54 protein-coding genes and 2 pseudogenes (1 of these 56 only partly in view) are annotated in these 54,765 nt (G+C 72.0%); 26 read left to right on the top strand and 30 right to left on the bottom strand.

The features are described 5' to 3' along the window. Positions 1–389, bottom strand: partial view of a fumarylacetoacetate hydrolase family protein gene (locus tag ACZ5C2_RS19995; protein ID WP_468792712.1) — the 5' end (the start) only. It extends 799 nt beyond the left edge of the window; 389 of the gene's 1,188 nt are visible here — the first part of the coding sequence; it begins with the start codon at positions 387–389; the stop codon falls past the left edge of the window. A 47-nt stretch (positions 390–436) separates the two neighbouring features. Beyond that, entirely contained in the window at positions 437–2,173 is a 1,737-nt protein-coding gene (locus ACZ5C2_RS19990) for an IlvD/Edd family dehydratase (RefSeq protein WP_468792710.1), read from the bottom strand. Positions 2,174–2,323: 150 nt separating this feature from the next. Between ACZ5C2_RS19990 and ACZ5C2_RS19985 the strand changes: the two genes are divergently transcribed. Next, a complete protein-coding gene (locus ACZ5C2_RS19985; protein ID WP_468792709.1) occupies positions 2,324–3,022 on the top strand; it encodes a FadR/GntR family transcriptional regulator in 699 nt (232 codons plus the stop codon). Between the two features lie 24 nt (positions 3,023–3,046). Here the strand turns inward: ACZ5C2_RS19985 and ACZ5C2_RS19980 are convergent. Further along, positions 3,047–3,359: pseudogene (locus ACZ5C2_RS19980) on the bottom strand (SDR family oxidoreductase); the annotation flags it as partial. Positions 3,360–3,741: 382 nt separating this feature from the next. Between ACZ5C2_RS19980 and ACZ5C2_RS19975 the strand changes: the two are divergent. Continuing rightward, positions 3,742–4,803, top strand: a complete 1,062-nt coding sequence (locus ACZ5C2_RS19975) for a right-handed parallel beta-helix repeat-containing protein (RefSeq protein WP_468792707.1) — start codon at positions 3,742–3,744, stop codon at positions 4,801–4,803. 48 nt (positions 4,804–4,851) lie between these two features. Beyond that, positions 4,852–5,880, top strand: a complete 1,029-nt coding sequence (locus ACZ5C2_RS19970) for a methyltransferase (protein WP_468792705.1) — start codon at positions 4,852–4,854, stop codon at positions 5,878–5,880. A 100-nt stretch (positions 5,881–5,980) separates the two neighbouring features. On the opposite strand, the gene ACZ5C2_RS19965 is transcribed toward ACZ5C2_RS19970, so the two are convergent. The 7 genes from ACZ5C2_RS19965 to ACZ5C2_RS19935 all read right to left on the bottom strand — a co-directional run bounded on the left by ACZ5C2_RS19965 (position 5,981) and on the right by ACZ5C2_RS19935 (position 11,308). Further along, a complete protein-coding gene (locus ACZ5C2_RS19965; RefSeq protein ID WP_468792704.1) occupies positions 5,981–6,316 on the bottom strand; it encodes a TcmI family type II polyketide cyclase in 336 nt (111 codons plus the stop codon). A gap of 52 nt (positions 6,317–6,368) precedes the next feature. Beyond that, positions 6,369–6,851, bottom strand: a complete 483-nt coding sequence (locus ACZ5C2_RS19960; protein ID WP_468792702.1) for an SRPBCC family protein — start codon at positions 6,849–6,851, stop codon at positions 6,369–6,371. Positions 6,852–6,853: 2 nt separating this feature from the next. Next, positions 6,854–7,114: an acyl carrier protein gene (locus ACZ5C2_RS19955; protein ID WP_360407950.1), complete on the bottom strand. Its 261-nt coding sequence runs from the start codon at positions 7,112–7,114 to the stop codon at positions 6,854–6,856. Between the two features lie 27 nt (positions 7,115–7,141). After that, positions 7,142–8,386: a ketosynthase chain-length factor gene (locus tag ACZ5C2_RS19950; protein WP_468792700.1), complete on the bottom strand. Its 1,245-nt coding sequence runs from the start codon at positions 8,384–8,386 to the stop codon at positions 7,142–7,144. Continuing rightward, complete coding sequence (locus ACZ5C2_RS19945; protein ID WP_468792699.1) at positions 8,383–9,651, bottom strand: beta-ketoacyl-[acyl-carrier-protein] synthase family protein; 1,269 nt, start codon at positions 9,649–9,651, stop codon at positions 8,383–8,385. Before ACZ5C2_RS19945 ends, ACZ5C2_RS19950 begins: the two co-directional genes overlap by 4 nt. After that, positions 9,648–10,115 (bottom strand): cupin domain-containing protein, encoded by a 468-nt coding sequence (locus ACZ5C2_RS19940; protein WP_468792697.1) that lies wholly within the window; start codon positions 10,113–10,115, stop codon positions 9,648–9,650. Before ACZ5C2_RS19940 ends, ACZ5C2_RS19945 begins: the two co-directional genes overlap by 4 nt. A 68-nt stretch (positions 10,116–10,183) precedes the next feature. After that, entirely contained in the window at positions 10,184–11,308 is a 1,125-nt protein-coding gene (locus tag ACZ5C2_RS19935; protein ID WP_468792696.1) for a SchA/CurD-like domain-containing protein, read from the bottom strand. Positions 11,309–11,577: 269 nt separating this feature from the next. Between ACZ5C2_RS19935 and ACZ5C2_RS19930 the strand changes: the two genes are divergently transcribed. Beyond that, positions 11,578–13,230 carry an FAD-dependent oxidoreductase gene (locus ACZ5C2_RS19930; protein ID WP_468792694.1) on the top strand — a complete coding sequence of 551 codons (1,653 nt, stop codon included), beginning with the start codon at positions 11,578–11,580 and terminating at the stop codon, positions 13,228–13,230. Positions 13,231–13,248: 18 nt separating this feature from the next. Here ACZ5C2_RS19930 and ACZ5C2_RS19925 read toward each other — a convergent pair whose 3' ends face one another. Continuing rightward, positions 13,249–14,214, bottom strand: a complete 966-nt coding sequence (locus tag ACZ5C2_RS19925; protein WP_468792692.1) for a hypothetical protein — start codon at positions 14,212–14,214, stop codon at positions 13,249–13,251. 157 nt (positions 14,215–14,371) lie between these two features. Beyond that, positions 14,372–15,817 (bottom strand): glyceraldehyde-3-phosphate dehydrogenase, encoded by a 1,446-nt coding sequence (locus ACZ5C2_RS19920; protein WP_468792691.1) that lies wholly within the window; start codon positions 15,815–15,817, stop codon positions 14,372–14,374. A 199-nt stretch (positions 15,818–16,016) separates the two neighbouring features. Here ACZ5C2_RS19920 and ACZ5C2_RS19915 point away from each other — a divergent pair, with 199 nt between their 5' ends. After that, positions 16,017–16,421 carry an SseB family protein gene (locus ACZ5C2_RS19915; RefSeq protein WP_468792688.1) on the top strand — a complete coding sequence of 135 codons (405 nt, stop codon included), beginning with the start codon at positions 16,017–16,019 and terminating at the stop codon, positions 16,419–16,421. A gap of 312 nt (positions 16,422–16,733) precedes the next feature. Here the strand turns inward: ACZ5C2_RS19915 and ACZ5C2_RS19910 are convergent, their stop codons facing one another. Continuing rightward, the gene (locus ACZ5C2_RS19910; protein WP_468792685.1) at positions 16,734–17,123 is read right to left on the bottom strand and encodes a MarR family transcriptional regulator; all 390 of its coding nucleotides are present in this window, start codon (positions 17,121–17,123) and stop codon (positions 16,734–16,736) included. A 150-nt stretch (positions 17,124–17,273) separates the two neighbouring features. Between ACZ5C2_RS19910 and ACZ5C2_RS19905 the strand changes: the two are divergent. The 9 genes and pseudogenes from ACZ5C2_RS19905 to ACZ5C2_RS19865 form a co-directional block, all read left to right on the top strand. Beyond that, positions 17,274–17,618 (top strand): annotated as a pseudogene (locus tag ACZ5C2_RS19905) (Beta-galactosidase C-terminal domain); the annotation flags it as partial. A gap of 116 nt (positions 17,619–17,734) precedes the next feature. After that, positions 17,735–17,980 carry a hypothetical protein gene (locus ACZ5C2_RS19900; protein WP_468792682.1) on the top strand — a complete coding sequence of 82 codons (246 nt, stop codon included), beginning with the start codon at positions 17,735–17,737 and terminating at the stop codon, positions 17,978–17,980. A gap of 169 nt (positions 17,981–18,149) precedes the next feature. Then, positions 18,150–18,401, top strand: a complete 252-nt coding sequence (locus ACZ5C2_RS19895) for a helix-turn-helix domain-containing protein (RefSeq protein ID WP_468792680.1) — start codon at positions 18,150–18,152, stop codon at positions 18,399–18,401. Positions 18,402–18,475: 74 nt separating this feature from the next. Then, on the top strand, positions 18,476–18,919 hold the full coding sequence (locus tag ACZ5C2_RS19890; RefSeq protein ID WP_468792677.1) for a fluoride efflux transporter FluC: 444 nt from the start codon (positions 18,476–18,478) through the stop codon (positions 18,917–18,919). Further along, positions 18,916–19,287, top strand: a complete 372-nt coding sequence (locus ACZ5C2_RS19885) for a DUF190 domain-containing protein (RefSeq protein ID WP_468792675.1) — start codon at positions 18,916–18,918, stop codon at positions 19,285–19,287. Before ACZ5C2_RS19890 ends, ACZ5C2_RS19885 begins: the two co-directional genes overlap by 4 nt. Continuing rightward, the gene (gene crcB, locus ACZ5C2_RS19880; protein WP_468792672.1) at positions 19,284–19,658 is read left to right on the top strand and encodes a fluoride efflux transporter CrcB; all 375 of its coding nucleotides are present in this window, start codon (positions 19,284–19,286) and stop codon (positions 19,656–19,658) included. The genes ACZ5C2_RS19885 and crcB overlap by 4 nt, the downstream gene beginning before the upstream one ends. 211 nt (positions 19,659–19,869) lie before the next feature. Then, positions 19,870–20,592, top strand: a complete 723-nt coding sequence (locus ACZ5C2_RS19875) for a FadR/GntR family transcriptional regulator (RefSeq protein WP_468792669.1) — start codon at positions 19,870–19,872, stop codon at positions 20,590–20,592. Then, positions 20,592–21,608: an asparaginase gene (locus ACZ5C2_RS19870; RefSeq protein ID WP_468792667.1), complete on the top strand. Its 1,017-nt coding sequence runs from the start codon at positions 20,592–20,594 to the stop codon at positions 21,606–21,608. Before ACZ5C2_RS19875 ends, ACZ5C2_RS19870 begins: the two co-directional genes overlap by 1 nt. 137 nt (positions 21,609–21,745) lie before the next feature. Next, positions 21,746–22,678 carry a glutaminase gene (locus ACZ5C2_RS19865; protein ID WP_468792664.1) on the top strand — a complete coding sequence of 311 codons (933 nt, stop codon included), beginning with the start codon at positions 21,746–21,748 and terminating at the stop codon, positions 22,676–22,678. Between the two features lie 16 nt (positions 22,679–22,694). Here ACZ5C2_RS19865 and ACZ5C2_RS19860 read toward each other — a convergent pair whose 3' ends face one another. Then, positions 22,695–23,858, bottom strand: a complete 1,164-nt coding sequence (locus ACZ5C2_RS19860; protein ID WP_468792661.1) for a D-alanyl-D-alanine carboxypeptidase family protein — start codon at positions 23,856–23,858, stop codon at positions 22,695–22,697. 91 nt (positions 23,859–23,949) lie between these two features. Continuing rightward, complete coding sequence (gene rho / locus ACZ5C2_RS19855) at positions 23,950–25,089, bottom strand: transcription termination factor Rho (protein ID WP_468792659.1); 1,140 nt, start codon at positions 25,087–25,089, stop codon at positions 23,950–23,952. A gap of 321 nt (positions 25,090–25,410) precedes the next feature. Here rho and ACZ5C2_RS19850 point away from each other — a divergent pair, with 321 nt between their 5' ends. After that, positions 25,411–26,148 (top strand): class I SAM-dependent methyltransferase, encoded by a 738-nt coding sequence (locus tag ACZ5C2_RS19850; protein ID WP_468792656.1) that lies wholly within the window; start codon positions 25,411–25,413, stop codon positions 26,146–26,148. 391 nt (positions 26,149–26,539) lie between these two features. Then, positions 26,540–27,658 carry a hypothetical protein gene (locus ACZ5C2_RS19845; RefSeq protein ID WP_468792653.1) on the top strand — a complete coding sequence of 373 codons (1,119 nt, stop codon included), beginning with the start codon at positions 26,540–26,542 and terminating at the stop codon, positions 27,656–27,658. Positions 27,659–27,676: 18 nt separating this feature from the next. Here the strand turns inward: ACZ5C2_RS19845 and ACZ5C2_RS19840 are convergent, their stop codons facing one another. Then, positions 27,677–31,138 carry a CHAT domain-containing protein gene (locus tag ACZ5C2_RS19840; protein WP_468792650.1) on the bottom strand — a complete coding sequence of 1,154 codons (3,462 nt, stop codon included), beginning with the start codon at positions 31,136–31,138 and terminating at the stop codon, positions 27,677–27,679. An 18-nt stretch (positions 31,139–31,156) separates the two neighbouring features. Next, positions 31,157–31,528: a hypothetical protein gene (locus ACZ5C2_RS19835; protein WP_468792648.1), complete on the bottom strand. Its 372-nt coding sequence runs from the start codon at positions 31,526–31,528 to the stop codon at positions 31,157–31,159. 120 nt (positions 31,529–31,648) lie between these two features. Between ACZ5C2_RS19835 and ACZ5C2_RS19830 the strand changes: the two genes are divergently transcribed. After that, the gene (locus ACZ5C2_RS19830; RefSeq protein WP_468792645.1) at positions 31,649–31,843 is read left to right on the top strand and encodes a hypothetical protein; all 195 of its coding nucleotides are present in this window, start codon (positions 31,649–31,651) and stop codon (positions 31,841–31,843) included. A 101-nt stretch (positions 31,844–31,944) separates the two neighbouring features. Here ACZ5C2_RS19830 and ACZ5C2_RS19825 read toward each other — a convergent pair whose 3' ends face one another. The 3 genes from ACZ5C2_RS19825 to ACZ5C2_RS19815 form a co-directional block, all read right to left on the bottom strand. Then, positions 31,945–32,913 (bottom strand): acetylxylan esterase, encoded by a 969-nt coding sequence (locus ACZ5C2_RS19825; protein ID WP_468792643.1) that lies wholly within the window; start codon positions 32,911–32,913, stop codon positions 31,945–31,947. A 645-nt stretch (positions 32,914–33,558) separates the two neighbouring features. Beyond that, positions 33,559–34,311, bottom strand: coding sequence for a ferredoxin reductase (locus ACZ5C2_RS19820; RefSeq protein WP_468792771.1), 753 nt, complete (start codon positions 34,309–34,311; stop codon positions 33,559–33,561). 28 nt (positions 34,312–34,339) lie between these two features. After that, positions 34,340–34,945 carry a sulfite oxidase-like oxidoreductase gene (locus ACZ5C2_RS19815; protein ID WP_468792640.1) on the bottom strand — a complete coding sequence of 202 codons (606 nt, stop codon included), beginning with the start codon at positions 34,943–34,945 and terminating at the stop codon, positions 34,340–34,342. Between the two features lie 558 nt (positions 34,946–35,503). Here ACZ5C2_RS19815 and ACZ5C2_RS19810 point away from each other — a divergent pair. Next, positions 35,504–36,334: a putative protein N(5)-glutamine methyltransferase gene (locus ACZ5C2_RS19810; RefSeq protein ID WP_468792638.1), complete on the top strand. Its 831-nt coding sequence runs from the start codon at positions 35,504–35,506 to the stop codon at positions 36,332–36,334. Between the two features lie 37 nt (positions 36,335–36,371). Here ACZ5C2_RS19810 and ACZ5C2_RS19805 read toward each other — a convergent pair whose 3' ends face one another. Next, positions 36,372–38,453 carry a SpoIIE family protein phosphatase gene (locus ACZ5C2_RS19805; RefSeq protein WP_468792635.1) on the bottom strand — a complete coding sequence of 694 codons (2,082 nt, stop codon included), beginning with the start codon at positions 38,451–38,453 and terminating at the stop codon, positions 36,372–36,374. A gap of 243 nt (positions 38,454–38,696) precedes the next feature. Here ACZ5C2_RS19805 and ACZ5C2_RS19800 point away from each other — a divergent pair, with 243 nt between their 5' ends. The 3 genes from ACZ5C2_RS19800 to ACZ5C2_RS19790 all read left to right on the top strand — a co-directional run bounded on the left by ACZ5C2_RS19800 (position 38,697) and on the right by ACZ5C2_RS19790 (position 41,817). Beyond that, a complete protein-coding gene (locus tag ACZ5C2_RS19800; RefSeq protein ID WP_468792632.1) occupies positions 38,697–39,068 on the top strand; it encodes a hypothetical protein in 372 nt (123 codons plus the stop codon). Between the two features lie 105 nt (positions 39,069–39,173). After that, positions 39,174–41,189 carry an FAD-dependent oxidoreductase gene (locus ACZ5C2_RS19795; RefSeq protein WP_468792630.1) on the top strand — a complete coding sequence of 672 codons (2,016 nt, stop codon included), beginning with the start codon at positions 39,174–39,176 and terminating at the stop codon, positions 41,187–41,189. Between the two features lie 31 nt (positions 41,190–41,220). Next, positions 41,221–41,817 (top strand): PadR family transcriptional regulator, encoded by a 597-nt coding sequence (locus ACZ5C2_RS19790; RefSeq protein ID WP_468792627.1) that lies wholly within the window; start codon positions 41,221–41,223, stop codon positions 41,815–41,817. Positions 41,818–41,874: 57 nt separating this feature from the next. Here the strand turns inward: ACZ5C2_RS19790 and ACZ5C2_RS19785 are convergent, their stop codons facing one another. Further along, positions 41,875–42,405: a hypothetical protein gene (locus ACZ5C2_RS19785; protein ID WP_468792624.1), complete on the bottom strand. Its 531-nt coding sequence runs from the start codon at positions 42,403–42,405 to the stop codon at positions 41,875–41,877. A 167-nt stretch (positions 42,406–42,572) separates the two neighbouring features. Beyond that, positions 42,573–43,550 (bottom strand): fibronectin type III domain-containing protein, encoded by a 978-nt coding sequence (locus tag ACZ5C2_RS19780; protein WP_468792622.1) that lies wholly within the window; start codon positions 43,548–43,550, stop codon positions 42,573–42,575. Between the two features lie 664 nt (positions 43,551–44,214). On the opposite strand from ACZ5C2_RS19780, the gene ACZ5C2_RS19775 reads away from it, so the two are divergent. Further along, a complete protein-coding gene (locus ACZ5C2_RS19775; RefSeq protein ID WP_468792619.1) occupies positions 44,215–44,925 on the top strand; it encodes a glycoside hydrolase family 75 protein in 711 nt (236 codons plus the stop codon). A gap of 28 nt (positions 44,926–44,953) precedes the next feature. On the opposite strand, the gene ACZ5C2_RS19770 is transcribed toward ACZ5C2_RS19775, so the two are convergent. From ACZ5C2_RS19770 to ACZ5C2_RS19740, 7 genes are all read right to left on the bottom strand, one after another. Beyond that, complete coding sequence (locus tag ACZ5C2_RS19770) at positions 44,954–45,364, bottom strand: PTS-dependent dihydroxyacetone kinase phosphotransferase subunit DhaM (RefSeq protein ID WP_468792617.1); 411 nt, start codon at positions 45,362–45,364, stop codon at positions 44,954–44,956. Beyond that, positions 45,357–45,974 carry a dihydroxyacetone kinase subunit DhaL gene (gene dhaL / locus ACZ5C2_RS19765; RefSeq protein ID WP_468792614.1) on the bottom strand — a complete coding sequence of 206 codons (618 nt, stop codon included), beginning with the start codon at positions 45,972–45,974 and terminating at the stop codon, positions 45,357–45,359. Before dhaL ends, ACZ5C2_RS19770 begins: the two co-directional genes overlap by 8 nt. Positions 45,975–46,023: 49 nt before the next feature. Beyond that, on the bottom strand, positions 46,024–47,016 hold the full coding sequence (gene dhaK / locus ACZ5C2_RS19760; RefSeq protein ID WP_468792612.1) for a dihydroxyacetone kinase subunit DhaK: 993 nt from the start codon (positions 47,014–47,016) through the stop codon (positions 46,024–46,026). Between the two features lie 416 nt (positions 47,017–47,432). After that, positions 47,433–48,188 (bottom strand): hypothetical protein, encoded by a 756-nt coding sequence (locus ACZ5C2_RS19755; RefSeq protein WP_468792609.1) that lies wholly within the window; start codon positions 48,186–48,188, stop codon positions 47,433–47,435. Between the two features lie 147 nt (positions 48,189–48,335). Continuing rightward, entirely contained in the window at positions 48,336–49,211 is an 876-nt protein-coding gene (locus ACZ5C2_RS19750) for a pyridoxamine 5'-phosphate oxidase family protein (protein ID WP_468792607.1), read from the bottom strand. A gap of 122 nt (positions 49,212–49,333) precedes the next feature. Then, on the bottom strand, positions 49,334–49,795 hold the full coding sequence (locus ACZ5C2_RS19745) for an Hsp20/alpha crystallin family protein (protein WP_468792604.1): 462 nt from the start codon (positions 49,793–49,795) through the stop codon (positions 49,334–49,336). A gap of 809 nt (positions 49,796–50,604) precedes the next feature. Then, the gene (locus ACZ5C2_RS19740; RefSeq protein WP_468792602.1) at positions 50,605–51,345 is read right to left on the bottom strand and encodes a CBS domain-containing protein; all 741 of its coding nucleotides are present in this window, start codon (positions 51,343–51,345) and stop codon (positions 50,605–50,607) included. Positions 51,346–51,970: 625 nt separating this feature from the next. Here ACZ5C2_RS19740 and ACZ5C2_RS19735 point away from each other — a divergent pair. The 4 genes from ACZ5C2_RS19735 to ACZ5C2_RS19720 are packed head-to-tail and all read left to right on the top strand — an operon-like array spanning position 51,971 to position 54,657. Further along, positions 51,971–52,852, top strand: coding sequence for a universal stress protein (locus ACZ5C2_RS19735; RefSeq protein WP_468792599.1), 882 nt, complete (start codon positions 51,971–51,973; stop codon positions 52,850–52,852). 19 nt (positions 52,853–52,871) lie between these two features. After that, positions 52,872–53,318, top strand: coding sequence for a universal stress protein (locus tag ACZ5C2_RS19730; RefSeq protein WP_468792597.1), 447 nt, complete (start codon positions 52,872–52,874; stop codon positions 53,316–53,318). 27 nt (positions 53,319–53,345) lie between these two features. Beyond that, entirely contained in the window at positions 53,346–53,624 is a 279-nt protein-coding gene (locus tag ACZ5C2_RS19725; RefSeq protein ID WP_468792594.1) for an SHOCT domain-containing protein, read from the top strand. A 52-nt stretch (positions 53,625–53,676) separates the two neighbouring features. Next, complete coding sequence (locus ACZ5C2_RS19720; RefSeq protein ID WP_468792591.1) at positions 53,677–54,657, top strand: Acg family FMN-binding oxidoreductase; 981 nt, start codon at positions 53,677–53,679, stop codon at positions 54,655–54,657. The last annotated feature ends 108 nt before the right edge of the window (positions 54,658–54,765 follow it).

The following is a 54,765-nucleotide window of genomic DNA, read 5'->3' as shown; positions in this document are numbered from 1 at the left end:
CCGCCCGTGCGCTCCTCGATGACGCGTTCCAGCAGACTCCGGGCGAAGGTGACGCCCGCTGCCTTGATCACCTGCAGGTCGAGGGGGGCGAGCAGATGGGGAACGTCACGGCGGCCGGCCGGTGCCTCGAGCAGTTCGTCCAGGCGCCAGACGTGTCCGCCGTCGGCCTCGCGGACGACCGCCGCCGCGTCGTCGCGTTCCATGAGGTCGGAGACGGTGGGGGCGATGGCCGTCAGGTCGACGACGTGCTCGCCGCGGACCGCGGCCACACACGGTCCGTCCCATTCCGGGTCGTGGACGCGCGCGACGAGGGCGGCCCGGTCGGCGTCCTCCGGCAGGACGGAGCCGGCTGTGAGGGCCGGACGAGGGCGCGCTGCTGCCGATTCCACGATCGATGCTCTCCCTGGATTCGAGGGGTGTGGTCGCCTGGGCGGACTCAGTGGGAGTCGCGGGGGACCTCGTGTCCACGGCTTCCGCGCAGGAAGCCGAAGTCGGCGCCCCGGTCGGCCTGTTCCACGTTCTGGGTGTAGAGCCAGGTGTAGCCGCCGGTGTGCCGCTCGGCGGGTGCCCGCCATGCTTCCCGGCGCCGGGTGAGCTCGGCGTCGTCCACGTCCAGGCGCAGGATGCGGTTCGGGACGTCGAGGACGACGGGGTCCCCGTCGCGTACCAGGGCGAGAGGCCCGCCGACGGCGGCCTCGGGCGCCACGTGCAGGACCACCGTCCCGTACCCGGTGCCGCTCATCCGGCCGTCACAGACGCGCACCATGTCCGTGACGCCGGCCTTCAGCAGCTTGGCGGGCAGCGGGACGTTGGAGACCTCGGGCATGCCGGGGTAGCCCTTGGGACCGGCGTTGCGGATGACGATGACGGTGTTCTCGTCGATGTCGAGGTCCGGGTCGTCGGCCACCTCGTGATAGGCCTCGGGGGAGTCGAAGACGCGCGCGGGGCCGCGATGGGTGAGCAGGTGCGGTGACGCGGCGGACTGCTTGATCACGGCGCCGTCGGGGCACAGGTTGCCGCGGAGGACGGCGATACCGGTGCCGGCCGGCTGGAAGGGGGTGTCGAGGCCGGTGATGACGTCGGAGCCGACGCGTTCGGCGTTCTCCGTGTTCTCGGCGACGGTGTGTCCGGTGACCGTGATCTGTTCGCCGTGCAGCAGATTCCCGCCGAGCAGTTCGGCCAGGACGGCGGGCAGGCCGCCCGCGTAGCAGAAGTCCTCCATGAGGTACGTGCCGCTGGGCATCAGGTTGACCAGGGTCGGCACCGCCCGGACCAGGTCGTCGAAGTCCTGGAGCTTCAACTCGACGCCGACGCGTCCGGCGATGGCGGTGAGATGGATGAGCGCGTTCGTGGAGCCGCCGATGGCCGCGTTGACGCGGATGGCGTTCTCGAACGCCTCCCGGGTCAGGATCTGCGACGGGCGCAGCTCCTCCTCCACCATCCGTACGATGCGCTGCCCCGCAGCCTGCGCGATTTCCATCCGGCGGGAGTCGACCGCGGGCCAGGCCGCGGAGCCCGGCAGCTGCATGCCGAGCGCCTCGGCCATGCAGGCCATCGTCGAGGCGGTCCCCATCGTCATGCAGTGCCCGTTGGAGCGGGCCATGCACCCTTCCGCGAAGAAGCACTCCTCCTCGGTCATCCGGCCGGTCTTCAGGTCCTCCTCGAACTTCCACACGTGGGTGCCGGATCCCACGTCCTGGCCCCGGTACTTGCCGTTGAGCATCGGCCCGCCGGTGACCATGACGGCGGGCAGGTCGACGCTGGCGGCGCCCATGAGCATGGCGGGAGTCGTCTTGTCGCAGCCGGACAGCAGCACGACACCGTCGAGCGGATTGGCCCGGATCAGCTCCTCGACCTCCATGGCCATGAGGTTGCGGTACAGCATGGCGGTGGGGCGCATCAGGGTCTCGCCGGTGGCCATGGTGGGGAACTGGAGCGGCAGGCCGCCCGCCTGCCACACGCCGCGTTTGACGGCTTCGGCGACGTGTGTCAGATGGGCGTTGCACGGGGCGAGTTCGGAAGCACTGGTCGCGATGCCGATGACGGGACGCCCGTCGAACACCTCGTGCCCGAGTCCCTGGTTGCGCATCCAGGAGCGGTACAGCATCCCGCTGCGGCCCTGTGCGCCGAACCATGCCTGGCTGCGGCGACTCGTCTTGTGACCGTCGGTCATGTAGGCCCTCCCGTGGCTCCGGCGTCGTCCGCTTCGCGAGGGGACGTTGTCGGGCGACGGCCCGCAGGCCGTACCCTGGAGCGCTATCATTAAATGATTCGATGAATAACGTCCAGGGGGTGAGCAAAGATCGTGGTGCACTTTTTGACCATGCACCAGCGCGTGGTCGACGAGCTCGGTCGGCGCATCGCCGGTGGCGCGTGGGAACCGGGGGACCCGTTGCCGGTCGAGGACGCGCTCGCGGCCGAGATCGGTGTCAGCCGAGGGGTGTTGCGCGAGGCGGTCAAGTCACTGGTGGCCAAGGGGATGCTGCACGTACGCCCGCGCACCGGCACGCGCGTCCTGCCCCCGGAGCACTGGAACCACCTGGACCGTGACGTGCTGCGCTGGAAACAGGCCGGGGACGCCACGGCTCTGCTGCGCGACACGACCGAACTGCGCCGGATCGTCGAGCCCGAGGCGGCCCGGCTCGCCGCCGGCCGGGCCGGCCCCGACGACGTACGAGCCCTGTACGACTCCCTGGCGGCCATGGAGACAGCGGCGGCGGAACCCGGCCGCGGCGGCTACGTCGAGGCCGACATCACCTTCCACCGGGCCCTGCTCGACGCCAGTGGCAACCGTCTCCTCGGCTCGCTGGGCCGCGCCGTCGACATCGCGCTGGAACACAGCTTCCTCGTCAGCACCCGGACCCCCGGCGCGGTGGAAGCCTCGCTGCCGGGCCACCGCGCCATCGTGCGGGCCGTCGAGGCCCGCGATCCCGCGGCCGCGGCGGCGGCCGTACTGGCCATCATCGAAGCCGCCGAACAAGAGATCGCCCAGTCACCCGATGTGCCGGGCCGTGCCGTATGACCCGGAGAACGAACCGGTGCCCTGTCACGCGGCCGCCCAGCCGTCGTCCACCGGCAGGATCACTCCGTTGACGTTGCTCGCCGTGTCAGAGGCGAGGAACAGGGTGGCCGCGGCCTGTTCCTCGGGCGGGGCCGGCGTCGACGGCGATGCCGGTGGCGGTGCCGCCCAGCGCGATGGCGTCGGCCCGGATGCCCTTCCGCCGGTACCTCACCGCGAGGTTCTTGGCCAGGCCCACCGCACCGTGCTCCGAGGCGGTGTAGGCGGCGCCCGCCGCGCTGCCCCGGAGGCCCGCCCCGGAGGTGGTGTTGACGACGGCTCGCTCGCCGGCCGCCAGCAGCCGGCACCGTCGGGCCGGTCCCCGGTACGGCGACGACCGCGGGACGACGCCGGCGGCCCGCCAGGGGTCCGGGTGTCCGGGGCACGGGCATACTCCGTCCGGCTGGCTGCGGTGGCTGGGCGCCCGGAGTCACCGGCGCCCTGGATCGCGGGCGCGTCAGAGCCAACGACCCCGCGGAGCGGCGGGACGGACGAGGCGGCCGCAGCCGAATGGGCGAGCTCCGGGCCGGCGGCGCGCGCCGGTGCGACGACTCCTGCCGGGGCGGCGCCGTGACCTCAGTGGCCGGCCGCGGGACCGGACCGGTTCCGGTGGCCGACGATCACCGCGCCCGGCTGGGTGATCAGCGGTGGCGGGGTGGACCACCCGCTCATAACTTCGGCACATGAACAGACGACACATCGCGTATCTCGCCTGCACCGCCGCCATCGTGGCCGCGGGACTGGGTGCCGCTCCGTCGGCCCCTCACCCGACCGTGCACCGTGTACAGCCCGGGCAGTCGATCCAGAAGGCCGTCGACGCCGCCGAGCCGGGGGACACCGTCCTCCTCGCGCCCGGTACCTACCGGCAGAGCGTCGACATCACCGAGTCGGACATCACCCTGCGGGGCCACGGTGCCACCCGCACCGTGCTGGTGCCCGCCAAGGCCCCCGGCAAGAGCGCCTGCGCCAAGGCGGGCAACGGCATCTGTGTCACGGGCACCGACAAGAAGCCCGTCGAGGACGTCACCGTACGGTCGCTGACGGTGCGTGGCTTCGCCGAGAACGGGCTGTGGGCCACCGGGACGAACGACCTCAGGGTCCAGTACGTGACCGCGGAGAAGAACGGCCAGTGGGGCATCGCCGAGGAACGCTCCGTCAGCAGCGTGCTCAGCCACAACCTCGCCCGGAAGAACGGCGACGCCGGACTCTTCGTCGCCAACACCGTCGACACCGAGGAGGGCGCCCGGGACGCCGGGGAGACGCAGATCCGGCACAACAGGACGGAAGGCAACCGGGTCGGCGTCACCGTACGGCGGCTGCGGAACCTGAGCGTCTCCCACAACGAGGCCACCGGCAACTGCGCCGCCGTGTTCGTGGTCGGCGACGAGTCCAAGCCGCGCGCCGGCCATCTGAATGTGACGTGGAACCGCATCCACGCCAACAACAAGTACTGCGCGAAGACGCCGCGGCTGCCCTTCCTGCAGGGCTCGGGCATCGTCCTCACCGGTGTCGAGGACACACGGGTCGCCTTCAACCGGGTCGAGGACAACAAGGGCACCTCCCCGCTGTCCGGAGGCATCGTGCTGTTCAAGAGCCTCGTCGGCACGCCCAGCGAGCGCAACGAGATCCGCGACAACCTGGTGACCGGCAACAGCCCTGCCGACCTGGCCAACCGGGACACCGCCAAGACCAACACGTTCAGCCGCAACACCTGCACGCTCTCCGAACCCGCCGGAATGTGCTGACCTGTTCCGCCCCCCACCGACTGCACAACAGCAGAAGCGAGGCAACGGATGACCACCGTTGATCCGGCTCCCCCGCCGCCCATGCGGCTGAGGGAGCTCGTATTCGGGGCGGCCTGCGCCGCCGCCGTACGCGCGGCCGTCCGGCTGGGCGTGCCGGACGCCCTGGACGACAGCCCCATGACCGTCGACGACCTGGCGACGGCGGTGAAGACCCAGCCGCACACCCTGCGGCGGCTGCTGCGCGCACTGTCCTGCCAGGGTGTCTTCACCGAGAACCCCGACGGCACCTTCGAGCACACCGAGATGTCCAGGCTGCTGCGCGAGGACGACCCGCACAGCCTGCGCTACATCGCCCTGTGGTGCACCGAGCCGTGGACCTGGAGCGTCTGGCCGCGGCTCGACGAGGCGGTGCGCTCCGGCCAGGGCGTCTTCGAAGACGTGTACGACCAGGAGTTCTTCACGTATCTCAACGACTCCGCCCCCGAGTCCGCCCATGTGTTCAACCGCGCGATGACGACATCCAGCGAACAGTCCGCCCGGGACGTGGCCCTGCTGCTCGACCTGGACGATGCCTCCTCGGTCGTGGACATCGGAGGCGGCCAGGGGCACGTCCTGGCCAGCCTTCTGGAGAAGCACACTCATCTCCACGGCACGCTGCTGGATCTGCCGGGTGTCGTCGACAACGCCGACCCGCGGCTGCGCGAGGGCGGCGCCCTCGCCGGCCGGGTCGACGTCGTGGCGGGCGACTGCCGCGAGGGCGTGCCCGTCCGGGCGGACGTGTACATCATCAAGAACGTCCTGGAGTGGGACGACGACAGCACCCGCCGGGTGCTGGCAGGCGTCCGCGCGGCGGCGCGGCCCGGAGCCCGTGTCGTCGTCATCGAGAACCTCGTCGACGACACCCCGTCGATGCGGTTCACCACCGCCATGGACCTGCTGCTGCTCCTCAACGTCGGCGGTGCCAAGCACACCCGGCGGAGCATGGTCGACCGCCTCACCGGCGCGGGCCTGGTGATCGACGAGATCCGCCCGGTCAACGCGTATCTCCACGCCTTCGAGTGCACCGTGCCCGGCTGATCACACGGCGCGCGAAAGACCCGAGGCGCGAAAGACCCCGAGGCCGCCGGCTCCGCGACTGACGCGGGACCGGCGGCCTCGGGGTTTCGGCGGGCCCGGCTCAGGAACCGGCGCCGCGCTCCCAGCGGTAGAAGCACTGCGCCATGGCGTCCTTCGGGCCCCGCCACGTGGCCGGGTCGTACGGGCTGACGTACGCCTCCAGCCGCTCGCTGACGCCACGGAACTCGGGGTGCGAGGCCAGCTTCGCGATGGCGGGCGCCGGATCCTGCTCTGCCTCGATGAGGTGCAGGTACACGTCGTCCCCGAACTGGAAGAGACTGCGCCGGCTGACACCGACCAGGTGGGGGAGCTCACCCCGGTCGGAGGCGGCGAACACGTCGGCGATGTCCGGCGCCGAACCGGGCTTCATCCGGGCGACGATGAGGGCGTGGTGCATGGGGGTGTCCTTCCCTGTTCTTCCGCGTCCTGTCCTGTCCGGACCGGCGCGCTCAGCGCGAGGACGCGACGGACGCACTCTCGCTGTCGCGGGCGACCTGCTCGATCCGGTCCCGGATGAGGGCCATCTGCGTACGGGAGTTGCGGTTGATGTTGTCCGTCATCCAGTCGTCGTCGACCGGGGCGTCGGGCTTCATCGCGAAGTCCTGCGTCCAGCGCATCTGGACCCCGCCGGGCAGCTCCGCGTACTCCCACAGGATGTCCATGTGGGCGAACGGTCCCGTTTCGACACGGCGGGCGCGCACGGTCCGCTTCTCGCGGTCCGGTGTGCGCTCCGACACCCAGCTCCACACCTTCCCGTTCTCGTCCGGGTGCATGGTCAGCCGGAACGTCGTCGTGGCGCCCTCCCGGGAGAGGACCTCCACGGACGCGTACTCGCTGAACAGCCGCGGCCAGTTCTCGAGGTCGTTGGTCATCTCCCACACCAGGTCGAGGGGAGCGTCGATGGTGATGCTGTTCTCCGTGTGTCCGGCCACTTTCAGGCTCCAGCCGTGAGGGTGCTGTTGATGAGGTTCAGGAACTCCCGGGGCGTCCTGCAGCGCTCCGAGTCGGGGGGCAGCGACTGCCCGTACCGGTTCTCCAGCTCGCCGACGATGCCGAGCAGTCCGAGCGAGTCCAGACCGAAGGAGTCGAACGGGGACTCCGCGGCCTCCTTGAGTTCCCGGGGGTCGACGGTGATGCCGGCCGCCTGCTTCATCAGGGCGGACAGCTCGTCGAAGGTCACTTCGGTGGTGATCATGGGTGACTGCTCCTTCCCCGCCCGGACCTACCGGACGGAATCGTCACCGCGGCGCACGACCAGCGCCGCGTTGGAGCCCATCAGTCCCCTGCTGAGGACGAGGGCGGTGCGCAGTTCGGCGGGGCGGGCGTGCGACATCACCAGGTCGAGGTCGTGGCAGATGTCGAACACGTTGGGCGTGGGCGGCACCTGGCCGTTCTCCATGGCGAGCACCGCGGCCACCGTGTCCAGCACGGGCGCCGCGCAGTAGGCACGGCCGATGCCGGTCTTGGGCGCCGTGACCGGCACCCGGGTGCCGTGCGCGCCGAGGGCGTCGGCGATCGCCAGCGCCTCCGCGCGGTCCGCCTCGGGCACGCCCAGGGCGTCGGCGAACACGACGTCGATCTCCTCCGGGGCGCAGCCCGCCTCGGCCAGGGCGCCGGAGATCGCCCGGGCCAGACCCTCCCGGGACTCCGCCCAGCGGGATGCCCCGGTGAACGTGGCGGCATGCCCGGCCACGGTGGCCCGTACGGGCACTCCGCGCTCCCTGGCCCGGACCTCGTCCTCGACGACGAGCAGCGCGCCGCCCTCGGCGGGCACGAATCCGCATGCCTTCTCGGTGAACGGGCGGTACGCGCGGTCGGGGTCGTCGACGGTGCTGAGCTCGGGATAGCCGAGCTGGCAGACCATCGAGTACGGGGCCAGCGGCGCCTCCGCGGCTCCCACGACCATGACGTCGGTGCCCCGCCGCACGGCCCGGCTCGCATGGGCGAGGGAGTCCAGACCGCCCGCCTCGTCACTGGCCACCACCCCGCACGGCCCCTTGAGGCCGCCGCGGATGGAGATCTGGCCGGTGCTCGCGGCGTAGAACCAGGCGATGGACTGGTACGGGCCGACGAACTTGGGTCCCTTTCCCCACAGCTTCTGCAGCTCGCGCTGGCCGAACTCGCCGCCTCCGGATCCGGCGGCGGTGACCACACCGACCGAGAACGGCTCGGCGGGATCACCGCCGAGTCCGGCGTCGTCCAGGGCGAGGGCGGCCGCGGTCATCGCGAAGTGGCTGAACCGGTCGGTCTGCACCAGGAACCGGTCCTCGATGAGGGCGGCCGGGTCGAAGGACCGGACCTCGCCGGCCACCCGCAGCGGCAGGTGCTCACAGCCCTCACGGCTGATCAGGTCCAGTACGGTGAGGCCTTCGCGGACGGACTTCCAGTAGGCGTCCGTCCGCTGTCCGTTGGGGGCGACCACACCGATACCGGTGACGGCCGCGCGCCCGGGGCGCCGATTGCTCATCGTGTCCTCCCGCCCGTCCCGGTCAGCAGCACCGCGGACTGGAAGCCGCCGAACCCGCTGCCGACGGAGAGCACGTTGTTCAGCTTCCGCGGGCGGGCGGTGCGCGGCACATAGTCCAGGTCGCACTCCGGGTCGGGAGTCTCGTAGTTCGCCGTCGGCGGCACTACCTGGTGCTTCAGCGCGAGGACGCAGGCGACCACCTCGATCGCGCCGATCGCACCCAGTGAGTGCCCCACCATGGACTTGATGGAGCTCATGGGCGTCTCATGGGCGTGCGCGCCCAGCGACCGCTTCACGGCGGCCGTCTCGTGCCGGTCGTTCTGCCGGGTGCCGGAGCCGTGCGCGTTGACGTAGTCGATCAGCGTGGGGTCGATACGGGCCTGGTCGAGCGTGGTGTCGATCGCCCGGGCCATCTCCAGTCCCTCACTGGTCAGACCGGTCATGTGGTAGGCGTTGCCGTAGGTGGCGTACCCGCTGATCTCACAGAGGATCTCGGCGCCGCGGGCCCGTGCGTGCTCGTACTCCTCGAGCACGAGCACCGCCGCGCCCTCACCCATCACGAAACCGTCGCGGTGGGCGTCGAAGGGCCGCGAGGCGTGCTCGGGGTCCTCGTTGTTGGGCGATGTCGCCTTGATGGCGTCGAAGCACGCCATCGTGATCGGTGAGATCGGCGAGTCCGACGCCCCCGCGATGCAGACGTCGGCCCGGCCCTCGGAGATGGTGTGGAAGGCGTAGCCCACCGCGTCGAGCCCGGAGGTGCAGCCGGTGGAGACCGTCTGCACCGGGCCCCGGGCGCCGAACCGCTCGGCGACGACCGAGGCGAGGGTGCTCGGGGAGAACGCCAGGTGCAGCTTGGGCTCGGCCTTCTGATGGTCGACGTCCCAGCGCCGGCCGCGTTCGCTGACCCGCACGTAGTCGCTTTCCAGCCGGGTGGTGCCGCCGACCGCGCTGCCCAGCGAGACCGCCGTGCGCCAGGGGTCCACGGCCCCGGTGTCCAGTCCGGAGTCCCGCACCGCTTCCGCGGCGGCGACCGCGGCGAATTGGATGTAGCGGTCGGCGTGCTGACACAGATCCGCGTCCAGCCCGTGCTCGAACGGGTCGAAGTCGCACTCGGCGGCTATGCGTGAGCGCAGGCCGGCCGGGTCGAACAGGGAGATGCCGCGGGTCGCGGTGCGGCCGGCTGCCAGAAGATCCCAGAACGCCGTCGCTCCGATGCCGCCGGGAGCGACCACACCTGTACCGGTGACGGCCACTCGCCGGGTCATTTTATGGCCTCGCTCGGCTCGGCCGCCCGGCCGTGCTCGGGGCCGCCGACCTTCAACTGGGGCCCGGAGACAGCGCTTTCGGTCTCCTCGGTGTCGACATGACCAAGGCTCGGGTGCGGGGCCAGCGGGCCCAGGTGGAACACCATGCGGGCTTCCTGGTCGCCGACGTTGCGGAAGCGGTGCCGCATGTCGACCGGGATCATCAGTCCCTGCTCGGCGCGGAGCGCGAACGGCGCGCCGTCCAGGTCCACTTCGAGGGCGCCACTGACCATGTACACGAACTCCTCGGAGTACGGGTGGTAGTGCTCGCCGATGCGCTCGCCGGGCTTGATGATGGCCAGCCCCATGAAACCGCTGGTGGAGCCCACGGTGGCCGGTGTGAGCAGGGTCCTGAGGTCGCCCCCGCGCCGTCGGTTGGGTTCCGTCTCGCTCAGGTCCACGATGCGTGGATGCTGCTTGGACATGGTTGATACCTCCGGTGTGCCGGTGACGTCCGGGCGGGCACGGCCGCGGACGTCACCGCGGTCGGCCGTCAGGAATGCGCGGAGCTGCGGTCGGTGACGGGCAGCATGTCGGCGTGCGCCAGGAGCCGGTTGAGGTTGCGCTCCGAATCCAGGGCGCCCTCGACGCCGATCGCGGCGCCGTCCAGGAGACGCTCCAGTTCCGCCGCCCTGCCGGGGCCCTTGATGCCGAGGGCGGCGAGCGGGTCCAGGTCGAGTTCGCCGGTGACGTCGACGAGGCGCACCACGATGTCGTCCCGCTGGAACACGGTGCTGGCGAACACCGGGCTGTCCGGGTCGTCGGCCGCGGACTCGTCCTGTTGGGCGAGGAAGCGGGCCAGGTCCGTGCCGCGGCCCTCGACGGCCGGGTAGTACAGCGCGTGCCGCCGCAGCCCGGCGGGTTCCGGGCGCCCGGCCGCCACATGGTGGACGGCGGGGAGCGCCGCCCGGGTGAAGAACAGCCGCGCGGACTCGGGGTCGGTCAGATCCCGGTCCTGCTCCAGATAGGGGTTGATGGCCTCCTCGACCGCGCGTACCTCCGGCTGACGTGCCACGTGGCGCAGCGCGGCCAGCAGGTCGCCCTCCACCTCCACCGCCCGCACCACACGGTTGCCGTACATGAAGAGCGAGGTGCGGCGCAGCCGTGTGGTGTCGTCCACCTGCGCCTTGGGCGACCTGTAGGCGGCCAGGTGCTCCGCGACCTTGGACTCGGAGCCCGGCTTGACGGTGAAGGTGAGGGCGTGGCGCGCCACACCGTCGCCCACGCGGGCGGCCGACTGGAGCCCGGCCGCCGCGGCCTCGGGGGTGAGCGGCCGGTCGGGGTGGGTCTCGCGCAGGACGCTGTAGCGCATCGACCGGGTGTCGCGGACGCAACTGTGCATCGGCCGGACGGTCTCGACGTGCTCCTCGCTGTTCACCCACGCGAGGAACGGCGGGGCGCTCTCCCACTCGCTGGTGATGAGCCACTGCGAGGGGTTCTCGATCGACTGACACAGCTGGTCACTGAGGTGACCGGGGACTGACGCGACCTTGTTGCGCATGTGCTCGTAGGCGTCGAGGAACTGCTCCTGGGCTCCTTCGTACAGGTCGAGCAGCAGGATCACCCGCAGCCTGGACCCGTCGAAGGCGGACTGCGATATGCGTCCCGACATGGTCATCCGGCGCACCTCTCCTCTTCTTCGCGAAGCCTCTGCGTGAGGCCTCTTCGACCCGCTCTTCACGGAAGGTCAGGAACGACCGCCATGTCCGATGGGCCGGGGTCGCCATGTGTCGATGGTTGACGCGACCCCCGGAGCGCGCGAGCGACACGGGGCACCCGGGTGAATCGCGCGCCATCCGGGTGCCGCAGGGACGCCGGCCGGTCCGTACCGGGCATGGAATGTGCGTCCTGTTCCTCAGCCCGTACCGGGCACACTGGAGGCGCTTCATGAACCGATCGGACACGGCCGGCGAGGCGGTTCACCGCACGCCCGTCCTCATCGTCGGCGGCTCCCTGGTGGGCCTGTCGATGTCCCTGTTCCTGGGCCGGCTGGGGGTGCCGCACACGCTCGTGGAGCGCCACGCGGGCACGTCGATCCATCCGCGCGGACGGGGGAACAACGTGCGCACGATGGAGCTGTTCCGGACGGCCGGGGTGGACCGGCGTATCGCGGAGGCGGCGTCGGTGCTGGCGGACAACCACGGCATCCTGCAGACACCGAGCCTGGTGGGCGACGCCGGCGAGTGGCTGTTCCGGGAGATCGACCCCGGCGGGGGACTCGCCCGGTTCAGCCCTGCCGGATGGTGCCTGTGCAGCCAGAACGACCTCGAGCCGGTGTTGCTGGAGAGTGCCCGCGCACTCGGCGGGGACCTGCGCTTCGGCAGCGAGATGATGTCGTTCGAGCAGGACCCCGACGGGGTGACGGCGCGGGTCAAGAGCCGGGAGACGGGCGAGCACACCACCGTCCGGGCGGACTATCTCGTGGCCGCGGACGGTCCGCGCAGCCCCGTCCGCGAGCGGCTCGGCATCGGGCACAGCGGCCCCGGCGACCTGTTCCACAACGTCAGCGTCACCTTCACGTCCCGGGACCTCGCCGATGTCGTCGGCGACCGGAAATTCATCGTCTGCTACCTCACCAGCCCGGACGCCGACGGAGCGCTGCTCCCGGTGGACAACCGGGAGCGGTGGGTCTTCCACGCGCCCTGGCACCCCGAACACGGCGAGACCCTCGAGGAGTTCACCGACGAACGGTGCGTCGCCCATATCCGGCGGGCCGTCGGTGTACCGGACCTGGACGTGACGATCACCGGCCGGGCCGCCTGGCACGCCGCCGAGCGGGTCGCCGAACGGTACGCCGACGGCCGGGTGTTCCTGGCAGGTGACTCGGCCCACGAGATGTCACCCACCGGGGCGTTCGGCTCCAACACCGGCATCCAGGACGCCCACAACCTCGCCTGGAAGCTGGCCGCCGTGCTGGGCGGCTGGGCCGGACCCGCCCTGCTCGGCACGTACGACGCCGAACGCCGGCCCGTCGCGGAGGCGACCAGCGCCCGCGCCTCGTCCCGCTCGGTGGAGCACAGCCACCCCGGGTACACGCCGGCCGGCGGGACGGCCGGCTCGGAGGGCAGGAAGGGTGGCATCCTCAACGTGGCACTGGGCTACCGCTATCCGAGCGGCGCCGTCCTGGGCGCCGATCCCACAGCACCGGTCGTCCCCGACGCGCTCGCGCTGACCGGTGAGCCCGGCACCCGGGCCCCTCACCTGTGGCTGGACCGCGGCGGCAACCGGATCTCCACGCTCGACCTGTACGAGCGGTCCCTGGTCCTGCTCAGCGCGGAGAACGGCCCCTGGCACACGGCGGCCACCGAGCTCGCGGCCCGGCTGTCCGTCCCCCTCGACGCCTACCGCATCGGCGAGGGCCCGCACGCCGACCTCACTCCCGAACCCGGTACGGACTGGGCCGGCGCCCACGGCATCACCCCGGACGGCGCGGTGCTGGTCCGTCCCGACGGCTTCGTCGCCTGGCGCCACACGTCCCGCCCGGCCGACCCCGCACGGTCCTTGCGGGAAGTGATCACCAGCACCCTGAGCCTCCCCTGACAGGGCCGGTGGAAGGGCTCAGCCGCCGATGCCGCCCTGCCGGCCCCGTTCCGACTTGGCCAGGTGCTGTTCGTAGCGCTGGACGGCGGGGCCGTCGGCATCCCACGGCCAGGGCGTGACCGTGCCCTGGAGGGCCTGGAAGACGGAGTGCGCGTCGGCGGCGCGCCCGGCCGCGCACAGCGCGTACGCCAGCACGTTCAGGTCGGCCGCCGCCGCCGCGTGCTGGAAGAACCCCGGCTTCGCCCACAGGGCGGCCGCCTGCTCCAGCGCCGCCGCGATCTGTCCGCCCGACCAGAGCTGACCGGCGGTCATGGCGCGGACGCCGCCCTGTGCCAGCAGTCCCTGGTACTGGCGGACGGCGGCGGTCAGCTCCACCGCCGCACACGGCGCGTTGGCCGGGATCCTGCTGCGCACCACGTCGACGAAGTCGAGCACGGATGCACTGGAACCGCCTTCCTCCGGCGACAGATACGCGAGCATCTGCAGATACGCCTCACGGTGCCAGCGGTCGCGTCCGGTGGCCTCCCGCCACACCGCGTTGACGTCGTTCTGGCCGTACCGCTCGATCCGTGACACACCGATCAGGGCCACCCACGGCAGCGGATCCTCCGGTCTCAGTTCGGAGGCCCGGTGGCAGTGGGAGACCAGCTGTCCGGCGTCCTCCAGATGCCCGTCCCGCAGTCCGCGCGCCAGCTGGGACCAGGCGTGGAACACCAGGGCGTCGGCGCTGTCCGGCTCCCTGGCCAGCCAGGCGGAACCGGTCCCGGTGTCCGCCGTCGCCTCGGCCAGAACGGACACCCGGTGGCTGCGGCTGTCCCAGTCGTCCCCGGTCTCCTCCAGCAGGGTGGCGACGAGCGCCACGTCGGCCGACTTGCCGATCCCGCCCCGCTTGCTCAACTTCCCTGTCACCCGGGCCAGTTCGGTGTCGTCGAGGGCGGGGGCGATACGGGGACGTCTGCTGGTGCGACTGCTGAAGAGGGACATGTGCGAAGACTAGGAACTGCGCGTGCCCCGGCAACCCGTACGGGGTGATCGTTATCGATCTGGCCCTTACCGCCGGTCGTCCGGGCAGACCGGGGCGGGGCCGGACATCCCGTCCGCCCCGCCCCGTCACTCCGCCCGCGCGGGGCGGCCCCCCGGATCAGACCGCCGGCGCCGGGTACGTCGGGTACTCCACGCCCGAGACGTACTGGACGACACGGACGACCTGGCAGGAGTAGCCGAACTCGTTGTCGTACCAGAGGTACAGGATCGCGTTGTCGCCCTCGACCTTCAGCGCTCCGGCGTCCACGATCGAGGCGTGCCGGGAGCCGATGAAGTCGCTGGACACCGCGTCCGGTGCGCTGATGAAGTCGATCTGGCGCTTCAGCGGCGAGGTCAGTGACACCTTGCGGAGGTGGTCCAGGACCTCCTGGCGGTTGGTCGCGCGGGCCAGCTGGAGGTTGAGGATCGCGATCGACACATCCGGCACGGGGACCCGGATCGAGCTGCCCGTGATGGTCGCGTCCAGATCGGGCAGCGCCTTGGCGACGGCCGAGGCGGCGCCCGTCTCGGTGATCACCATGTTCAGCGGTGCGGAACGTCCGCGGCGCTCCGACTTGTGGTAGTTGTCCAGCAGGTTCTGGTCGTTGGTGAACGAGTGGACGGTCTCCACGTGCCCGCGCAGCACCCCGTACTCGTCCGCCATCGCCTTCAGCGGCGGCACGATCGCGTTGGTGGTGCAGGAGGCGCAGGAGAGGATCTGCTCGTCCGGCTTGAGGGTGTCGTGGTTGACGCCGTGCACGATGTTGGGCACGTCGCCCTTGCCGGGCGCGGTCAGCACCACCTTGTCGACGCCGGGACGCAAGTGGTTCGACAGTCCCTCGCGGTCGCGCCACTTGCCGGTGTTGTCGATGAGGATGGCGTTCCTGATGCCGTACGCCGTGTAGTCGATCTCCGTCGGGTCGTTCGCGTAGATCACCTTGACCGTGTTGCCGTTGGCGACGATGGTGCTGTTCGCCTCGTCGACGGTGATCGTGCCCTGGAACTGGCCGTGCACGGAGTCACGGCGCAGCAGCGAGGCCCGCTTGACGATGTCCTGCTCGCCGCCCCGGCGGACCACGATCGCGCGCAGACGCAGACCGTTGCCGGAGCCCGACTTCTCGATGAGCAGCCGGGCCAGCAGACGGCCGATGCGGCCGAAGCCGTACAGGACGACGTCACGCGGCTCGCGGCGCTCGATCTTGTCCGCGCCGGTCGCGCCGGAGACGGCCTCGGCGGTGAACTCGGCCACCGACAGACCCCGGTCGTCGGCGCGGTGGGCCTCGGCGAGCAGACCGATGTCGATCTGGGACGGGCCGAGGTCGAGCGTGGTGAGCGCCTGCAGGAAGGGCAGCGTCTCGGTGACCGACAGCTCCTCACCGGCGATCTGCCGGGCGAAGCGGTGGGTTTTGAGAATGCTGACCACCGACTTGTTCACCAAGGAACGGCTGTGCAGCAGGACGGTGACGTCCCGCTCCCGGTGCAGCTTCCCGATGACCGGGATCATCGACTCCGCGATCTCCTCGCGGTGCTTCCAACGGGTGAACGAGTCTTCGTTGACAGTCACAGGATCATCTTTCGAGCTAGAGGGTGCTCATATGATAGCCATGCTGTCGGGGCGTCCCGGAGGGGGTCTCCGCGGGGGAGGGGCGACCGGGAATTCGCAGGGTTGCGCGACATGCGACCGGGTACGCGTGCAGCACTGTGCCCGGGGCGGATCGTCTCCCCGGGCGGGCCGCACGACCGCCGCTATCAGGGAATCTGCCATGGAGACACCCGCGCACGAGAACAACGCCCCCACGCCCGCCCAGCGGGCCCTGGGTGCTTTGTCCGAGAACACCGAGGACACGGTGGCGCTGGACGCCCTCGCGAACAGCGACGTACTGATCCCCGTTCCCGACGACGCGGGCGACGAGGAGGCCGCCGACCCGGACGCTGTGGCACTGCCCGTGCTGGAGCAGCCGGGCGGCGACCACGTGGTGCCCGTGTTCACGTCCGAGCTCGAGATGGCCGGGCTGCTGCCGTTCGTCTCCCGCTACCGCCTGGTCCCGCTCGGCGCGCTCGCCGCCCAGTGGCCGGCCGACGACCTGTCACTGACCATCGACGGCAGCTCCGACCACCGCCTCACGCTCACCTCGGAGGGAGTGCGCACCCTGCTGGCCCGCCCGTGAACCGCACCGGATCCGCCCCGTGAGCCAGGGCCCGGCCGGTGGACGGGCCGGAAGGAACCGGCGGCGTGTGCGGACGGCACGGGCGCGCCCGGGTCCTGCGCGTCCGGCCGCGGGGCGGCGGAAGGTGCCGGCGCGATGAGGCCCCCGTGCGACGGGGCCCTGCTCGGGCGGGAGTGGGGAGAGCGGCCTGGCGCGGGGGACCGGCGTCCGACGGCGACGCCGCCCGAACGCCTCCCACCGCATCCGGACCGCGGCGAAGTGCGCACCGCCCCAGGGTCCCCGGCACGATCCGCCGGACGGGCCCCCGCCCGGCTAGTCGCCCAGCACGCGGGCCAGTGCCGCTCGCTGCGCCGGCAGGGCGCCGGCGTGCAGAGCCCGGCCCTTGGGTGTGAGCGCCACGTGGACGCCGCGACGGTCCTCCAGGCACAGGCTGCGCTCGACGAGGCCGTCCTTCTCCAGTCGGGCGATGAGGCGGGACAGCGCGCTCTGACTGAGGTGGACCCGGCCCGCCAGATTCTGCACCCGGCACGGCTCACCCTCCCGGGCCGCCCCGGCGGCGAGCAGGTCCAGCACCTCGAAGTCGGACGCGCCGAGCCCGTACGGGTGCAGCGCACGGTCGACCTCGCCCAGGGTGCGCGCGTGCAGGGCGAGGATGTCGCGCCACCGCTCCTCGAGCCGCGCACCGGCGGCCTTCGCTCCCATACCCGCACCGTAACACTCGTTCGAGATTCAATGAACGTGTCGCGCGGGCGGCCCTTCCACCAGGTCGGACCGGTGCTGTCCGGACCGGGTGGGGCGCCGGGCGCTCCTCATGCCGAGTCGCGCTTGACCAGCTCCGTCGGCAGGATCACCGCCGACGGTCTCACCTCCGGCCGGCCCGCCGTCACCCGGCACCGCCTCGGCGAGGGCACCGCCTGGTACATCTCCACCCGGCTCGGCGCCGAGGGCCTCGCCACGCTGCTCGGCCGGGTCGCCGAGGACGCCCGGATCGCCCCGCGCGCCGATCTGCCCCGCGATGTCGAAGTGGTGCGCCGCACGGGCGGGTCGGGCACCTTCCTGTTCGTGATCAACCACACCGCCACCGACGCCAAGGTGCCGCTGGACACGCCCGGCACCGAACTGCTGACCGGTGAACGCGCCGCAGGCCGCTTCCCGGTCCCGGCCGGGGCCGTCCGGGTCGTGCGACTCGACGGCTGAGCCGCGACTCCCCTCCGCCCGTGTGAGCACACCGGCCGCGGGCGGAGGGGCCCCCGCACCCCTCCCGAGGAGGCAGGGGCACCCCTCTCCCCATGTCGAAGGGACGACGAACGCCCATGTTCCATCCCAGACGCACACTCCGCGCCCTGCTGCCGCCTCTCGCGGCCGGGCTCGCCCTCACCGCCCTACCCGCCCAGACCGCGACGGCCGCGAGCACCCTCACCGCGGCCCTCGGGTTCATGGCCCCCGCGGACCGGTACGACCAGGGTGCGCCTGAAGCGAGGAGAGCCGCGGATCTCCTCGACTCGGCGCTCCCGCTCACCGCGGCCGTCCCTGTCCACCCGGCGGCGGCATGGCTGTGACGCCGCTCCGCACCACCGGGCAGGAGACACACTCCGCTGCCGAACGGACGTGCCCTGGACGGCCGTTGGGTCCCGGACAAGGTACCGGCAGTCCGGGACACGAGGGCCCCGGTCGCGGGACAGTGATAGGGCGCCGGAGTGAGGAAGCCCCGGCGCGGAGGTGTACCAGATGCTGAGGAACCCCGTCGACGGGACACGGCTGCGCATCCTGACGTGGCTGAGCGACCCCGCTGCAGCGGAGCGAGGTCTCACCGCGGACGACGTCGCCACGAAGCTCGGCGTGCCCCGCCCGGTCGCCCTGACCCATCTCCGGCTGCTCACGGCGCTCGGCCTGCTGCGTACCTGCGCCGACCGCCGGTACTACCGGCGCGACGAGGTGCGGATCGTCGAGGTGGCGCAGCTGTTCGACAAGGGCTGGTAACGCCCGCGATCTCGAAGCGCCCCGCTCCGTGCCGGCCGCTAAGCTGATCCCGAGCGAGCGGGAGACGTACGACGGTGACAGCCCCGGAATCGGAGGGCCTTCGGGCCGGGCCCGGCATCCGTGCCCAGGTTCCCGCCCTTGCCGCGGTCGCGCTCGGCGGGGGAGCGGGAGCCACGGCGCGCTACGCGGCCACCCTCTGGTGGCCGACGCCCACGGGCGGATTCCCCTGGACGATCCTCTGGGTCAATGTCACCGGCTGCGCCGTCATCGGCGTCTTCATGGTGATCATCACCGAGGTCCGCACCGTCCACCCCCTCGTCCGCCCGTTCTTCGCCACCGGCGTGCTCGGCGGGTTCACCACCTTCTCGACGTACGCCGTCGACATCCGGAACCTGCTGGACGGGGGTCACCCGGCCGCGGGCCTGGGCTTTCTGGCGGTGACCCCGGTCGTGGCCCTCGCCGCCGCGTGGACGGCCGCCGCGGCGGCACGCCGTGTTCTGACCAGGAGACAGCCATGACGCCTCTGACCGGCTCCGCCCTGCGCCTGACCGTGTTCGTCGGCGAGAACGACACCTGGCGGCACAGGCCCCTGTACTCGGAGATCGTCCACCGGGCGCACGCGGCAGGACTCGCGGGCGCCAGTGTCTTCCGCGGTGTCGAAGGCTTCGGCACCTCGTCCCTCGTGCACACCTCCCGGCTGCTGTCGCTGAGCGAGGACCTGCCGGTGGCGGTCGTCGTCGTTGACACCGAGGAGCGTGTACGGGCCTTCCTCCCCGAACTCGACGCGCTCCTCCCCGAAGGACTGGCACTGCTCGAGCGGTGCGAGGTCGTTCGTCACGCGGGCCGTGGCGAAGGCACCGGTGCGACGGACGGGACACCGCGGTGAGCTGGCTGTACGTGGCGCTGGGCGCCATGGTCGGCGCCCCGTTGCGCTACCTCACCGACCGTGCCGTGCAGTCCCGGCACGACTCGGTGTTCCCGTGGGGGACCTTCGCCGTCAATGTCACCGGCTGCCTGGTCCTCGGCCTGCTCACCGGCGCGTCCGTCGCGGGCGCCGCGGGCGAGAACGTCCAACTGCTGCTCGGAACCGGCCTGTGCGGCGCCCTCACCACCTACTCCACCTTTTCCTACGAGACCCTTCGCCTGGCCGGGACCGGCGCCCGCCTGTACGCGGTCGTGAATGTCGTGGCGAGTGTCGTGGCCGGCCTGGGCGCGGCCTTCGCGGGCGTGGCGCTGGCCGACGCGGTGTGGCCGTAGCACCCCGGCCCCGAGCGGTGCGAGCGGCCCGAACACCGCGGTCGTGGCGGCGGCCACGTTCAACCGGTTCCAGGTGTTGCCCAGGACACGGGAGGGGAGACCCCGGAACGCGCCGCGGCGTCGGCACGGAGACGTCGCTTCCCTCTTCCCGGCCGGCCCCTCGCCCCACCCTCGCCTTGACAGCGCTGCCGTTCCCCCGCAGGATCGCCCTGTGAACCTGTCAGACAGCCAGACAGGTGGTTCCAGGCCGCGGCGCGTCAGCGCGATGGAAGCGGTGCTCTCCCACCTTCGCGGCGCCATCGAGCGCGGTGAGTACGCGATCGGCGACAGACTGCCCTCCGAGGCGGAACTGGGCCGGACCCTCGAGGTCTCCCGGCCCGTGCTGCGTGAGGCGTTGCGGGCCCTGCAGACGATGGGCCTGACCGTGTCGCGGACCGGCAGGGGCACCTTCGTCGTGGCCGACACCGTCGAGGACCCGACCTTCGGCGACTACGCGGCCAGCGACCTGATGGAGGTGCGCCGGCACATCGAGATCCCGGTCGCCGGGTACGCCGCCCGACGCCGCACCCCGGAGAACCTGGACCGTCTGGCGCATCTCCTGGACCGGATGGAGCGGGAGACCGACACCGCCGTGTGGGTGGCGATGGACACCCTGTTCCACCTCGCCGTGGCCGAGGCCGCCCACAACCCGGTGTTCCGCCGGGTCATCGAGGAGATCCGGGACGCACTGGCCCGTCAGTCCGCGTTCCTCAACGAACTCGGCGGACGCCGCGAGCAGTCCGACCGCGAGCACCGGGCGATCCTCGAGGCACTGACCGACGGCTGCGAGCGCGACGCCGTCGAGTCCATGACCCACCACCTCGACCGGGTCGAGACCACCCTCACCGACATCGTGCGCTCCGCGACACCCCACGACTCCCCCCAGGCAGTGTGATGCACAGCACTCTCCCCGCGGATGCGCCCCTGATCCGCGAGCCCTTCCACGCCCCCGTCGCCCACCTGATGCGCGGTGGAATCGTGGAGGGCGTCCACTACGGCTCCGTCGTCGTCCTCGACGGCGACGGCGATGTCGGCTTCGAGCTCGGCGACGTCGAAGTTGCCTGTTACCCGCGCTCCGCGCTCAAGCCCGTCCAGGCGGTGGCCATGGTGCGCGCGGGGCTCCCGCTCGAGGGTGAACTGCTGTCGCTCGCCGCGGCCAGCCACTCCGGCGAGGAACGCCACCTGGCCGGCACCCGGCGCATCCTCGAGTTGGCCGGACTGACCGAGGGCGACCTCCGTAACGTCCCCGACCTGCCGTTCGATCCGGTCGTCAGGGACACCTGGGTGCGCGCGGGCCGCCCGCCGTCCCGGCTCGCGCAGAACTGCTCGGGCAAGCACGCCGCCATGCTGTACACGGCCAGGCTGAACGGCTGGTCCCTCGACGACTACCTCGACCCCGCGCATCCCCTCCAGCGGGCGATCGCCGAGATCGTCGAGGACCTCACCGGGCAGCGCGTCGCCACGGTCACCGTCGACGGCTGCGGCGCGCCCCATTTCTCCGTCTCGCTGCACGGTCTGGCCGTCGCCGCCGCCCGGCTCACCACCGCCGCGCCCGGCACCCCGGAGGCCCGCGTCGCCGACGCGGTGCGTGAGCACGCCGAGATGGCCTCCGGCTCCGGCCGGGACGTGGCCGCACTGATGCGTGCCGTTCCCGGGCTGCTCGCCAAGGACGGCTTCGAGGGTGTTCAGGTCGCCGCCCTCCCCGATGGTCGCGCCGTCGCCGTCAAGATCGCCGACGGGGCGTCCCGGGCACGCGTCCCGGTGACCGCGGGGGCGCTGGCGCGGGCGGGAGTGGACCCGTCCCTGCTCAAGGAGTTCGCGGGAGAGACCCTGCTCGGGGGCGGGCGGGCAGTGGGCGGGATACGGCCGGTGCCGGCACTTGACCCGGTGACCGTCCCGGCCCGTGCCTGAGCGCCCGCGAACATCACAGCGGCGGTTCGAGGCCCCCTGCGTGCCGTCGACGGCCCGCAGGACCGCTCCCCGCGCCCCGCTGGGGCGCTTCCTCACCGGGCCCCGCGAGAGAAGGTGCCCGGCCCCCGTCCTGGACAATGGGGATCATGGCAGCGTCCACTACTTTCAAGCCGGTCCTGGAGCGCATCGCCGAGGAGATCGAGCGGACCCCCGGCCGCGGCCGCCCCGCCGGCTACATCCCGGCGCTCGCGGCCTGCGACCCGAGACACTTCGGTATGGCCGTCGCCGAACCGGACGGCACGGTGTACGGGGTGGGGGACTGGCGCCGGCCCTTCTCGGCACAGTCCCTCACCAAGGTGTACACGCTCGCCCTCGACCTGTCCCGCGAGGGGGACGCCCTGTGGGAGCACGTGGGCCGCGAACCCTCCGGCAATCCCTTCAACTCCCTGGTGCAGCTGGAGTACGAGAACGGCATCCCGCGCAATCCGTTCATCAACGCGGGCGCCCTGGTCGTCACCGACCGGCTGCACACCCGTACCGGTGACGCGGCCGGTGAACTGCTCGCCTTCCTGCGCACGGAGAGCGGCAATCCCGGCCTGTCCTTCGACATGGGGGTCGCCGCGTCCGAAGAGGCCCACGGCAGTCGCAACGCAGCCCTCGCCCACTTCATGGCGTCCTACGGCAACATCGACAATCCGGTGCCGGTCCTGCTCGACCAGTACTTCCGCCAGTGCTCCGTCGCCGCTTCCTGCGCCGACCTCGCCCTGGCGACGGGCTTCCTCGCCCGGCAGGGCATCCGCGCCGACGGCACCCGGCTGCTCAGCGGGAGCCAGGCCAAACAGGTCAACGCCGTGATGCTGACCTGTGGCACGTACGACGCGGCCGGCGATTTCGCCTACCGGGTCGGCCTGCCCGGCAAGAGCGGGGTCGGCGGCGGGATCATCGCCGTCGTCCCGGGCCGCTGCACCCTGTGCGTGTGGGGCCCCGGCCTGGACGAGCGGGGCAACTCGGTGGCGGGCGTCGCCGCGCTGGACCGCTTCACGACACTCACCGGCGTCTCCGTGTTCTGACCCTGCCGCCGCCTGGTCAGTCGGTCGGTACCGGACCCCACCTGAGCCGAAGGAACAGCGCCGTCGCCGCCGCGCCCAGCAGGGCGGCACCGGCGATGCTCCAGGACACCGGTCGTCCCGGACCGTCGTCCCGCCGGGCCGCCGGTACCGTTGCGGCCTCCGCCTCCGGTCCCCGCAGCGGTCCGGGCCGCAGGGCGTCCAGCGAGCCCACCCGGTCGACCCGGTCCGCCGCCTCGAAACCCCAGTCCAGGAGCGAACGCGCCTCCTCGTACACCGCGTGCCCATCGTCCGAACGGGGGTTCATGACCGTGACCACGAGGGTGCGGCCGTCGCGGCGCGCGGCCGCGACGAGCGTGTTGCCGGCGTGGCTCGTATAGCCGTTCTTGATCCCGATCAGGCCCGGGTAGGGCTCGACTCCGTCCGCGCCCGTGAGCAGCCGGTTGGTGTTGACGATTCCGTAGGAGGCGCCGTCGCGGCCCGGGAACCGCGCCTCCTCCCTGGCGCAGTACCGCGCGAACTCGGGGTTGCGCAGCCCGGCCCGGCCGAACACCGCCAGGTCGAACGCGGACGACACCTGGCCGGGCGCGTCGTAGCCGTCGGGCGACTTCACCCGGGTGTCGCGGGCGCCCAGGGCGCGGGCCTTGGCCTGCATGCGCTCGGCCGTGTCCCGCCAGCCGCCGGTCAGCGCGGCCAGCACGTGTACGGCGTCGTTTCCGGAGCTGAGGAAGACCCCGTTCCACAGGTCGGACACCCGGTATGTCCGGTTCTCGGCGACGCCGACGAGGCTGCTGCCGGGCCCGATGCCTGTCAGCTCCTGCGCGCCGACCCGGTGCCGGGTGCCGGCCGGCAGGGTGGGCAGCACGGTGAGGGCGAACAGCGTCTTGAGGGTGCTGGCGGGCGGCAGTCTGCGGTGCGCGTCATGCGCCGCCAGCACATCGCCGGTGCGGGAGTCGGCGATCAGCCACGAGAGGGCGGTCAGATCCGGGACCTCGGGTGCCCCCGGGCGCGGACGGACGTGCGTGCCGGGCCGGTACAGCAGCGACGTGCCGGTGTCCGTCGCCCGCGGTCCGGGATCCAGGCCCGCACCGCTGGTGGCCGCGGCGGGCGCGAGCAGCAGCAGCCCCGCCGTGCAGAACGCACAGGCCGGCACGGCCACCCGTGAAGCAAATCCGATAGTCATACTGCAAACGTAGGAATCGACGTCCGGAACACCGTGCTGCCCCGGCCGCAGACCGCTCCCGAGCACCCGGATGCCACATGCCGACGCGCCGTCAGCCGCCGGGCAGGGTCGGCCGGACCCGCCGCAGAAACGTCGCGTTGTCGGGAGTCTCGCGCATCCGCCCGAGCAGCGTCTCCAGAGCGGCCAGCCCGTCCCGGGATCCCAGAGCACGCCGCAGCCCCGCTGCGGCGGCCAACTCGGCCGGTGTGAGCAGCAGTTCTTCGCGGCGGGTGCCCGAGGCGGTGAGGTCGACGGCCGGGAACAGCCGCCGGGTGGCCGCCTCGCGGCTCAGCCGCAGCTCCATGTTGCCGGTGCTCTTGAGCTCCTCGAAGTAGAACTCGTCGGCGCGGGAACCGGTCTCCACCAGGGCGGAGGCGAGGATCGTGAGGGAGCCGCCCTCCTCGGCCCGACGGGCGGCACCGAAGAACCGCTTGGGCCCGAGCAGCGCGGTGGCGTCGACTCCGCCGCTGAGGGTGCGTCCACCGGACGCGGCCGCGTTGTTGTACGCCCGGCACAGCCGGGTCAGCGAGTCGAGCAGTACGACGACGTCCTCGCCGGCCTCGACCAGCCGCTTGGCCCGTTCGATGACCAGCTCGGCGAGCGCGATGTGCTCCCTGGCCGGGCGGTCGAAGGTCGAGGCGTACACCTCGCCGCGCACCGAGCGCCGCATGTCGGTGACCTCCTCGGGCCGTTCGTCGAGCAGCACCACCATCAGCCGGCACTCCGGGTGGTTCCCGGCCACCGCCGCCGCGAGTTGTTGGAGGAGGACGGTCTTGCCGGTCTTGGGCGGCGCCACGAGCAGCCCGCGCTGCCCCTTGCCGACCGGCGTGAACAGGTCGGCGATCCGCCCGGCCGGCCCGGACGCCGGGTGTTCCAGGCGCAGCCGCCGGTGCGGGTGAAGCGGTGTCAGGTCCCGGAAGTGCCGGCGGCCGCGCAGCGCGTCGGGCGTACGGCCGTCGACCCGGGTGATCTCGGTCAGGCCGTGCCGCCCGTCATGGACACCCTCCACCCGGTCGCCCTTGCGCAGACCGTGACGGCGCAGCAGCGCGGGCGACACGGGCGGGTCGGCGGGGGAGGCCAGAAGGCTCTCGGCGCGCAGGTGCCCCTTCCCGGCCGCGTCGATGTCGAGGACGCCGGTGACGATCCGGGGCCGCTGCTGCACGGGAGGGTGATCGAGTGTGGTGGTGGTCATGGGACCGGTCCTTTCGCGGACGACGGGCGGGGACATGCGAGGGGAAGGAGAGAAACCGCGCGAGGAGGGCGGATGCGCGCCTCCGGGCGGCGAGAACATCACCGGTCACGGTGGGAGCGATCCCTGCCGACGAGGTGATGCGGGAAAGCCTGTGCGCCGGTCGGACGTGACGGGCGGGGCGGCGAACCGGAGAGAAATCGAAGGAGAACTGGCACCCGACGCCCGACCAGGGGCGTACAAGGAGTGCTTTCCGTACTGTATCACCGAGCGTGGCGGTGCGGAGTGCCTCCGTGGGCCGGAGCCCTCCTCTAGGCTGATCCGATGTTCGACCCCGAAGGCCCTCGCCTGCGTGAACTCGTCGTTCAGGCGCTGTCGTCCGTGGAACGCGGTTACGACCTCCTCGCGCCGAAGTTCGACCACACCCCCTTCCGTACGCCGGATCCGGTGCTCGACGCCACGGCCGCGGCACTGCGGCGGGCAGGGCCGTTCGGCGCCGGGCTCGATCTGTGCTGCGGCACCGGTGCGGGCGTCGGTGTGCTGAGGCAGGTGTGCGGGGAGAGCGTCACGGGTGTGGATTTCAGCGCGGGCATGCTGGACGTCGCGCGGGAGCGGACCGGGCCGCCGGGGCCGTCCGGGCCCCGGATCCGCTGGGTGCGGGCCGACGCACGGGCCCTGCCGTTCGGGCCGGTCTTCGACCTCGTGGTCAGTTTCGGGGCGTTCGGGCATTTCCTGCCACGGGAGCTGCCGGGGTTGTTCGCGCAGGTCCACTCGGTGCTGCGGCCCGGTGGCCGCTTCGTCTTTCCCGTGGTCGCTCCGCCCCGGCCGGGCTCGCTCATGTACGGGATGCTGCTGGGGTTCGATGCGGTGATGCGGGTGCGCAACGCCGTTTGGCGTCCGCCGTTCGTCATGTATTACCGCGCCTTCCGGTTCGGCGGCATGTGGCGCGAGTTGTCCCGGGCGGGTTTCGTGGTGGAGTTCCAGGCGCTGCCCGAGTTCGGGCGGCGGACGGACGGAAGTCCGGAGGTCCGGCTGGTCGTCGCCGGACGGGCGCTGCCCTGACGGTCGCGCGAGACACGTTTCGCCGGAGACGGGAGAAGGCCGCTCACCGGTCAGACCGCCGCCGGTACGGCTCAGCCTGTACCGGGGGCCTGATTCGGGCATGGACAACGGCCTGAGGATGGCGAACTCGGTTCGGTTGGACAGCGAGGGAGAGCTTTCCGGCGGGGACATCTCCAAGGCCGTCGTGCAGGAGCTGAACACCACGAAAGGAAAGGTCGTCCTGGGGATCGTGCCTCGGGCGTGGACCGCTCTGCTGCATCAGCGGTGCGGCGGTGGGTAAGGCGGTGACCTGACGGCGTGCTCTACGGGTTCCACGTGTCGAGCCTGGTTGACTGCACGTCAATTGCTGTTGAAGCTTGCAGTGTTGGGTTCACGCCTTCATGGGGGTTGCATGTCGTTGTCGGAGCGCAAGGAGGGTGACGGGCTTCAGGCCGGTGTCCGTTTCAAGCAGACCGAACGAACAGGGCAGGGCACTTACCACGTCTACGGCGGGCCGAGCCGACAGGCCGCACTGGAATTTCTTCGTGGAACCCCTGTCAAGGACGAGCTGGTCTACAACATCGTCGAGACCCCGGAGGGCAACTTCGGGCGGGACCTCATCTACTTGTTCCACGAGGCCGACGGCAAGCTGATCGAGCTGGGGGAGCGGCCGCGGAGCCAGAGCCCTTCGCCGTCGGGCACGCGGTGTGCCTGGTGCGGCTTCTTCGTCGTGCCGTACAAGCTGCCGATCAATGACGAGAAGGTCGGCTCGGTGTCGTTGTATCTGACCTACGACGAGCTCGCGGGCCTGGTGAAGACGGGCGGCGGGCTGCACTGCCGTGCGTGCTCGTTGCTGCAGTGCGCCGTGTGCAGCGGCCTCGCCAGGGCCGGCGGTACGACGCGCGAGCCCGTCTGCCGGGCCTGCGGTGGACAGATGTCGCTCCAGACCGAGGTGGGCCCTGTCGGGCGCGCGGCCGCGCCGGGCGGGCCCGACGCGGAGCAGATGGTCACGCTGCCCGCCGATCCGCTGGGGGACGAGCTGTGGGGCATGGCGCCGTTGCGTCTGCCCTGGAGCATCGATGTGGCACGGTTCTTCGGGCAGAGCACGCTGCCCTATGTGTGGCCGGAGGACGGTCGTCACACGGGGTACATCGGCAGTGGAGAACGGGCCCAGACGCTCCTGCGCGCCAGTTGGACCAAGGTCTTCCTTCATCACCCCAACCCCGAGGTGGCGCTGGGGTGTCTGCGCAGCGCACCGCCCGACGGGATGCTGACCCTGGCGTCGCTCGCCGATCTGCTGGCCTCGCCCACGACCGAGCAACGGGTCAAGGAGGAGGCCGCGAGGGCACTTTGGCGGCTGAGCGATGGGCTGGTCGGTTACACGCTCAACGTCCTTCTGTCGCGTGGCATGATCACGTCCGGCTATGACACGCACTCGGTTCACCAGGCGCTGGGGCATCTCCGTACGGCCTGTCCTCAGAGCCGGCGCGCCTGGTTCGAGGAGCAGTTGGCGCGGTCCGAGGACGACTGACCTCCGAGGCGCCGGGGGTCAGATGCCGATGTGGACGTAGGACGCCCAGAGGAACGGGTTCTGGAGTGCGTCCGCCGGACCGTCCGTGGTGCCGTCTCCTCTGCCGGCGCGGAGGGTCGCCCGATGAAGGGCCTGTGCTGCGCGGCTCACGTCCAAGTCCCCCTCCGGCGTGCGGAGTCCGGCGTAGAAGTCGTCGGCGATGCGTACCGAGAGCTGATCGTCGATCTCCCACAGTGTGCTGATGACATGCGGGAAGCCGGCGATCTGGAACGCCGAGGCCAGATGGATCGACTCGTCGAGCAAGCGCACCGGTTGGATCGCCGCGGTGTTGCACGCCGACAGGTAAGCGAGCTGTGCCCGGTCCAGCGCGACCGGGGCCAGGCTCGCGGCTGTCAGCGGGTCGTGCTCGTGGTCCCGCAGCAGGAGTCGGCTGCGTGAAGGCTGGTGCGGGTCGGTGGCGCCGTGGCAGGAGAAGTGGGCGATCGGGTGGTGGGCGAGGCGGGCGAGGACGGAGGTCTTCGTCGGCTCCGCCACGGCGTCCAGCGCGGCCTCCTGGTCGGCGAGCACGGTGAGTTCGGGCAGGTGGCTGCGCAGCACCCCAACCTCTTCCGTGACGTACGGCAGGCGGCCCAGGCCGGGGAGTCCCGGCGTGGTCGGCATCGCCACCACCAGCGTCGGGAGCGTCGGCCCGCGTCGCGCGGGTGACGTGGTCTGCCTGGTGTGGATGAGTGTGCGCAGGGACGGGGCGTAGGAGGAGACCACGCGGTCGATGACCGTGCGCGGGCACCGCTCGCGGGCGGCGGTGGTGTGGTGGCCCGCGGCATGGATCGGCAGCAGGCTCAGCAGGCCGCAGGGGACCCACCAGACACGGGGCCAGGGCTCCGTGTCGGCAGAGGGGCCGGTGCGGTGGCCGAGTGCCTCCAGCACCGGGGCCGCGATGGCGTCCCACAGCCACTCCAGTACGGAGAGCATCCGGGCCCCGCCCCGCTCCTCCGCCGCCGCGTCCCCCATCAGGATCGACTGCCGGGCCGCCAGGAACGCCGAGGCCTTGGTGGCCACACCGTCCGCGTCGGCCCGCGGGAGCGGCAGCGCCGTGACCTCGTCCCGGGTGACCAGGAGGGCATGGCTCCCGTACGCGCTGACGTTGAGAACGACCACCGGCCCTGCCTGCGCTGCGCCGAGCAACTCGTCGGCGCCGGGCGGCAGACCGAACGAGCCGAAGCCGTCGAGTGCCCTGATCCTGGCCTGCGTGGCGGCGAACTCCGCGGCGAGTTCGTGCCGTTCGCGGCCGGCGCCGAACTGTGGTAGGGCCGTGGGAGTACCGGACTCCGCACCACCCGACGACGGGCCGGCCTCCCAGGGCTGGTCGAGCAGATCGCGGAGTGCGACGAAGCGCGCGGCGAGATCCGGGTGTCTGAGGCGCAGGAGGGACAGGTCGTCGCGGCCGTCGAGCGCCTGGCTGATGAGGACTCCGCGTCCGGCCTCCAGCAGGCTCAGGGCCCGCCGCGGCCGGTCCGCCGCGGGCAGCCGCGGATCGGCCAGGACGAGCGAGGCCGCCTCGCCGGCCAGTCCCGCCAGGCCGCCCAGCGCGTGCTCCTGGTCGCTGCGGGCCAGGCGGCGGGGGCTGACCTCCGGCAGGAGCCGTACCGCGTTCTCGAGCAGGTCCGTCGCGCGCAGCACTTCGGATGCGGCGACCAGGTCGGCGGCGGCTGCCCTCGCGGAGCCGAGGCGTTGCCACACCGGTGCCGTGTCCACGGCCGAGGCCTCGACGTCGGCCGCCGCCGCGGCGCTCCGGTCGTCCGGGTTGCCCGTGGACGTGTGGCGGGCGCGCAGGGCGGCACCCAGGTTGGCGAGGAACCGGGCGCGTTCCGGGTTGCTGCCGGAGATCAGCGACACACTTCTGCGGCCCGCGGACACCGCCTCTTCCACGTCCTCGGGGCGCCCGGTCCGTTCGTACCTCTGGGTCAGGGCGTACGTCAGGTTCGCGAGGTACCGGGCCAGATCGTCGGCCTCCCGCCCGGTCGACGCCGCCACCGCGCGACGCGTCACGTCGATCCCCTCGTCCAGATCCTCGAGCCGACCGGCGTACGCGAACCGCGCCGACAGGACGTTGCCGAGATTGGACAGGTGCATCGCCCGGTCGGACCGGTGGATCCCGGTCGCCACCGCCTCACGGCAGAGGGCGATCGACGCCTCGATGTCGTCCCGGTCCCGCGTCCGCCGGGACCGGTCCCACAGCAGCAGGCCCAGTGCATTGAGCACCGTGGCACGCTGCCTGCGGTCGAGGGCCGGATTCTGCAGCCGCGCCCGCTCGTGGCGGATCGCCTCATCCAGGTCCGCGACGGCCCCGGCCTGCCTGTGGCGCAGGAACAGCAGTTGGGACAGTACGCCCGAGAAATGCGCGTGTCCGGGCCGGTGGTCCTGCGTCCGGGCCAGACCGGCGCGGGTGAGCACGATGGCCTCGTCCAGGTCCGCGACCGTGCCGGTCGCCTGGTACCTGTTCACCAGGGCCACCACGAGGATCAGTTCGACGGGCGCCTCGGTGTGTGTGGGGGCGCTCTCGGTGGACGCGCGTGCGAGGCGTACGGCTTCGTCCAGGTGTGCGGGGTTCCCCGAGAAACGGGCCTTGAGGGCCAATTGGACCACCAGGCCGACCAGATACGCCTGCCGCTTGGGATGGTCCGCGGGAGTCATGTCGAAGGCCTCGAGGCTGCAGGCCAGGGCCTCGTCCAGTCCTTCCGGGGTGCGGGTCAGCTCGCAGCGGTCCGCCAGGACGGCGCCGAGACCGCCCAGGCTCATGGCCTGGTCGCTGCCTTCGCGCGGGCGGGCGTTGACCCCGCGCCGGGCGACGGCGACGGCTTCCTCGAGCGCCTCGGAGCGTCCGGTCTCCATGACAAGCCGACGCAGGCCCTGGACCAGATTGTGGAGCGCGTGCTTGCGCGAGGGGCCCGGCCGACTCAGCGTGACCGCCGTGCGCCCAAGGTCGATCGACTCCTCCATGTCCTCGACCGATCCGAGGTACTTGAACCGCTCGCTCAGCGCCGAGCCGAGATTCGCCAGCGCAGCAGTGCCGTCCGACGGTCGTGAGGGCGGCAGGCGCGTCGCGGTACGGGCCACCTCGATCGCCTCGTCGAGGTCCGCCTTCCGCTCGGTCACCCTGAACCGATCGAGGAGCAAGGCCGCGAGCGCCGAGAGGCAGACGGTGTCCCTCCGGGCCAGGGAGGTGGCCTCGCGCCCGGCGGCGATCGCAGATTCCAGGTCCGCCTCGTCCCCGGTCTCCTTGAAGCGCAGATGCAGCGCGCTGAGAAGCCGGTAGAGATGCGGTACGCGGTCAGGATCGTCGGCCGGTAGCACCGCGACGGCGGCACGGAACGAGGAGATCGCTCTGGTCAGCTCCGCCCGGGAACGGGTTCGCTCGAAGCGGTCCCGGGCAGAATCGCCTGCCTGCGTATACGAGTTCGCCTCATCGGAGGGGTACACCCAGGGCAGTCCTTCGCTTCACGGCAGGAGGATCCGCTGGGGATCCTCGCGGATCAGACTGAGCATCCGGTCCAGTTCGGCCGGTTCGACGCCCGCCGGTACCTCGAGCCTGGCCCCAGACGCGAGCTCGATCACGATGCGCTGCCCCTCTTTGGCCGCGCCGCGGCCCAGGATGCCGGTCACCAACGCGGTCAGGGCGGAACTCGCAGCAGCGATGGTGGCCACGAGGATCGCAGCGTCCCCCGTCCGGAACCTCGACGCCGACTGCTCCAACTCCACCGAGATCCCGGAGTCCCAGGAACCATCACGGCTCAGATCGCCGTGCACATCCTCTGCCGAACGCGAATCCGACGCGACGATCACGCGCCACTTGGGCAACCCCAGCACCATCCCCCAGTCCCTTCGCCAACGTGATCAACACAGGCTGATCAGATGCCAGTTGGTAGTTGAGTATGGCACGGAGCGGTAGCTCCTGATCACGATTCGTTGCAAACCCCGGAACGTACCACGGTGACCGTGGAGGCGTTCCACCTGCGGTTCCTCGCCCAGAGCGCTGTGCCCGACGCACAGATGACGACCGTCGGCGAGGTCGTGCACCTGGTCGACGTCGTCACCGGCTCCGTCTGCACGTGTACGACGGCAGGCAGTACCGTAGCCGCGCGGGCTCAGTGCGCCACCATGTCCAGCGTTGGTCTGCACCACTAGGGAAGAGCGGTTCGGCAGTTCGACCGGAACCGTACGGTACGTCAGTGCCCGAACCACCCGCCTCCTCGGAACCGGAGTCGGAACCGAAGCGGCCCGCCCCGTCAGATGTACGAGCGCATCCAGCGGAGTTTGGCCGCCTCATGGAACGGCCCGCCGCCTTCGTGGTCGTTGAAGTCGTACACCTCGATGGCCTTGTCCTCGTGCGCCCAGGCGTTGAAGGCCCCGAACACCGTCGACGGCGGGCAGGTCTGGTCCTCCAGGGCCGTCGAGAAGAGCGCCGGGGCGCGGCCACGGGCGGCGAAGTGCACGCCGTCGAAGTAGGACAAGGTGTGCAGGACGTCCTCGAAGCGACCGCGGTGGGTCTTCAGGTAGAGGCCGACCTCCCGGTAGGGATGCCGGTCGGTGAGCGTTGTCGCGCGAGGGAAGTCGCACAGGAACGGTACGTCCGGCGCGATGCCCGCCAGATCCGGAACCAGGCCGCCCACGGCGAGCGCGATGCCCCCGCCCTGGCTGGCGCCGACGGCCACGGTGCGGTTCGCGTCGGTCAGCGGGTGCGACCGCGCCGCCTCGACCGCGCGCACGGCGTCGGTGAACACCCTGCGGTAGTAGTAGTCCGCGGGCGCGTCGATGCCGCGCGTCATGAACCCGGGGTACGCCGGAGCGCCGCCCACCGGGTCGGCCGTGCCACCGCCGGCACCCCAGGCGCTGCCCTGTCCGCGGGTGTCCATCACGAAGTGGGCCCGGCCCGTCGACGCCCACAGCAGATGCTCGTGGGGCAGTCCGCGGCCGCCGCCGTACCCGATGAACTCCACCACCAGCGGCAACGCGGCGTCGACGCGGGAAGGCAGGGTCAGCCAGCCCTTGACCGGGTGACCGCCGAACCCCGCGAACGTCACGTCGAACACCTGCACGGTGGACAGTCCTGTGTCGACCGGCTCGAAGTGTGCGTCCAGATCGTGCGCGCGCGCCTCGTCGAGTGTTCTGGACCAGAACGCGTCGAAGTCCTCGGGTGCCGTGGACGTGCTGCGGTAGTCGCGCAGTTCGTCGAGGGGGAGGTCGAACAGGGCCATCAGGGACCGCCTTCGTCAAGAGACAGTGCGAAGCGGTGCCACCGTACGTGGATCACCCGGGAAATCGCCAGGCTCTTTTCGTAAAGCTCCAGGTGAACGCTACAGAAAGCGTTTTCTGGAAAGAGGTGTCCTCCCGCCCCGCGATGCGTCCACTCCTGTTCCACGGGCCCACGCCCGGTCCCACTGGGCCGGCCTGCGGCGCATCGCCACCCGGCGCGCCACCCGGCGCGCCACCCGGCGCGCCGCGCGGTGCGCGAGAGCACCACGGCCGCCGTGCCGCCTGCAGTGCCGGTCCCCATGCCGATGCCGTACCGCCCCACGGAGGCGTCGTCAGGTGGCGAGCGCCGCACCAGCGGGACCGCCGGGCGCAGCAGCACACGACCGACAGCGCCGTCCACCCTCGACGACGTCCGACCGGCGGCACGGCGCACCGCGCCGCCGTCGGCACAGCACTCGCGTTCGCATCCAGACCTCCCTGCCGTCGCCACAGCCGGGGATGAGGAGAGCCATACGAGACGGTGGCGCCGACGACCCCTCCGCGGTGCGTGGCACAGGCGGACGGTGGGCACCGGGTGTCCGGCCGCAACCGCGCGAAACGGGCGTCCGCCCCGGTCGCACCGCCCCGCACGAACGCGGGGCCGCCGGTCAGCCGAAGCGTTCGATCCGGATCCGCTCCACGGGCTGCCCCGCCGCCGTCAGCAGCCTGGAGGCGTGTTCGGCGAAGGAGTTGGAGCCGCACACATAGGCCTCCCAGCCACCGGGTGGCTGCTCAGCCACGATGGGTGCCACATGTGCGGCCGCCATACGTCCGACGGCCACACCCTCCGGCGCCCTCCGTGTGAACACCGGCATGGTCTCCGCGCCGAACTCACGCGCGTAGATCAGCTCCTCGGGCCCGCGCGCCGACACCAGCAGCCGAAGCGGCACCCGCATGTCCCGCGCCCGGTGGTGGCGCACCATCGACATCAGTGGGACCACGCCGGAGCCGGCCCCCACCAGCAGCGCGGGCCGGTCACCCGGCCAGGCGAAGAAGCCACTGAGCGGGCCGCGCACCTCGACCCGGTCACCGGGGCGGGCCACCGTGTGGAACCAGCCCGAGACCTCGCCGCCCTCGACATGGTCCAGCGTCAGTTCGATGTGGCCGGAGTCGTCCGGAGCGGACGCGATTGAGTAGTGGCGCTGGGCCACATACCCGTCCTCGGCGGTCAGCCGCAGCAGAAGATGCTGCCCGGGAACATGCCCCGCCCAGCCGGGCACCGCGAACCGGAAGGTCGAGACGCGCGGCGTCTCGCGACGGATCTCGGTCAGTGTGGCAGTCCGCCACAGGGAGGCGGTCCGCGCGTTCACACCGATGCGCCCTGGCACGGCGAACCGCGTCGGCGGGGCGAACGGCTCCAACGCGTTCCGCGGCGTCCGCGTCGTCCGCTCAGTCACCGGAGTACCGCTGCTCCTCCCAGGGATTGCCGCGCGGGTGGTAGCCGTTGCCTTCCCAGAACCCCGGCTCGTCGTGGTCCAGGAGCCGCAGCCCCGCGATCCACTTGGCGCTCTTCCAGAAGTACAGATGAGGCACCAGCAGTCGCGCCGGACCGCCGTGCTCGGCGGGGAGCGGGCGTCCGTCGTACTCCCAGGCGATCCAGGCCCGGCCACCGGTCACGTCGGCGAGCGGCAGGCTGGTGGTGTAACCGGTGTGCGCGTAGGCGACCACATGTGTGGCCGACCCATGGGGACGGACCGTGCTCAGAAACGCGTCCAGCGAGACGCCGCCGAACCGTACCCCGAACTTCGACCAACTCGTCACGCAGTGGATGGCACCCTCGTAGGCCGAGGCAGGCATCGCGTGTGCCTCCTCCCAGTCCCAGGTACGGGGCTGCGCCACCAGTCCGTCGATCCGGAAGGTCCAGTCGGCCGGCGCGAGGTCGGGGGTGACCTCGGCGGACAGGACGGGCCATTCGTCGCCGGCGTCGTACTGGCCGGGCGGCAGTCCGGGATTGTCCCCACGGGGGCGGCCGGTGAAGCCTCGGGTGATGTTCACGTGATCGGTGATTCCGTTACGACAGGTGCTCGAGTGGTTCCGGTGTTCAACCGTACGCGGTGCCGCGGACCACCACGCCCCCAGGCCGCCCCCGGTCCCCGGATCCCGGGCCCTTCTGGCCGTCCGGGCCCCTGGCCGCTGTCCTCCCGGGCCTCGGTCCTGTCCGTCGGTCCCCGGCCTCCTGGCCCCGCCCGGTCCCGTAGGCCGCCGCGCCGTCGACCCGACCGTGCACTGCGTACCCGCTCGACGCGCGGGGTGCGCGCGGTGGGCGAAGACGGGCACCTCGTGCTGGATGGTCTTCGACGCCTCGGCCGGGAGCGCCCGCTGCACTCACCCAGCGGTCCGGATCCGTCCTGATCGCACCGCACGACTGCGGAGATCGTCGGGTAATGTGGCCGTCCGGCTGTGGACCGACCCAGCCAGGGACGCCGAGGGAGGTGAGACCCATCACCGCTTGTCAGGTCGGGTGCTCTCACCTCGAAGCGACGCGGTTCACCGGCAGCAGGTGACCGCGAGAGCGCCCTTCGGCTCCCGAAAGGCTCTCAGCTCTTGCCACACATGCCGCACACGCCATCCCAGCCCTCCTCGCCCGTGTCCCTGACACTGCCGTCGCCCTGCCCGCCCACCCGGGATTCCGTCGTCGCGGCCCTCCGTGCCGCCGGCTGCGTCTTCGCCGAGGACGAGGCCGGGCTGATCCTCGCCGCCGCGCCGGCACCCCAGGACATCGCCGCGATGGTCGAGCGCCGGGCAGCCGGACTGCCCCTCGAGCTCGTCGTCGGCTGGGCAGAGTTCCGCGGTCGGCGCATCACCGTGGAACCCGGTGTTTTCGTGCCCCGCCGACGCACCGAGTTCCTGGTGGAACAGGCTCTCGCGCAGGCGCCCGGCGCGTCCGTCGTCGTGGACCTGTGCTGCGGCTCCGGCGCCGTCGGCGCGGCCCTGGCGACAGGGCTCGGCGAGGCCGAACTGCACGCTGCCGACATCGACCCGGCCGCCGTGCGCTGTGCCCGCCGCAATGTCGCCGGCCTCGGCGGGCAGGTTCACAGGGGTGACCTGTTCGAGGCGCTCCCCGGTGAGCTCCGGGGCCGTATCGACGTCATCGCGGCGAACGTGCCGTACGTGCCGAGCGACGAGATCGGCCTGCTGCCCCCGGAGGCCCGTGACCACGAGCCGCGCGTCGCGCTCGACGGTGGCGCGGACGGCCTTGACGTGCTGCGCCGGGTCGCAGCCGGCGCGCCGGAGTGGCTCGCGCCCGGCGGCTGTCTCCTCGTGGAGACCAGCAGCAGGCAGGCCCCCGCCGCCGTCGACGCCTTCACCGGCGCCGGGCTGCGCACCCGCCTGGCCGTCTGCGAGGAGCGGTACGCCCATGTCGTGATCGGCGTAACGGCGTAACGGCGTAACGGCGTAACGGCGTAACGGCGGAGGACGCTCACGCGCCCGGCGCCGTCGCGCGGGCGATCAGCAGGGCCACGTCGTCGAAGTTGTCGGGCTCGTGAAGGGTGCGCAGGAGCAGGTCGCAGACTTCCTCCAGGGAGTGGCCGGGCCGGTCCAGCAGGCTGAGCAGCCGGTCGAGGCGCTCGTCCAGCGGGTGCCTGCGGGTCTCGACGAGACCGTCGGTGTAGAACACCAGCCGGTCGCCCGGCTCCAGGTCGACGGTGGTCGTGGAGAACGCGACCCCGCCCACGCCCAGCGGCACCCCGGTGGGCAGATCGAGCAGTTCGGGCGCGTGGCCGGCCCGGACCCGGGCGGGCGGCAGATGCCCGGCGTTGGCGATGGTGCACTGCCGCTCGCGCGGATCGTGGACGGCGTAGACACAGGTGGCGATCGCCTCGTCCAGGCCGCCGGTGATCCGGTCCAGGTGTTCCAGGAGAACGGCCGGGTCCAGGCCGAGGGAGGCGAGGGTGTGGGTCGCCGTGCGCAGCCGGCCCATGGTCGCCGCGGCGGCGATGCCACTGCCCATCACGTCTCCCACGACGAGGGCCGTCCTGTCGTTCCCCAGCGGGATCACGTCGAACCAGTCGCCGCCCACCTCGCTGGTGGCGCCGGCCGGCTGGTAGCGGGAGGCGACCTCGAGCCCGCCCGTCATCGGCGGATGGCTCGGCAGCAGACTGCGCTGCAGGGTGAGGGCGGTGTCGCGGGCGTTCTGGTACCAGCGGGCGTTGTCGATCTGCACGGCCGCGCGGGACGCCAGCTCCCGCGCGAGCAGCAGGTCGTCCTCGTCGAAGGGGCGGGCGTTGCGTGTGCGGGTGAGGTCGAGGGCGCCGAGCACCTCCCCGCGCGCGATCAGCGGCACGGCCAGATACGAGTGGACACCCGCCCGCGCCAGCAGTGCGGCCGCCTCCGGGGAGCGGGCGATCCGAGCGAGATCCTCGTCCTTCACCTGCGGCACCATCACGGGCAGCCCCGTGCGTACGCACTCGGTGATCAGCCGGTCCGGTCCGTACCGGGTCACCCTGCCCGGCGGGTCGGCCGCCGACAGCACGTCGGCCGCGTCCACCGAGCGGACCGCCAGCGCCCGCATCACCGCCGGCTCGGTGGGGCCGAGGGCGCTGCGACGGCCGAGGACCACCGCGTCCAGCAGATCCACCGCCGCCGCGTCGGCCAGTTCCGGCACGGCCACATCGGCGAGCTCACCGGACGTGCGGTAGAGATCCAGCGTGGTGCCGATCCGGGCGGAGGCGTCGGCGATCACGGCGAGGCGACGCCGGGCGGTCTCGGCCTCGGCATTCGCACGGTACTGCTCGGTGACGTCCACCACCGACATGGCCACGCCCAGTACCGTGCCCAGCGCGTTCTCCAGCCGGTACAGCGAGACCGACCAGGTGTGGTCCTCGTCCGGATCGGCCGGGGTACGCCCGGTCGTGGACCGGTCGACGACCGGCCGGCCGGTGTCCAGGACCTCGCGCGCGGCGTCCTCGATCGCGGCGGTGTCCACCAGCGGCAACACCTCCTGGATCGTGCGGCCCAGGTGCCGCTCGCCCGGGATTCCGTTGATCTGCTCCAGCGCCGGATTCACCGAGACGTACCGCAGACCGGCGTCGAGCACGGCCAGTCCGATGGGGGACTGGGCGACGATCCGGGTGGACAGGGCCACGTCCTGCTCCAGCCGGCGTACGGTCGACTGGTCCACCGCGAGGCCGAGGGCGTACACCTCACCCCGCTCGTCCAGCAGCCGCATGTTGCGGAACTCCACCAGCCGGGTGTCGCCGTCCTTGCGCCGGATCGGGAAGGCCCCGGCCCAGCTCAGGCCGGTGCGCATGACGTCGGCGAACAGCTTCACCACGAGGTCCAGGTGTTCCTCGTGCACCATGATCCGGGCGGCGTACTGGCCCAGCGCCTCCTGCGCGCTGTACCCGAAGAGCTCCTCGGCCTGCGGACTCCACAGCATGACGCGCCCCTCGACGTCCAGGACCACCGAGGCCACGCGCAGCACGTCGAGCAGACCGCTGGGGCGCACTGCCCCGCGGGCCGGTCCGTCACCGCCGGCCGGGGGTGACCCTGCTGCACTCATCCCACGCCCCGCCTTCGCCGATGTCCGCGGCATGCCGTCGCCGTGCCGCCACCCCTTGTTCTACCGCGCGCGAGGGCGATTTTCCGCCGCTCCTGCCGTTCGGTTCCAGCTTCTCCCACCATCGGGGCGGGCGCCCCGGGAAGCGGCACCTCCGCACCGGTGCGCGGGTAGTGCTCCCCGGTTTGTGGTGCTTTGCTGAGTGAGGGGTGGGACGGCGGCGTGACCACGAGAGGAGCGATCACGATGGACAGCCAGCAACCGCATCCGGAGTCCGTCTCGGTCGAGATCAGCGGATGCAGCAAGGACGACGCCCGGCTCGTCTTCGACACGCTGTGCGCGTGCTTCGCGTCCGACCGGTGCTCCGGCGACGTTCCCGAGGAGTTCCACCAGACCCGGCCCACGGTGTGGCTCGGCACGTTCGACGTCGCCGACGCGCACGAGGGCGGTGTCCGCCCGGTCCGGCTGTCGTCGTCGGTCGATGCCGACGTGTACGGCGGCTACTGGGCGATCGACCGGTTTCGCACCACCCTGGACTCCCTGTTCACGGTGCGCGACCCGACCACGGTCCCGGGCGATCAGGAGGAGGAACTGCACGTCCGCCTCGAAAACCGGTGACACCTCTTCGACCGCTGTGCCCTCCGTCACCTTTATGCAACTAGTTGCATAAGCCGGTGTCCGTGCCTTACAACTACAGGCACGACACCGCGCACGGAGGGCCCGATGAGCCGTTATCCCCACCTGCTGACCCCCCTCGACCTGGGCTTCACCACCCTGCCCAACCGGGTCCTCATGGGCTCCATGCACGTCGGCCTGGAGGAGGCCGAGGGCGGCTTCTCCCGCATGGCCGAGTTCTACGCCGCCCGCGCGCGCGGCGGGGTGGGCCTGATCGTCACCGGCGGCATCGCCCCCAACGACGAGGGGCGGCCCTACGAGGGCGGCGCCAGGCTCACCACAGGGACCGAGGCGGACCAGCACCGGATCGTCACCGCCGCGGTGCACCGCGAGGGCGGGCGCATCGCGATGCAGATCCTGCACTTCGGCCGCTACGCCTACCACCGGGACCTGGTCGCCCCGAGCCCCCTCCAGGCGCCGATCAGCCCCTTCCCGCCCCGAGAGCTCACCGACGCCGAGGTGGAGCGCACCATCGACGACTACGCCCGCGCCGCCCGCCTCGCCCGGCAGGCCGGTTACGACGGCGTCGAGATCATGGGCTCCGAGGGCTACCTGATCAACGAGTTCATCGCCCGGCAGACCAACCACCGCACCGACCGCTGGGGCGGCTCCTACGAGAACCGGATGCGCTTCCCCGTGGAGATCGTCCGCCGGGTGCGTGAGGCGGTCGGCGAGGACTTCATCGTCATCTACCGCCTCTCCATGCTCGACCTGGTGCCCGGCGGCTCCACCCTGGACGAGGTGGTCACCCTCGCCAAGGCCGTCGAGGAGGCCGGCGCCACGATCATCAACACCGGTATCGGGTGGCACGAGGCGCGCATCCCGACCATCGCCACCTCCGTGCCCCGCGGCGCCTACACCTGGGTGACCAAGCGGCTCATGGGCGAGGTGTCGGTCCCGCTCGTCACCACCAATCGCATCAACACCCCCGAACTCGCCGAGCGGTTGCTCGCAGAGGGCTCGGCGGACATGGTGTCCATGGCCCGGCCCATGCTCGCCGACCCCGACTTCGTCGCCAAGGCCGCGGACGGCCGTCCCGAGGCGATCAACACCTGCATCGGCTGCAACCAGGCCTGCCTCGACCACACCTTCAGCGGGCAGATCACCTCCTGCCTGGTCAACCCGCGCGCCTGCCACGAGACCGAACTGGTCCTGTCCCCGACCCGCCGCCGCAAGCGGGTCGCGGTCGTCGGCGCCGGCCCGGCCGGCCTCGCCTGTGCGGTCAGTGCCGCCGAACGCGGCCACGACGTCACCCTGTTCGACGCCGCGAGCGAGATCGGCGGTCAGCTCAACGTCGCCCGCAAGGTCCCCGGCAAGCAGGAGTTCGACGAGACCCTGCGCTACTTCCGCACCCGCCTCGCCGAACTGGCCGTCGACATACGCCTGGGCATCCGCGTCACCGCCGACGACGTGGCCGGGTACGACGAGATCGTCGTCGCCACCGGCGTCACCCCGCGCACCCCGGACATCCCCGGTGTCGACCACCCGAGCGTCGTCGGCTACCTCGACGTGCTCCGCGACGGCGCCCCCGTCGGCGACCGGGTCGCGGTCCTCGGTGCGGGCGGTATCGGCTTCGACGTCGCAGAGTTCCTCACCGACGGCGGCGACAAGGCGCACGAGGACCCCGAGACGTACTTCCGCCAGTGGGGCGTCGACCTCGACTACCGCGGGCCCGGCGGCCTCGGCGCGCCCGAGCGGCCCGCCCCGCCGCGCACCGTCCACCTGCTCCAGCGCAAGACGTCCAAGGTGGGCGCCGGTCTCGGCAAGACCACCGGCTGGATCCACCGCACCGAACTGAGGCACCGCGGGGTCACCATGGTCCCCGGGGTCCACTACGACCGCATCGACGACGCCGGGCTGCACCTCACCGTCGACGGCGAGAGCACCGTCCTGGAGGTCGACACGATCGTCCTGTGCACCGGTCAGGAGCCGCGCCGCGACCTGTACGAGACCCTGCTCGCCGCCGGACGCCCCGTGCACCTGATCGGAGGGGCCGACGTGGCCGCCGAACTGGACGCCAAGCGTGCCATCAAGCAGGGTACGGAGCTTGCGGCGGCGCTGTAGGGGCGGCGCGGCCCGTCCCTAGGATGAGTCCATGTCACTCCCGCACGCGATCCTCACCGCCCTGCTCGAGAAGCCGTCGTCGGGGCTGGAGCTGACCCGCAGGTTCGACCGGTCGATCGGCTACTTCTGGTCCGCGACCCACCAGCAGATCTATCGCGAGCTGGGGAAGCTGGAGGCCGAGGGCCTGATTCGCGCCCTCCCCTCCGCGCAGCCGGCCCGGGGGCAGAAGAAGGCGTACGAGGTACTGCCGGCGGGCCGGGACGAACTGGCCCGCTGGACCGCCGCGTCCCAGGATCCCAAGCCGCTCCGCGATGCGATGCTGCTGCGGCTGCGGGCGGCGGCCGTGGTCGGCACCGAGGGTCTGCAGGCCGATCTGCGCCGCCACCGGGAGTCGCACGGGCGGCAGCTGGCGGAGTACCGGGAGATCGAGCGGCGCGACTTCCCGCCCGGCAAGGACGGGCCGCAGGACCGGCTGCGGCATCTGGTGCTGCGGGCCGGCATCGACCTGGAGACGTTCTGGACCCAGTGGCTCGACCACGCACTGTCGGAGTTCGACCGGCTGCCGGACGCGGAGGGGCATGAGCGGCCCGGCGCGCGCGGAAGGCAGGACCGCCGGACAGCGGGGTGAGGCGACGCCGGCCGCCCGACCGGAGCGCGTCGGACGTGACGGCGGCCGGCGCCGGGTCTAGAGGTGGCCGGCCCTGTCGCGCCGGCGCAGGTACCAGGCCGTGGCGAGGAGGGCGGTGCCGACCAGCGAGCCCCCGGCCACCAGCGTGACCGTGCCGTAGTCCGTCGAGCCGCCGCCGAGACCGCCCAGCACCCCGCGGGTGGGCGAGGCGGTGGGAGTGACCGACGGGCTGGACGCCGGGGAGACGACGACGGCCTGGGTGCCCGCGGTGCTGCCGTTGGAACACACCACGATCACCGTGTAGGTGCCCGAGCCCACGTTCGACCAGGCGGCGGACTGTCCCGCAGCAGTTCCCGCCAGTGTCACCTGGCGGCCCTGCGAGAAGCTCGTCCGGCCGCTGTCGAGCAGAGAGGCGGTGCCCCAGTGGCCGTTGGTCTGGGTGCACGCGCTGGTGGTGACCGAGACCGTCGACCCGGTGGTGCTGACGGAGATCCCGGCCGCGGCGGCCGGTCCGGCCAGGGTCAGGGCGAGCGCGGCGGCGGCTGCCGCGGCCGGTCCGGAGCGGAGCAGTGGCTTCGAGATGCGCATGTGGACTGCCTTCCGGCGGCACGGCCGGCGGTACATCCCTTGCGCCGCCGAGGTCGGGGAGCGCCCGTGCTGCCACGAGGCCAGCCAAAGGGCAGCGGGACCGGCTCGCACTCCGGCCGCATCCGGGCAGGTGACGCCCGCCTTTCCCGCCTGCTCGGGAGACCGGATCAGCGGTGCCCGCCCGTCGTCACCGTGCGCTCGGCCGAGAAACCGCCCCAGGTCCCGTCGGGCAGCACCGCCCGGATCCGCACCCGGTGGGTGACTCCCGCCTCCCGGCCCAGGTAGAAGCGGTACGCCGCCCGGTCACGCGGTGCGTCACCGCCGTAGACGAGCGACGTGGCCACGCGGCCGTCCAGACGCACCTCGTACTCGGTGATCACCCCGTCCACCCGCGGCGGCACCCAGGTGAGGGCGAGGTAATGGGCGCCGCCGGATTCCTGGCTCGTCGCCCGGAAGTCCGTGGGCGCGGTCGTGGCCAGGTCGTCCATGCCGTCCGTGGTGGTGAGACGGACGGTGGCGCCGGGCGGGGAGAGATTGCCGGCCGCGTCCCTGGCCCGGACGGTGAAGGCGTAACGGGTGCCCGGCCGCAGCCCGGTGACCACTGTGGACGTCTGGTTCCCGCCCACACTGTGGATCTTCTTCCCGCCCTGCTGTATGTCGTACGACACGACGTTCCGGTCGTCCGTCGAGGCGGACCACGACAGCTGGGCCGCCCGGCTTCCGGCCACCCGGCCGTGCAGCTCCGCCGGACGCGTGGGAGGGGAGTCGTCGGCCGTGGCCGCCCCGGGTGTTGTCGCCCGCACCGCCCGGCTGGGCGGCCCGAGGCGTCCGTCCGCGTCCCGGGCCCGCACGGTGAAGACATGCGTGGTGGCGGGCCGGAGCCTGATGACATCCACCATGTGTGCGGAACCGGGCACTTCCTTGACCTTTGTGGGGCCCCGGTACACCTCGTACCGGCTCACCTTCGCACCGACGGCGACCGCGTTCCACATGACGTGCACACTGGTGGCGCTGCCGGCCTCGGCCGTGACGCCGGTGGGCGCCCCGGGCGGCCGCTCGCCGCCCGTGCCGTCCGATCCGCCCCAGCGGCAGGCGGTGGCCAGCAGGACGACCCCGCAGAGCGCGAGGAGGCGACGCGGGGACACGGCTGGAGGAATACCCTGCACGATTCTGCCTCCCGGGGTGGAACGCGGGAACGTCCGACCATTGGTCCGTACCAATATGCGTCGCTGACGCGGTCACATCAAGAGGGTGGGCGGGTGGTCTCGTCCGTGGGTTGCGCCCGCTGGGCACCTGGAGTGCCGAACCCCCTTTGAGGAGTAGGGCAGTTCGGGCCGGTGGTGCGGATCGCTGTCGTCGCGCGGGCCCGCGCCGGTGCGGGCGGCCGGACGGCTCCAGTCGGCCTGGTCCAGGGCTCCAGTCCCCGTCGCGGCCGCTGGTGCGATCGTGCGCCGTCCGGACCCGCCGAGGCCGCCAGAGCATCACATATGGAAAAAATGGGGCAAAGTGCCCGAGTGTGTGCGTCAGTGTCCCCGACGAAAGGCCCTCTTGATCGTGTCCCGTGTACGGTCGCTCACCCTGGCCATGGCCGGTGTCGCCCTGCTGGCCCCTTCAGCACCCCCCGCCGCCGCACCCCAGCCCCGCACCGAACAGGCCGCACGGCGCGCGCACCCCGTCACCGCACAACACGCGGATCCCGTCATTTCACGGCACGCGGATCCCGTCATTTCACGGCACGCGGATCCCGTCATTTCACGGCACATGGATCCCGTCATTTCACGGCACATGGATCCCGGCACGTCACGGCACATGGATCCCGGCACGTCACGGCGCGCCGACCCTGTCGCCGCACGGCACGCGGATCCCGCCCCCTCGCGACGCTCGGACCCTCCCACCGCAGGGCGCACAGACCCCGCCCCGGCACGGCGCTCGGACGCCGTCAGTGCCGCCGACCTGCTGGCCAAGGTGCGCACCTGCGCGCCCGTCTCCCGCGGCCGCTACCGCGAGGACCACGGCTCCCGGGCCACCGTCCCGGTGTGCGGCACCCGCGACACGGTGTTCTGGAAGGCCGACATGGACATCGACTGCGACGGCCGACCCGGCCGCCGCTGCAATGCCCTCGCCGATCCCCACTTCTCCGCGTCCACGGCCTTCGCCCAGTCCGACGGCCGTCCGCTGAGCGCGGAGAAGCTGCCCTATGTCGTGGTGCCCGCCCCCAGCGCCGTGTGGAATTACTGGGCCGCCGGTGTGCGCGGCGGATCGGTCGTGGCGGTGGTGTACCGCGACCGGGTGCGGTACGCGGTCGTCGGCGACACCGGCCCCGCAGACATCATCGGCGAGGCGTCCTACGCCGCGGCCGAGTCGCTCGGCATCGACCCCGACCCACGTGCCGGCGGCACCTCCTCGGGGGTCACGTACATCGTGTTCAAGAACAGCAGGGTGACCCCCGTCGAGGACCACGAGGCCGCGGTCGTGACGGGGAAGCGGCTGGCCCGGAAGTTCGTGGACGGCGACGGCTGAACGCGCCGGACGGGCGCCACCGCGCCCGTCACACCTTCCGGTACGCGTACGCCTCCACGGCCGCCGCCTCCACCGTGGCCAGATCCGCACCCGTGGCCGCGGTGACCACCGCGGCCACCGCACCCTCGACGAACGGCGCGTCCACCAGCCGGGTGTGCTCGGGGAGTTCGTCCCCCTCGGCCAGCAGCGCCTTCACGGTGAGCACCGCGCTGCCCAGATCGGTGAGCACCGCGACGCCGGCCCCGCGGTCGACGGACGCGGCCGCCGCGGAGATCAGCTCGGCGCTGGTGCCGAGGCCCCCGCTCTCGGTGCCGCCCGCCGGAGCCACGGCGACCGCGCTACCGGCGCCCGCCAGGCCCTTCGCCAGCTCGGCCACCGACTCGGCCACCGCCGCACTGTGCGACACCAGGACGATCCCCACCAGCTGTGCGTCACTCACCGCCGGCCTCCGCATCCGGCGCCGCGTCGGCGAGCGCCGCGATCAGCAGGGCAGCCGACGTGGCCCCGGGGTCCTGGTGACCGATGCTGCGCTCACCCAGATAGCTGGCTCTTCCCTTGCGGGCCCGCAGGGGCGTCGTGGCGACGGCTCCCCCCTCGGCCGCGTCACGAGCGGCGGCGAAGGAGTCGCCGAGCGCGTCCACCGCGGGCACCAGCGCGTCGATCATCGTCTTGTCACCCGGCGCGGCACCACCGAGCTGCATCACCGCGTCGGTCCCGGCGCGCAGCGCCTCGGCCAGCTGCCGCTCGTCCACCTCGGCGGCGTCACCGAGCGCTTTCCCGGTGCGGCGCAGCAGGGTCCCGTACAGCGGGCCCGACGCACCGCCCACCGTCGAGATGAGCAGGCGCCCGGCCTGGGTCAGCACCGCTCCGGGGGTGGCGGGCGGCTCCTTGTCCAGGGCGTCCCGCACCGCACGGAAGCCGCGCTGGAGGTTGCTGCCGTGATCGGCGTCCCCGATCGGCGAATCGAGGGCGGTGAGTCGTTCCGCCTCACGGTCCACGGATGCGGCGGTGGCTGTCATCCAGCGGTGGAAGAAGTCGGCGTCGAGCACGGGAACTCCTTGCGTGGTAGGTAGTACCGAACCATGATCCCGGCGTTCTTCACATGCCCCAGCGCAGCCCCGGAGTACGCACCGGCGCGTCCCACAGCCGCAGCAGCTCCTCGTCGATCTGGCACAGGGTGACCGAGGCGCCCGCCATGTCGAGGGACGTGACGTAGTTGCCGACGAGGACGCGGGCCACGGGCACCCCGCGCTCACCGAGCACACGCTGCACCTCGGCGTTGAAGCCGTACAGTTCCAGCAGCGGGGTGGCGCCCATGCCGTTGACCAGGACAAGCACGGGGTTGCGCGGGGTGATGTCCGCCAGGATCGCATCGACGGCGGCCTCGGCGATCTCGCCGGACGTCATCATCGCCCGCCGCTCCCGGCCCGGCTCGCCGTGGATGCCGATGCCCAGCTCCAGCTCCCCCTCGGGCAGATCGAAGGTCGGCGTGCCCTTGGACGGGGTGGTGCAGGCGCTCAGCGCCACACCGAAGCTGCGGGAGTTCTCGTTCACCTGCCGGGCGATGGCCTGCACCCGCTCCAGCGGCAGGCCCTGCTCGGCCGCCGCGCCCGCGATCTTCTCCACGAACAGTGTCGCGCCGGTGCCCCTGCGGCCGGCCGTGTACAGGCTGTCGGTCACCGCCACATCGTCGTTGACCAGCACCTTCGCGACCTGGATGCCCTCGTCCTCGGCCAGTTCCGCGGCCATGTCGAAGTTGAGTACGTCACCGGTGTAGTTCTTCACGATGAACAGCACCCCGGCCCCGCCGTCCACGGCCGCCGCGGCCCGTACCATCTGGTCGGGCACGGGGGAGGTGAACACCTCACCGGGACAGGCCGCCGAGAGCATCCCCTGCCCCACGAATCCGCCGTGCAGCGGCTCGTGCCCGGAACCTCCGCCGGACACCAGGCCCACCTTCCCGGCCACCGGGGCGTCCTTGCGGACGATCACCCGGTTCTCCACATCCACCGCCAGCTCGGGATGCGCCGCCGCCATTCCGCGCAACGCGTCCGCGACCACGGTCTCCGGTACGTTGATCAGCATCTTCATGGGTACCTCCTGGTGAGCTTGGCAGGTGGGTCGTCGTCCTGCGTTTTCGCCGGTCGGAGCGGTTACGGACAAGGGAGGACCTCGGCGGTTCGCAGCGGTCGGAACCGGCTGTGACGGTCCTGACGCCGACGTGATACCGGCGGTGGTGACGGGGTGTCAGGTCTTTTGTGTCGGTCGGATACGGGCTCGCTGAACTCCTCCTCCCGGAAGTATCGACCTTGCGGGAGCGAAGGTCACGTGCGCGGGCCCTCGGGCGTGCCCGGGCGGCGGGGCGTTCCGCTGCCCGCACCGTGCGGCGGGGCCACGACAAGGGCGGGACACATGAGGCCGACGCGCTGGTGAGGGGACGGGGCGATCGACCGGAAGGACCGTTTGGACGGACCGAGCGTCCGTCGTCGACCCGTGCGCTCAAGCGCTCAACGCCGGGGCACGGTGCCCGGCGGGTTACTGCCGATTACCGGTTCCGCGTCCGCGGGTCCCCGGAGAGCCTTCCTGCCGACACGGCTGCGCAGGTTGTGGAACTGGCGGATCTGCATGATGACGTGGGCCGGTTCCCCCACCAGCACGTCGAACGGCCGGGTGAGCCACCGGGGCCGTCCTTGGCCGCGGGTACGGACGACAAGGCGCGTTCCGCCGTGCGGAGCCGGCCGAAGGTGAAAGCCCCAGACCCCCGTCATGCGTGCCCGGGGCAGTGGATCCCGGCTCTGGACGAAGGAGCGACCGGAGGCCAGGTCCAGGTCCGAGTGCAATACCAGCGTCCGGTTCGGCTCCAGGCGGGCCACCGTGAACCAGGACCGGCCGTCCCGGGTCGCAACCAGCCGCTGCCCCACCGTCAGCGTCTGCCACTCGGGGACGATGCGGTCCGCGCTCGGTTCTCCGTACCGGTCCAGGCGGTCCCAGCTGTACCAGCCCGCGCGGTCGTACCCCATCTGCACCAGCCACGGCCAGACCTCCTCGGGCGGCGCGGGGAGGGTCGTCGCCAGGACCGACGAACCGTCGGCCTCAGGGCAGAGATCGTCGCCGGGGTAGGCACGGCCGGCTTCGTCCTCGGCCGCACCCCAGGTCAGCAGCCGCGGCCGGATCCACAGCGCGTACAGCGTCACGGCGCACACCGCCCCCAGCGAGACCGACCGGACCTGCGGCCGCTGCCGACACTTCCGTTGGGTGGACATCACGTCCTCCTCGCTCGTCGAGGGGTGCGGTGACCCGGCGCGGTCCACGGAGGCGGCGGGGCCCGGTCGAGGAGCCCGAGGCCGTCGGGGGCCGGGCGTGGAGCCGGCAGGACACCCTGTGCATGGTGCACGGAAGAGTCGTTCCGCTCACCGTTCGGCGGGGGTGATGCGGCGTCCCGTCAGACGGGTGGGCCGGATCGACACCCACATCTCGCGTTCGTCTCCGGCCCATGGTGTGGTGTGGGCGCGTTCGGTAAGCCGCCGCGCCTCGTCGGGTTCCGTGACGGCCCGTGCGGGGCCGACGGCCAGTACGCTCCAGCCTCGGCTCATGGCCTCGTCCAGCTGGTCGACCTCGAAGGCGATCTCCGATCCCGCGGCGGCCGCGGGCACGGAGCCGGGAGCGGTCCGGAAGACGATCATGTCGTCGACGACCTCGTAGTTCACCGGGACCACGGCGGGGCCTTCGGGAGTGGTGACCGAGACGCGTCCGACACCGTGTGTGGAGAGCAGGGTCCGGCATTCGTCGGGTCCGACGTCCCGGAGCCGCGGGTGCAGCAGGGCCATGCCCTGGCCGGGCGGCAGGTTGCCACCACCGCCGCGCAGGGCCTGGACGCTGGTGTGCAGTGCGACGGCCAGCCTGGTGAGTGTGGACATGCTGGGGTCGCCGGGGTGCTCCTCGAGGTAGGCGAGGTATTGCGGCGCCATCCTGGCGCGGCGGGCCGTCTCCTCCCGGCTCAGGCCGCGTCGTTCGCGTTCTGCGGCCACTCGCCTGCCGATGTCGCCGGGATCTGGAGGGCCGGCGGGTGAAGACGTGCCGACAGAGGTTTCCGGCTCGTGTCCGAGATGCCTGACGTGGGCGTCGGGTCCGGGGAAGACGAGCGTCACGTCGTGCGTGTCCGACCAACACACGTCGTAGGGGGGTGTGCCGTCGTCATGGTGCAGTCCGACGATCTCGCCATCGCGCCTGGGGACGCCGGCGGCCGGACTTTCGATGACGAGTTGATCGCCCAGGTGAGCTTGCATGATCGCCGCGCTTTCCTCACGGTACTGCTGAAGGGGACTGGCCCCCTGACGCCCGGCGCACAGGACCGCCGGGAAACGGTGGAGGCGGGTACCGGCCCGGCACCGCCGATCCCGCCGATCCCTCAGCCGGTGATCTCGATGCGGTGCGGCTTGGCCTTCTGGGCCTTGGGGACGCGTACCGTCAGAACCCCGTTGGTCAACTCCGCGGTGATGTGCTCGGGGTCGATGTTCGGAGGCAGACTCGTGCGGTAGTCGAACTGCCCGATGTGCCGGCTCTGCCTGCGGAGGACGCCCGTGCGTTCCTTCTCCTTGACCTCCCCATGGATGTCGAGTTCACCTTCTGCGACCTCCACGGTGATCTGGTCCTTGTCGAGGCCGGGGAGCTCCACCTCCATCAGGTAGGCGTCCTCGGTGTCCTCGACATCGGCCGGTGGCGCCCATGCCTCGGCCCGGGAAAAGCCACTGCCGGGGAAGGGGAAGGTCGAGTGCATGAGCTGATCCATCCGGGTGCGTAGCTCCTCGAGTTCCCGGAGCGGGTCCCATCGGGACACCGAACCCGTGCTGCGGTGCACTGGAAGCGTCATCGTTGGTTCCTCCTCGGTTCAGATCCACTGGACATCCGGCCGCGGAGAGGGGGAAGCCCCTCACCGTGCCGGGTACCCGGGCGGGCGTCGGAACCAACAGGCTTCCCGGCCGAGGCGCAGAACGCGGGTGACGTGCCGACGGCCGGACGGGGGGTGCGCGGCGGCTGCGTCACGCCCGCGCCCTCGGAGGTATCCAGAAGTTCCTTTTCAGCTCGGAACGGCCCGGGGTGTCCCCGTCCGCTCCGCGATGCGGCGCCGGACCTGGTCGGTGAGCGCGTCGAGCCGCTCGGAGGGCGCGCCGAGTCGTTGCGGCACGGCCGCGAAGCGGGAGGTACGCCGCGCCGGCTCGGCGCGAGCGTGACGTCGGTGACGGGTGACGTCTCTCGCGATGCACGCGGTGCGACCTCGTCCGCCGTGGTCCGAGGCCGGATGCCGGTCCGCCGCCTCAGGCGCGATGCCCACCCGCCGACGGGCGGCCCGTCGGCGCGCCTGAGTCCAGGTGAACCGGTACGGCCCTTGATTTCCAGGGTCGCGGAGCACAACGCCGGTCGCACGTCGCGCAGGAGGAAAAGGCCCGATGGAAGGGATGGTCGGCAGCCGCTGTCGGGCAGTGATGGAGCCGGGGGCCGCCCGCTTCTTGCGGGCCCTCATTGCACGGTGCGCGGTCTCGCTCCGCTTCTCCGTGTCCTTCGGTGGCCCCCGGCTCACCTCCATGACACTCTGCCCGCCCGTCGGCTGCAAGGCCGAACGGCCCCGGCCCGGGAGGGCCGGTCGGCCTCTTCCGCGGAGCGGCGGTGACGATCACCCTTTCAGAGGCGGCGGATCCAGTTGTCGGCCACACCGTGCACGGCCCCCTGTTCGGCGGGCCGCAGACGGGTGTCGTCGACGCGGTACGACAACTGGTCGACGACGGCGACGACGCCGTCCACGCGGCCTGTCGTGCGGAGCGCGACAGCGATGTCGCTGCGTCGCTCCAGCCGACCGGTGAGGGTGACCACGCCGTCCCGGACGGTGATCGCGACTGCATGGGGTCCCAGCGACAGCGTGCGGCCCAGAACTTCCCTGCACACGGTGCGCTCGATGCTGTCGTCGGCACGCAGGAAGACCTGGAGCAGGTCGCGCCGGGTGGCGATCCCGGTGAGCCTGTCCTCGTCGTCCACCACCGGAAGCCGCTCGATGCCGTGCTCGGTCATGAGCCGGGCCGCCTCGGAGACGGTGGCGTCGGCCCGAACGGTGACGGCGGGAGCGGACATCACTCCGCCGGCCGTTCGGGCCCGGCTCTTGGCCGTCTCACGGCGGACACGGCGGCTCAGCTTCCGCAGCCGGTCCGTCCAGACGCCGGGCGTACTCCCGGACTCGGCGGAGCGGGCCTGGTGGAGCATGAGGTCCGACTCGGAGATCACGCCAAGGACCTTCTCGTCCTCGTCGATCACCGGGAGGCCGCTGATGCCGTGGTTCTCGAGCCTGCGCACCACCTCCTTGAAGGGGGTGCCGTACTCGGCGGTGATGACGTCGGTGGTCATGACGGAACCGACCCTGGTGACCTTCATGGCTGATCCTCCTCGGACGGCCGGGGCCCCGCCGGCGGGGCCGACGTGAACGTGCCACGGGATCCTTCGGCTTCAGCGTCGCGCGGGCGGCCTGCCCGGCCCAGGGACCGAGGGGGCACCGACCAGGGCCGACCGGCCCGACAGCGCCGGGAGGCGTTCGCCGGAGCACCTGCGCGGGCCGGACGCGGACTGCCGCCGTGCCAGGCGCGCGCCTCCCTCTGGAAACGCTCCGGGGGCACCGTCCCCCGAACGACCGACAACGGCCCTCGACGCGGGCGAGGCCGAGCACGTCGTCTCATCCGCCGCGGAGCGTGCCCGCCGGCGGACCGCGCGGGTCAAGGTCTCCACCGCGATCCTCCAGGAGGGTGCGGCCGGCTCCCGGTGCGCGAGGGTGAGGACGCCTTTCAGCCCGGCCGGACAGTCCCGTCCCGTCCAGCCCAGCCCAGCCCAGCCCAGGCACCGCGCCCGGTCGCGGTCGTACCCGCGACGCGAGTGGCCGTCCCGTGAGCGGTGGGACTTGGGCCTGATGGCCCTCCGGTTGGACCCGGTGGCCCCTGCCCCGAGCGCCGCCCCCCGCGTGACGCTGACAAGGGGGAGAAGAAGGCCTTTTCTGGAGGTGTACGTGATGCTGTCACCTGTTGTCGCCGGGGTCGACGGTTCGCCCGAGAGTCTCGCTGCCGCCGAGTGGGCGTCCCGTGAGGCCGTCCGCCGCGGACGGCCACTGCGCCTGTTGCATGTGCGGAACTGGCACCCGCGTCAGGGCGAGACGGAGATCGCACACGCAGCCGAGCGGCACCGGGCCCGGCGCGTCCTGCGGCAGGCGGAGGAACACGTTCGCGCGGCGTGCCCCGACGTGCGGGTCCACGACGAGCAGGTGGAAGGGCCGGCGACCGCCGCCCTGGTGAAGGCGGCGGGCGATGCCGAGCTGCTGGCACTGGGCTCGCGCGGGCTGGGCCGCATCACCGGACTTCTCGTGGGGTCGGTCGCGCTCGGGGTTGTGGCGAAGACCACCGGGCCCGTCGTCCTGGTACGGGCCGACGACACGGCCCGTGCGGCGCAGGAAGCGGGCGGCGCCGCCCGCCGGGACGTGGTCCTCGGCATCGACGTCACGGAACCGTGCGACGAGGTGATCGACTTCGCCTTCGAGGCGGCCCGAGTGCGCCACGCGCGGCTGAGGGCTCTGCATGCCTGGCGTGCGCCCGACCCGCTCACTCTGGGACCCGGCGAGATCGGCCTGGTGAGTGATCCGCAGCGGGCAGAGGAGTGGCTGGGCTTCCTCTCCGCCGTACTCCAGGTGTGGCGCGACAAGTACCCCGACGTCGAGGTCCTCGAGACGGTGGCCCGGGGCAAGCCCTCGGTAGCCCTGACCAAGGCGGCGTCCGGCGCGGAACTTCTGGTCGTCGGACACCGGCTGACCGACCGCCCGAGGATCTCGCGTACCGGCCCGGTCGCCCACGCCGTGATCCACCAGGCAAGCTGCCCCGTCGCCGTCGTACCCCACTACTGAACCACCGGAGGTGATCCCCGTGCTGCAACCGGTCGTGGCCGGCCTCGACGGCTCACGCGAGAGCACCGCGGCAGCCCACTGGGCGGCCGGGGAGGCGCTGCGCAGAGGACTGCCGTTGCGGCTGGTGCGGGCATGGGAAGCCCTGCGCGCGGTGCACGCATGGCACGTACCGCTCGGTCGGGGCGTCATCGGTGCCGGGGAGCGGGCACGGATCCGGGAGGCGGCGGAGCAGGCGCTCTCGGCGCTCGTGGAGCCGTGGCAGCGCACATATCCCACCGTGTTCCTCAGGGAAGAGCTGCACGAAGGGGTACCGGCCCACGTCCTGGCCCGCGCGGCGCGCGGGGCGGGCCTGCTGGTGGCGGGCCGCCGCAGGAGGCGTGCCGCGATCGGCTCGCGTACCGGCCCGGTAGCCCGTGCCCTGATCCACCATGTCGGCCGCCCGGTGGCGGTCGTGCCCCACGACTGACGGGACCCCACAAGGAGGTGGTCCGCGATGACGTACTGGAACGGACACGGAACGAACGGCTGGGGCTGGTTCGCCATGTCCCTCGGTATGGTTCTGCTCTGGTCTCTGCTGATCATCGCCGGGGTGCTGATCGTCCGTACCCTCGGCCGTGCTTCCGGTGCTCCGCACCCGCCCGTCGGCCGCCCCTCCGCCGAGCAGGTTCTCGCCGAACGGTTCGCCCGGGGGGAGATCGACGAGGACGAGTACCGGCGTCGGACGGCCGTGCTCCGGGGAGACGTCCCGCCTGCCGGCGGGCACTCTCCCTGATCCCCGATCCCCCTGGACCGGCAGACTCCTGGAGAAAGGGCGGTATCCGCTCATGTCCGTCGTCAGCGCACGTCCTGGCCATGCCTCCGCCTATCTGGCCCGTGCGGCCACCACCGCGCCGTCGGTTCACAACTCCCAGCCATGGCTCTTCGTCTCGGACGGTGACCGGGGCATCGAGGTGCACGCGGACGTCGGCCGCAGACTTCCGCTCGCCGATCCGCACGGCCGGGAGATGCTCATCAGCTGCGGAGCGGCGCTGTTCAATGTGCGCCTCGCCATGCGGCACCTCGGCTTCAAGCCGGTCGTGCAGGACTTCCCGGACCCGCAGGACCCCGGCTGTCTGGCCAGGGTGACGTGGGGCGCCTACGCCCCGCCGACCCCCGAGGAGCAGCGGCTGTACGGTGCGCTGCGCCGACGGCACACGGTGCGCGGTCCGCTGCTGACGGATCCGCTGCCGGCCGGCCTGGTCGACGCACTGCGCGAACAGGCGCTTGCCGTGGGCGCGGACCTCCATGTCGTCGGCGACGAAGGGGGTCGCCGACGTCTGGCGGCGCTGGTGCGGGCGGGTGAGGACGCGCTGCGCAACGAGCCGGCCCGTGTCGCCGAGCAGACCGCCTGGACCCGGCGGATCGCCCGGCCGCGTGCCGGCGGCGTTCCGGGCGACGTGACCGCGCTGCACCCGTACTGCCTCCCCCTCGCCGGGCGGGACCGCGCGGGGCTCGTCCCGGTGTTCCCCGCGCCGCTCCGGCGCCGGCCCGTACGGACCGGCCTGGTCGCGATCCTGGGCACCGACCGGGACGACCGTCCGGCCTGGCTGCGGGCGGGGGAGGCACTCGAACGGGTCCTGCTGTACGCCGCTGCCCATGACGTGATGTCGGCCTTCCACACCCAGCCCCTCGAACTTCCGCACCTGCGCGCGCAGATCCGGCAGACCGTCAGCGCGGGCGCGTTCCCCCAGATGATCCTGCGCCTCGGATACGCCCCAGGAGTGCGTTCCCTGCCCCGGCGCCCGCTCGGAGAGGTCCTGCGGTGAACAGCCGCGCCCACCGCCCGGCACGACCGCGCGCCGCCTGAACCGGGAGGCGACGCCGCGGCGCCGGTGCGGCAAGGCCGTCGCGCGGCGCTGCCGCAGCGGTGAGGA

This window comes from Streptomyces sp. NPDC031365 (assembly GCF_055569765.1).
The sequence above is the reverse complement of the archived record's forward strand: the minus strand, read 5'-3'. Positions and strand labels throughout refer to the sequence as shown.

Excerpts from the sequence above, each read along its gene's own strand:
- ACZ5C2_RS19940 (WP_468792697.1), bottom strand. The coding sequence starts at position 10,115 with ATGTCCAAGCAGCATCCACGCATCGTGGACCTGAGCGAGACGGAACCC.
- ACZ5C2_RS19935 (WP_468792696.1), bottom strand. The coding sequence starts at position 11,308 with ATGACCATGTCGGGACGCATATCGCAGTCCGCCTTCGACGGGTCCAGG.
- ACZ5C2_RS19955 (WP_360407950.1), bottom strand. The coding sequence starts at position 7,114 with ATGATCACCACCGAAGTGACCTTCGACGAGCTGTCCGCCCTGATGAAG.
- ACZ5C2_RS19755 (WP_468792609.1), bottom strand. The coding sequence starts at position 48,188 with ATGTCCACCCAACGGAAGTGTCGGCAGCGGCCGCAGGTCCGGTCGGTC.
- ACZ5C2_RS19720 (WP_468792591.1), top strand. The coding sequence starts at position 53,677 with ATGTCCGTCGTCAGCGCACGTCCTGGCCATGCCTCCGCCTATCTGGCC.
- ACZ5C2_RS19895 (WP_468792680.1), top strand. The coding sequence starts at position 18,150 with ATGCTGAGGAACCCCGTCGACGGGACACGGCTGCGCATCCTGACGTGG.
- ACZ5C2_RS19975 (WP_468792707.1), top strand. The coding sequence starts at position 3,742 with ATGAACAGACGACACATCGCGTATCTCGCCTGCACCGCCGCCATCGTG.
- ACZ5C2_RS19900 (WP_468792682.1), top strand. The coding sequence starts at position 17,735 with ATGTTCCATCCCAGACGCACACTCCGCGCCCTGCTGCCGCCTCTCGCG.
- ACZ5C2_RS19950 (WP_468792700.1), bottom strand. The coding sequence starts at position 8,386 with ATGAGCAATCGGCGCCCCGGGCGCGCGGCCGTCACCGGTATCGGTGTG.
- ACZ5C2_RS19750 (WP_468792607.1), bottom strand. The coding sequence starts at position 49,211 with ATGCAAGCTCACCTGGGCGATCAACTCGTCATCGAAAGTCCGGCCGCC.
- ACZ5C2_RS19735 (WP_468792599.1), top strand. The coding sequence starts at position 51,971 with ATGCTGTCACCTGTTGTCGCCGGGGTCGACGGTTCGCCCGAGAGTCTC.
- ACZ5C2_RS19835 (WP_468792648.1), bottom strand. The coding sequence starts at position 31,528 with ATGGTGCTGGGGTTGCCCAAGTGGCGCGTGATCGTCGCGTCGGATTCG.
- dhaK (WP_468792612.1), bottom strand. The coding sequence starts at position 47,016 with ATGAAGATGCTGATCAACGTACCGGAGACCGTGGTCGCGGACGCGTTG.
- ACZ5C2_RS19860 (WP_468792661.1), bottom strand. The coding sequence starts at position 23,858 with ATGACTATCGGATTTGCTTCACGGGTGGCCGTGCCGGCCTGTGCGTTC.
- ACZ5C2_RS19870 (WP_468792667.1), top strand. The coding sequence starts at position 20,592 with ATGCACAGCACTCTCCCCGCGGATGCGCCCCTGATCCGCGAGCCCTTC.
- rho (WP_468792659.1), bottom strand. The coding sequence starts at position 25,089 with ATGACCACCACCACACTCGATCACCCTCCCGTGCAGCAGCGGCCCCGG.
- ACZ5C2_RS19865 (WP_468792664.1), top strand. The coding sequence starts at position 21,746 with ATGGGGATCATGGCAGCGTCCACTACTTTCAAGCCGGTCCTGGAGCGC.
- ACZ5C2_RS19990 (WP_468792710.1), bottom strand. The coding sequence starts at position 2,173 with ATGACCGACGGTCACAAGACGAGTCGCCGCAGCCAGGCATGGTTCGGC.
- ACZ5C2_RS19910 (WP_468792685.1), bottom strand. The coding sequence starts at position 17,123 with ATGGGAGCGAAGGCCGCCGGTGCGCGGCTCGAGGAGCGGTGGCGCGAC.
- ACZ5C2_RS19985 (WP_468792709.1), top strand. The coding sequence starts at position 2,324 with ATGCACCAGCGCGTGGTCGACGAGCTCGGTCGGCGCATCGCCGGTGGC.
- ACZ5C2_RS19845 (WP_468792653.1), top strand. The coding sequence starts at position 26,540 with ATGTCGTTGTCGGAGCGCAAGGAGGGTGACGGGCTTCAGGCCGGTGTC.
- ACZ5C2_RS19885 (WP_468792675.1), top strand. The coding sequence starts at position 18,916 with ATGACGCCTCTGACCGGCTCCGCCCTGCGCCTGACCGTGTTCGTCGGC.
- ACZ5C2_RS19800 (WP_468792632.1), top strand. The coding sequence starts at position 38,697 with ATGGACAGCCAGCAACCGCATCCGGAGTCCGTCTCGGTCGAGATCAGC.
- ACZ5C2_RS19945 (WP_468792699.1), bottom strand. The coding sequence starts at position 9,651 with ATGACCCGGCGAGTGGCCGTCACCGGTACAGGTGTGGTCGCTCCCGGC.
- ACZ5C2_RS19740 (WP_468792602.1), bottom strand. The coding sequence starts at position 51,345 with ATGAAGGTCACCAGGGTCGGTTCCGTCATGACCACCGACGTCATCACC.
- ACZ5C2_RS19930 (WP_468792694.1), top strand. The coding sequence starts at position 11,578 with ATGAACCGATCGGACACGGCCGGCGAGGCGGTTCACCGCACGCCCGTC.
- ACZ5C2_RS19970 (WP_468792705.1), top strand. The coding sequence starts at position 4,852 with ATGACCACCGTTGATCCGGCTCCCCCGCCGCCCATGCGGCTGAGGGAG.
- ACZ5C2_RS19965 (WP_468792704.1), bottom strand. The coding sequence starts at position 6,316 with ATGCACCACGCCCTCATCGTCGCCCGGATGAAGCCCGGTTCGGCGCCG.
- ACZ5C2_RS19795 (WP_468792630.1), top strand. The coding sequence starts at position 39,174 with ATGAGCCGTTATCCCCACCTGCTGACCCCCCTCGACCTGGGCTTCACC.
- ACZ5C2_RS19810 (WP_468792638.1), top strand. The coding sequence starts at position 35,504 with ATGCCGCACACGCCATCCCAGCCCTCCTCGCCCGTGTCCCTGACACTG.
- ACZ5C2_RS19825 (WP_468792643.1), bottom strand. The coding sequence starts at position 32,913 with ATGGCCCTGTTCGACCTCCCCCTCGACGAACTGCGCGACTACCGCAGC.
- ACZ5C2_RS19725 (WP_468792594.1), top strand. The coding sequence starts at position 53,346 with ATGACGTACTGGAACGGACACGGAACGAACGGCTGGGGCTGGTTCGCC.
- ACZ5C2_RS19785 (WP_468792624.1), bottom strand. The coding sequence starts at position 42,405 with ATGCGCATCTCGAAGCCACTGCTCCGCTCCGGACCGGCCGCGGCAGCC.
- ACZ5C2_RS19915 (WP_468792688.1), top strand. The coding sequence starts at position 16,017 with ATGGAGACACCCGCGCACGAGAACAACGCCCCCACGCCCGCCCAGCGG.
- ACZ5C2_RS19805 (WP_468792635.1), bottom strand. The coding sequence starts at position 38,453 with ATGAGTGCAGCAGGGTCACCCCCGGCCGGCGGTGACGGACCGGCCCGC.
- ACZ5C2_RS19850 (WP_468792656.1), top strand. The coding sequence starts at position 25,411 with ATGTTCGACCCCGAAGGCCCTCGCCTGCGTGAACTCGTCGTTCAGGCG.
- ACZ5C2_RS19790 (WP_468792627.1), top strand. The coding sequence starts at position 41,221 with ATGTCACTCCCGCACGCGATCCTCACCGCCCTGCTCGAGAAGCCGTCG.
- ACZ5C2_RS19775 (WP_468792619.1), top strand. The coding sequence starts at position 44,215 with ATGGATCCCGGCACGTCACGGCGCGCCGACCCTGTCGCCGCACGGCAC.
- ACZ5C2_RS19745 (WP_468792604.1), bottom strand. The coding sequence starts at position 49,795 with ATGACGCTTCCAGTGCACCGCAGCACGGGTTCGGTGTCCCGATGGGAC.
- ACZ5C2_RS19925 (WP_468792692.1), bottom strand. The coding sequence starts at position 14,214 with ATGTCCCTCTTCAGCAGTCGCACCAGCAGACGTCCCCGTATCGCCCCC.